This window comes from Streptomyces sp. NPDC053755, from assembly GCF_040677675.1.
GTDB lineage: Bacteria > Actinomycetota > Actinomycetes > Streptomycetales > Streptomycetaceae > Streptomyces.
Genome location: NZ_JBFASK010000021.1, coordinates 54106 through 110959, shown reverse-complemented (window position 1 = coordinate 110959; position 56854 = coordinate 54106). Strand labels below are relative to the sequence as shown.

The 56854-nt window shown below is 72.7% G+C and carries 47 protein-coding genes (2 of these 47 running past the window's edge); 16 read left to right on the top strand and 31 right to left on the bottom strand.

Features of this window, described 5'->3' with window-relative positions:
• Nucleotides 1-207, top strand: partial view of a M23 family metallopeptidase gene (locus tag AB0K65_RS21010; RefSeq protein WP_365718619.1) — the 3' portion only. It extends 1239 nt beyond the left edge of the window; 207 of the gene's 1446 nt are visible here — the last part of the coding sequence; its start codon lies off the left edge, out of view; its stop codon occupies nt 205-207.
• 146 nt (nt 208-353) lie between these two features.
• Here the strand turns inward: AB0K65_RS21010 and pcrA are convergent, their stop codons facing one another.
• Nucleotides 354-2801, bottom strand: coding sequence for a DNA helicase PcrA (gene pcrA / locus AB0K65_RS21005; protein WP_365718616.1), 2448 nt, complete (start codon nt 2799-2801; stop codon nt 354-356).
• A 274-nt stretch (nt 2802-3075) separates the two neighbouring features.
• On the opposite strand from pcrA, the gene AB0K65_RS21000 reads away from it, so the two are divergent.
• Entirely contained in the window at nt 3076-4233 is a 1158-nt protein-coding gene (locus AB0K65_RS21000; RefSeq protein WP_365718614.1) for a C40 family peptidase, read from the top strand.
• A 214-nt stretch (nt 4234-4447) separates the two neighbouring features.
• On the opposite strand, the gene AB0K65_RS20995 is transcribed toward AB0K65_RS21000, so the two are convergent.
• A complete protein-coding gene (locus AB0K65_RS20995; RefSeq protein WP_365718612.1) occupies nt 4448-4801 on the bottom strand; it encodes a hypothetical protein in 354 nt (117 codons plus the stop codon).
• Between the two features lie 348 nt (nt 4802-5149).
• Here AB0K65_RS20995 and AB0K65_RS20990 point away from each other — a divergent pair, with 348 nt between their 5' ends.
• Entirely contained in the window at nt 5150-6220 is a 1071-nt protein-coding gene (locus tag AB0K65_RS20990; RefSeq protein WP_365718610.1) for an NlpC/P60 family protein, read from the top strand.
• 26 nt (nt 6221-6246) lie between these two features.
• Here AB0K65_RS20990 and AB0K65_RS20985 read toward each other — a convergent pair whose 3' ends face one another.
• Both AB0K65_RS20985 and AB0K65_RS20980 read right to left on the bottom strand, forming a co-directional pair.
• Nucleotides 6247-6948, bottom strand: coding sequence for a response regulator transcription factor (locus AB0K65_RS20985; RefSeq protein ID WP_365718608.1), 702 nt, complete (start codon nt 6946-6948; stop codon nt 6247-6249).
• The gene (locus AB0K65_RS20980) at nt 6945-8213 is read right to left on the bottom strand and encodes a PspC domain-containing protein (protein ID WP_365718606.1); all 1269 of its coding nucleotides are present in this window, start codon (nt 8211-8213) and stop codon (nt 6945-6947) included. Before AB0K65_RS20980 ends, AB0K65_RS20985 begins: the two co-directional genes overlap by 4 nt.
• Nucleotides 8214-8578: 365 nt before the next feature.
• On the opposite strand from AB0K65_RS20980, the gene AB0K65_RS20975 reads away from it, so the two are divergent.
• Nucleotides 8579-9934, top strand: a complete 1356-nt coding sequence (locus AB0K65_RS20975) for a PspC domain-containing protein (RefSeq protein WP_365718604.1) — start codon at nt 8579-8581, stop codon at nt 9932-9934.
• Nucleotides 9935-10090: 156 nt separating this feature from the next.
• Here AB0K65_RS20975 and AB0K65_RS20970 read toward each other — a convergent pair whose 3' ends face one another.
• From AB0K65_RS20970 to guaA, 4 genes are all read right to left on the bottom strand, one after another.
• Nucleotides 10091-10657 carry a DoxX family membrane protein gene (locus tag AB0K65_RS20970; RefSeq protein WP_365718602.1) on the bottom strand — a complete coding sequence of 189 codons (567 nt, stop codon included), beginning with the start codon at nt 10655-10657 and terminating at the stop codon, nt 10091-10093.
• Nucleotides 10658-10764: 107 nt separating this feature from the next.
• Nucleotides 10765-11973 carry a hypothetical protein gene (locus AB0K65_RS20965; RefSeq protein WP_365718653.1) on the bottom strand — a complete coding sequence of 403 codons (1209 nt, stop codon included), beginning with the start codon at nt 11971-11973 and terminating at the stop codon, nt 10765-10767.
• A gap of 204 nt (nt 11974-12177) precedes the next feature.
• Nucleotides 12178-12966 (bottom strand): class II aldolase/adducin family protein, encoded by a 789-nt coding sequence (locus tag AB0K65_RS20960; protein ID WP_365718600.1) that lies wholly within the window; start codon nt 12964-12966, stop codon nt 12178-12180.
• Between the two features lie 117 nt (nt 12967-13083).
• Nucleotides 13084-14685 (bottom strand): glutamine-hydrolyzing GMP synthase, encoded by a 1602-nt coding sequence (guaA, locus tag AB0K65_RS20955; protein WP_365718598.1) that lies wholly within the window; start codon nt 14683-14685, stop codon nt 13084-13086.
• A gap of 335 nt (nt 14686-15020) precedes the next feature.
• On the opposite strand from guaA, the gene AB0K65_RS20950 reads away from it, so the two are divergent.
• On the top strand, nt 15021-15326 hold the full coding sequence (locus AB0K65_RS20950) for a chorismate mutase (protein WP_365718596.1): 306 nt from the start codon (nt 15021-15023) through the stop codon (nt 15324-15326).
• Between the two features lie 715 nt (nt 15327-16041).
• Here AB0K65_RS20950 and AB0K65_RS20945 read toward each other — a convergent pair.
• From AB0K65_RS20945 to AB0K65_RS20920, 6 genes are all read right to left on the bottom strand, one after another.
• Entirely contained in the window at nt 16042-17856 is a 1815-nt protein-coding gene (locus tag AB0K65_RS20945) for a GMC family oxidoreductase (protein ID WP_365718594.1), read from the bottom strand.
• Nucleotides 17857-17898: 42 nt separating this feature from the next.
• Nucleotides 17899-19560: a succinic semialdehyde dehydrogenase gene (locus AB0K65_RS20940; RefSeq protein ID WP_365718592.1), complete on the bottom strand. Its 1662-nt coding sequence runs from the start codon at nt 19558-19560 to the stop codon at nt 17899-17901.
• Between the two features lie 153 nt (nt 19561-19713).
• Nucleotides 19714-21360, bottom strand: coding sequence for a protein kinase (locus tag AB0K65_RS20935; protein ID WP_365718651.1), 1647 nt, complete (start codon nt 21358-21360; stop codon nt 19714-19716).
• 258 nt (nt 21361-21618) lie between these two features.
• A complete protein-coding gene (locus AB0K65_RS20930; protein ID WP_365718590.1) occupies nt 21619-24636 on the bottom strand; it encodes a serine/threonine protein kinase in 3018 nt (1005 codons plus the stop codon).
• A gap of 164 nt (nt 24637-24800) precedes the next feature.
• On the bottom strand, nt 24801-27284 hold the full coding sequence (locus AB0K65_RS20925; protein WP_365718588.1) for a protein kinase: 2484 nt from the start codon (nt 27282-27284) through the stop codon (nt 24801-24803).
• Nucleotides 27285-27704: 420 nt separating this feature from the next.
• The gene (locus tag AB0K65_RS20920) at nt 27705-29411 is read right to left on the bottom strand and encodes a glycerol-3-phosphate dehydrogenase/oxidase (protein ID WP_365718586.1); all 1707 of its coding nucleotides are present in this window, start codon (nt 29409-29411) and stop codon (nt 27705-27707) included.
• 225 nt (nt 29412-29636) lie between these two features.
• Between AB0K65_RS20920 and AB0K65_RS20915 the strand changes: the two genes are divergently transcribed.
• Nucleotides 29637-30878: a nucleotide sugar dehydrogenase gene (locus AB0K65_RS20915; RefSeq protein ID WP_365718584.1), complete on the top strand. Its 1242-nt coding sequence runs from the start codon at nt 29637-29639 to the stop codon at nt 30876-30878.
• A gap of 161 nt (nt 30879-31039) precedes the next feature.
• Here the strand turns inward: AB0K65_RS20915 and AB0K65_RS20910 are convergent, their stop codons facing one another.
• The 4 genes from AB0K65_RS20910 to AB0K65_RS20895 all read right to left on the bottom strand — a co-directional run bounded on the left by AB0K65_RS20910 (nt 31040) and on the right by AB0K65_RS20895 (nt 35418).
• Complete coding sequence (locus tag AB0K65_RS20910; protein WP_190101676.1) at nt 31040-32164, bottom strand: GuaB3 family IMP dehydrogenase-related protein; 1125 nt, start codon at nt 32162-32164, stop codon at nt 31040-31042.
• Between the two features lie 105 nt (nt 32165-32269).
• Nucleotides 32270-33772, bottom strand: coding sequence for an IMP dehydrogenase (guaB, locus tag AB0K65_RS20905; protein ID WP_365718581.1), 1503 nt, complete (start codon nt 33770-33772; stop codon nt 32270-32272).
• A gap of 140 nt (nt 33773-33912) precedes the next feature.
• Nucleotides 33913-34515, bottom strand: coding sequence for a sigma-70 family RNA polymerase sigma factor (locus AB0K65_RS20900; protein WP_365718579.1), 603 nt, complete (start codon nt 34513-34515; stop codon nt 33913-33915).
• 291 nt (nt 34516-34806) lie between these two features.
• Nucleotides 34807-35418: a response regulator transcription factor gene (locus tag AB0K65_RS20895; RefSeq protein ID WP_003948568.1), complete on the bottom strand. Its 612-nt coding sequence runs from the start codon at nt 35416-35418 to the stop codon at nt 34807-34809.
• Nucleotides 35419-35869: 451 nt separating this feature from the next.
• On the opposite strand from AB0K65_RS20895, the gene AB0K65_RS20890 reads away from it, so the two are divergent.
• Nucleotides 35870-36208, top strand: a complete 339-nt coding sequence (locus tag AB0K65_RS20890; protein ID WP_365718577.1) for a WhiB family transcriptional regulator — start codon at nt 35870-35872, stop codon at nt 36206-36208.
• 60 nt (nt 36209-36268) lie between these two features.
• On the opposite strand, the gene AB0K65_RS20885 is transcribed toward AB0K65_RS20890, so the two are convergent.
• Nucleotides 36269-37162, bottom strand: coding sequence for a LysR family transcriptional regulator (locus tag AB0K65_RS20885; RefSeq protein WP_365718575.1), 894 nt, complete (start codon nt 37160-37162; stop codon nt 36269-36271).
• A 79-nt stretch (nt 37163-37241) separates the two neighbouring features.
• Here AB0K65_RS20885 and AB0K65_RS20880 point away from each other — a divergent pair, with 79 nt between their 5' ends.
• Both AB0K65_RS20880 and AB0K65_RS20875 read left to right on the top strand, forming a co-directional pair.
• Complete coding sequence (locus tag AB0K65_RS20880; RefSeq protein ID WP_365718573.1) at nt 37242-37961, top strand: MOSC domain-containing protein; 720 nt, start codon at nt 37242-37244, stop codon at nt 37959-37961.
• A 23-nt stretch (nt 37962-37984) separates the two neighbouring features.
• Complete coding sequence (locus AB0K65_RS20875; RefSeq protein ID WP_365718571.1) at nt 37985-38758, top strand: SDR family oxidoreductase; 774 nt, start codon at nt 37985-37987, stop codon at nt 38756-38758.
• A gap of 14 nt (nt 38759-38772) precedes the next feature.
• Here AB0K65_RS20875 and AB0K65_RS20870 read toward each other — a convergent pair whose 3' ends face one another.
• The gene (locus tag AB0K65_RS20870) at nt 38773-40740 is read right to left on the bottom strand and encodes a DUF2264 domain-containing protein (RefSeq protein WP_365718569.1); all 1968 of its coding nucleotides are present in this window, start codon (nt 40738-40740) and stop codon (nt 38773-38775) included.
• 299 nt (nt 40741-41039) lie between these two features.
• Between AB0K65_RS20870 and AB0K65_RS20865 the strand changes: the two genes are divergently transcribed.
• The 6 genes from AB0K65_RS20865 to AB0K65_RS20840 all read left to right on the top strand — a co-directional run bounded on the left by AB0K65_RS20865 (nt 41040) and on the right by AB0K65_RS20840 (nt 47173).
• The gene (locus tag AB0K65_RS20865) at nt 41040-42146 is read left to right on the top strand and encodes a substrate-binding domain-containing protein (protein WP_365718567.1); all 1107 of its coding nucleotides are present in this window, start codon (nt 41040-41042) and stop codon (nt 42144-42146) included.
• 123 nt (nt 42147-42269) lie between these two features.
• Nucleotides 42270-43601, top strand: coding sequence for a sugar ABC transporter substrate-binding protein (locus AB0K65_RS20860; RefSeq protein ID WP_365718565.1), 1332 nt, complete (start codon nt 42270-42272; stop codon nt 43599-43601).
• A 4-nt stretch (nt 43602-43605) separates the two neighbouring features.
• Nucleotides 43606-44496 carry a sugar ABC transporter permease gene (locus AB0K65_RS20855; RefSeq protein WP_365718563.1) on the top strand — a complete coding sequence of 297 codons (891 nt, stop codon included), beginning with the start codon at nt 43606-43608 and terminating at the stop codon, nt 44494-44496.
• A complete protein-coding gene (locus AB0K65_RS20850; RefSeq protein ID WP_365718561.1) occupies nt 44493-45347 on the top strand; it encodes a carbohydrate ABC transporter permease in 855 nt (284 codons plus the stop codon). The genes AB0K65_RS20855 and AB0K65_RS20850 overlap by 4 nt, the downstream gene beginning before the upstream one ends.
• A 32-nt stretch (nt 45348-45379) precedes the next feature.
• Entirely contained in the window at nt 45380-46414 is a 1035-nt protein-coding gene (locus AB0K65_RS20845) for a hydroxyacid dehydrogenase (RefSeq protein WP_365718559.1), read from the top strand.
• A gap of 60 nt (nt 46415-46474) precedes the next feature.
• Complete coding sequence (locus tag AB0K65_RS20840) at nt 46475-47173, top strand: ester cyclase (RefSeq protein WP_365718557.1); 699 nt, start codon at nt 46475-46477, stop codon at nt 47171-47173.
• Between the two features lie 128 nt (nt 47174-47301).
• Here AB0K65_RS20840 and groL read toward each other — a convergent pair whose 3' ends face one another.
• The 4 genes from groL to AB0K65_RS20820 all read right to left on the bottom strand — a co-directional run bounded on the left by groL (nt 47302) and on the right by AB0K65_RS20820 (nt 50746).
• Nucleotides 47302-48930, bottom strand: a complete 1629-nt coding sequence (gene groL / locus AB0K65_RS20835) for a chaperonin GroEL (protein WP_365718555.1) — start codon at nt 48928-48930, stop codon at nt 47302-47304.
• A gap of 146 nt (nt 48931-49076) precedes the next feature.
• Nucleotides 49077-49385, bottom strand: coding sequence for a co-chaperone GroES (gene groES / locus AB0K65_RS20830; RefSeq protein WP_010471835.1), 309 nt, complete (start codon nt 49383-49385; stop codon nt 49077-49079).
• Between the two features lie 174 nt (nt 49386-49559).
• Complete coding sequence (locus AB0K65_RS20825) at nt 49560-49790, bottom strand: hypothetical protein (protein WP_365718552.1); 231 nt, start codon at nt 49788-49790, stop codon at nt 49560-49562.
• Nucleotides 49787-50746, bottom strand: coding sequence for a polysaccharide deacetylase family protein (locus AB0K65_RS20820; protein WP_365718550.1), 960 nt, complete (start codon nt 50744-50746; stop codon nt 49787-49789). Before AB0K65_RS20820 ends, AB0K65_RS20825 begins: the two co-directional genes overlap by 4 nt.
• A 126-nt stretch (nt 50747-50872) precedes the next feature.
• Here AB0K65_RS20820 and AB0K65_RS20815 point away from each other — a divergent pair, with 126 nt between their 5' ends.
• On the top strand, nt 50873-52054 hold the full coding sequence (locus AB0K65_RS20815) for an SAM-dependent methyltransferase (RefSeq protein ID WP_365718548.1): 1182 nt from the start codon (nt 50873-50875) through the stop codon (nt 52052-52054).
• 205 nt (nt 52055-52259) lie between these two features.
• On the opposite strand, the gene AB0K65_RS20810 is transcribed toward AB0K65_RS20815, so the two are convergent.
• The 7 genes from AB0K65_RS20810 to tsaB all read right to left on the bottom strand — a co-directional run.
• A complete protein-coding gene (locus AB0K65_RS20810; RefSeq protein ID WP_365718649.1) occupies nt 52260-53501 on the bottom strand; it encodes a DUF6596 domain-containing protein in 1242 nt (413 codons plus the stop codon).
• 79 nt (nt 53502-53580) lie between these two features.
• On the bottom strand, nt 53581-53937 hold the full coding sequence (locus AB0K65_RS20805) for a YciI family protein (protein WP_365718546.1): 357 nt from the start codon (nt 53935-53937) through the stop codon (nt 53581-53583).
• Between the two features lie 120 nt (nt 53938-54057).
• Nucleotides 54058-54921 (bottom strand): polysaccharide deacetylase family protein, encoded by an 864-nt coding sequence (locus AB0K65_RS20800; protein WP_365718544.1) that lies wholly within the window; start codon nt 54919-54921, stop codon nt 54058-54060.
• Nucleotides 54922-54944: 23 nt separating this feature from the next.
• Nucleotides 54945-55223: a hypothetical protein gene (locus AB0K65_RS20795; protein ID WP_365718542.1), complete on the bottom strand. Its 279-nt coding sequence runs from the start codon at nt 55221-55223 to the stop codon at nt 54945-54947.
• Nucleotides 55220-56323: a tRNA (adenosine(37)-N6)-threonylcarbamoyltransferase complex transferase subunit TsaD gene (gene tsaD / locus AB0K65_RS20790; protein ID WP_365718539.1), complete on the bottom strand. Its 1104-nt coding sequence runs from the start codon at nt 56321-56323 to the stop codon at nt 55220-55222. The genes AB0K65_RS20795 and tsaD overlap by 4 nt, the downstream gene beginning before the upstream one ends.
• The gene (gene rimI, locus AB0K65_RS20785; RefSeq protein ID WP_365718647.1) at nt 56323-56787 is read right to left on the bottom strand and encodes a ribosomal protein S18-alanine N-acetyltransferase; all 465 of its coding nucleotides are present in this window, start codon (nt 56785-56787) and stop codon (nt 56323-56325) included. The genes tsaD and rimI overlap by 1 nt, the downstream gene beginning before the upstream one ends.
• Nucleotides 56788-56816: 29 nt before the next feature.
• Nucleotides 56817-56854: the final stretch of a tRNA (adenosine(37)-N6)-threonylcarbamoyltransferase complex dimerization subunit type 1 TsaB gene (gene tsaB, locus AB0K65_RS20780; protein ID WP_365718537.1), read on the bottom strand. The gene runs 616 nt beyond the window's last position; 38 of the gene's 654 nt are visible here — the last part of the coding sequence; the start codon falls outside the window, past its right edge; the stop codon is at nt 56817-56819.

Genomic DNA, 56854 nt, shown 5'->3' with positions numbered 1-56854 from the left:
GAGGACGGCACCGAGACCTGGTACTGCCACCTGAGCAGCACCAAGATCCGCTCCGGCAAGGTCAAGGCCGGCGACGTGATCGCCTACTCCGGCAATTCGGGCAACTCCACCGGCCCCCACCTCCACTTCGAGGTGCGGCCGAACGGCGGGGCCGCGATCGACCCGGAGTCGTGGCTGCGCAGCCACGGTCTCAGCCCGACCGGCTGACAGCCGGGCACCACGCGTCACGCCCTCCGCACCAGCGCCACGCACGCACCCCGTCACGCCCCGCACACCGCGCACCGTGCGACGACGTCCCACGCGAAAGGGCCCCGGCCGAAGCCGGGGCCCTCTTCCGTGCGTCCGTCCGCGGCTCAGAGCTTCTCGACCGGCGCGTACCGCAGCAGCAGCCGCTTCGGCTTCTCGTCGCCGAAGTCGATCGTCGCCTGGGCGTCCCCGCCGACACCCGTCACCTGCATGACCGTGCCCAGGCCGAACTGGTCGTGGGTGACCCGGTCGCCGACCTGGAGCGTGATCACCGGCTTCTCGCCGGCGCGGCGCGTGGCGAAGCCCGAGGGGCCCGAGCGCGAGCGCGAGGAGGAGAGCTGGGAGGTGATCCCGGAGGTGGGACCGGCGGGCTTGACCATGGGGCCGGTGCGCTTCCACTCCAGGTACGTCGCCGGGATCTCCTCCAGGAAGCGCGAGGCCGGGTTGTACGAGGGCTGACCCCAGGCGCTGCGCATCGAGGAGCGGGTCAGATAGAGCCGTTCGCGGGCGCGTGTGATGCCCACGTACGCCAGGCGCCGCTCCTCCTCCAGCTCCTTGGCCTGGCCGAGTGCGCGCATGTGCGGGAAGACGCCGTCCTCCATGCCGGTCAGGAAGACCACCGGGAACTCCAGGCCCTTGGCGGTGTGCAGCGTCATCAGCGTGATGACGCCGGAGCCCTCCTCGTCCTCGTCGGGGATCTGGTCGGAGTCGGCGACGAGCGCGACCTTCTCCAGGAACTCGGCGAGGGTCGCGGGCTCCTCGCCGCGCTCCTGCTCGAACTCCAGGGCGACGGCGGCGAGTTCCTGGAGGTTCTCGATCCGGGTCTCGTCCTGCGGGTCGGTGGAGGCCTGGAGCTCGGCGAGATAGCCGGTCCGCTCCAGCACGGCCTCGAGGACGACGGCGGGGCCGGCCCCCGAGTCGACGATGGTGCGAAGCTCCTCCATCAGGGCGTTGAAGCGCTTCACGGCGTTGGCCGAGCGGGCCGCCATGCCGTACGCCTCGTCGACCCGCTTCAGCGCCTGCGGGAAGGTGATCTTCTCGCGGAGGGAGAGGGCGTCGATCATGGCCTCGGCGCGCTCTCCGATGCCCCGCTTGGGGACGTTGAGGATGCGGCGCAGCGGGACGTTGTCCTCGGGGTTGGCGAGGACGCGCAGGTAGGCGAGGACGTCGCGGACCTCCTTGCGCTCGTAGAAGCGCACGCCGCCGACGACCTTGTAGGGCAGGCCGACGCGGATGAAGATCTCCTCGAAGACACGGGACTGGGCATTCGTGCGGTAGAAGACGGCGACATCGCCGGCCTTCGCCTCACCCGCGTCCGTCAGCCGGTCGATCTCGTCCGCGACGAACTGCGCCTCGTCGTGCTCGGTGTCGGCGACATAGCCGGTGATCTGCGCGCCCGCGCCCGCGTTGGTCCAGAGGTTCTTGGGGCGGCGGGACTCGTTGCGCTCGATGACGGCGTTGGCGGCGGAGAGGATGGTCTGCGTGGAGCGGTAGTTCTGCTCGAGCAGGATCGTCGTCGCGTCGGGGTAGTCCTCCTCGAACTGGAGGATGTTGCGGATGGTCGCGCCGCGGAAGGCGTAGATCGACTGGTCCGCGTCGCCGACGACGCACAGCTCGGCCGGCCCCAGGTCTTCGTAGCCCGTGCCGACCAGCTCCCGTACGAGGGTGTACTGGGCGTGGTTGGTGTCCTGGTACTCGTCGACGAGGACGTGGCGGAAGCGGCGGCGGTAGTGCTCGGCGACGTCCGGGAACGCCTGGAGCAGATGGACCGTCGTCATGATGATGTCGTCGAAGTCCAGGGCGTTGGCCTCGCGCAGCCGCGCCTGGTACATCCGGTACGCCTCGGCGAGCGTCTTCTCGAAGCCGTCGGCGGCCTGGTCGGCGAAGGCCTCCTCGTCGATCAGCTCGTTCTTGAGGTTCGAGACCTTGGCGCTGAAGGACTTCGGCGGGAACTTCTTGGGGTCGAGGTCCAGGTCGCGGCAGACCAGCGCCATCAGGCGCTTGGAGTCGGCGGCGTCGTAGATCGAGAACGAGGACGTGAAGCCGAGCTTCTTCGACTCGCGGCGCAGGATGCGGACGCACGCGCTGTGGAACGTCATCACCCACATGGCGTTGGCGCGGGGGCCGACGAGCTGCTCGACGCGCTCCTTCATCTCGCCGGCGGCCTTGTTGGTGAAGGTGATCGCCAGTATCTGGCCGGGGTGGACATGGCGGGTGCCCAGGAGGTGGGCGATGCGATGGGTGAGCACCCGGGTCTTGCCGGAGCCGGCTCCGGCGACGATGAGCAGCGGGGTGTCGGTGTGCACGACGGCGGCGCGCTGCTGTTCGTTCAGCCCTTCCAGGAGCGCGGCGGCGTCCACGACGGGGCGCGGGGCTCCGTCGCGGTAGTACGCGTCCCGGGGCGCGGGCGCGTCGAACCTGCCCCCGAAGAGGTCGTGCGGGACCTCCTCCGGGGCCGGAGCACCGTGCTCGTGGTCCTCGGGAGGGGGCGGGGGCTCCTCCGGGGAGTGGTTCCGGAGGCCCGCCAGGAAACTGTCGTCAAAGAGGCTGCTCATCGCCTAACGAGTCTAGGCCGCCGCACCGACAACCCACCCCCACCTCCCGAAGTGACCATATTTTTACGGAGGGTGACAGTCCACTTCAGGTCACGAAAATGTATCGGGCATATCGAACATCGGACTTCCCAGCCGCCCCACGGGTTGGCTAGCGTGCTCGCCCAAGCAGCCCGTCCCCTCCGAACGGCGAATCACGCCGAGCGGGCGGCCCACGCCGCATCCGGCCCTGCCGCGAGGCAGTCGTGCCCTCACGCCTCGGCGTCCACGGAAGGAGATGCCGGTCTTGGCGTCCCATCGCAAGCCGCGCAGCACACGTACGCATTCCCCCGCCGTCGGGGTCACGACGGCCGCGATCGCCTCGGTCACCCTGCTGTCCACGCAGAGTGCCGGCGCCGCGCCCGCTCCGCCGAAGCCGACGGTGGAGGAGATCCAGAAGAAGGTCGACGACCTCTACCGGCAGGCCGGCACGGCGACCCAGGAGTACAACCGGGCCAAGGAGTCCACCGACCGGCAGCGGCGCAAGGTCGACGGGATCCTCGACGACATAGCCCGCAGGACGGAGGCGATCAACGAGTCGCGGCGGGCCCTCGGCTCGTACGCGGCGGCGCAGTACCGGGCCGGGGCGGTCGGGCCCACGGCGGCGCTGATCTTCGCCGACAGCCCGCAGTCGTACTTCGACCAGACCCACCTCATGGACCGGCTCTCCGAGCGGCAGCGCGGCGCGGTGGCGGACTACGAGGGCAAGCGGGCCGCGGCGGCGAAGCAGCGCGCGGAGGCGACGAAGAGCCTGCAGAGCCTCACCGAGTCGCAGGCGGCGCTGCGCACCAGCAAGCAGACGGTCCAGGGGAAGCTGGCGCAGGCGCGCACGCTCCTGGCCCGGCTGACCGCCGAGGAGAAGGCCCGGCTCGCGGAGCTGGAGCGCAAGCGGGAGGCGGAGGCACGGCGCAAGGCGCAGGAGCGGGCCGAGGCGGAGGCGGCGAGGGCGAAGGCCGAGGCCGAACGGCGCCGGCAGGAGGAGGCGAGCCGGGAGCAGCGGCCCGAGTCGCCGGTCACCCCGCCGCCCACCGGCGGCTCCACGTACGCCGCCAAGGCGGCGAAGGCGCTGGAGTTCGCCCGGGACCAGATCGGCAAACCGTACGTGTGGGGGGCGACGGGCCCGAGTTCGTACGACTGCTCCGGACTCACGCAGGCCGCGTGGAAGTCGGCGGGCGTCGACCTGCCGCGCACCACCTGGGACCAGGTGAAGGTGGGCACCCGGGTCGCCACGGACGACCTGCTGCCGGGGGACCTCGTCTTCTTCTACGACGACATCAGCCACGTGGGCCTCTACATCGGCGACGGCAAGATGATCCACGCGCCGAAGCCGGGCGCCAACGTCCGCGAGGAGTCGATCTACTACATGCCGATCTACGGGAGCGTGCGGCCGGCGTGACGCCCCGGCTCCGGGGGCGGGCCGGACGGCGCGCCCCCGCCGGCCGGACCTTGGCACGTCCGTGGCGGAGAGGCCCGAAGGCCCCGACGACCAGGGCGGGCCCGGCGGAGAGACCGGGGCCCGACGCTCAGCACCGGAAGGACCCGGCGGAGAGATCCGAAGACCCGGCCGATCAGGGCCGGAGGGCCCGACTGAGGGATCCGGAGCCTGACGATCAGGTCCAGAGCGTCGCGATGAAGATGTTCGCGATGGTCAGGCCGCCGACGGCGCCGAAGAGGCCCTTGTCGACCTTCTCCTCGTCCCGCTTCACGTACACGAGGGCGAGGATGACCACGAGGACGGCCAGCTTGATGCCGATCTTCACGTTGTCGACCGTCTGGTCGTCCGCCTGGTTGAGGCCGACCAGCGCCATGCCCGTGACCAGCATGGTCAGCGCGCCGTGCAGCATCGCGGGGCTGAAGCGGGCCGTACCCGCGCCCATCGCCTTCATCTGCGTCAGGAACCCGCCGAGCAGGGAACCGATGCCGATGATGTGCAGGGCGACGAAGACATTGATGAGTACGTCCATGGGGCGGAGCCTAACCGGGCCCCTAGCATGCTTCTCCGTCCGGGTCCGCCCTCTCCCGCACATCGGTCAGACCGACTCGGCAAAGCGGGCTCCACGCGACACCTCTCCCGGACGCGAACGATCCCTGAAGGACAACTGACGCCAATAGCGGTCAACTCCCCGCCGCCCCGTGACGCCCAGGTTTAGCGTCCTCCCCCAGGTGGCCGGCTTCCCACCACCGCCGGGTCTCCCGGCGGCAGCCGGCCGCCCCCGCCGAGAAAGACCGGCGGCGGCCCGTCTCCCCTGTGCGGACCGTCGCCGGCCCCGGCGGCCATCGACCCCCGCAGGGAGAGGATGTGACCCGCCCTCGTGGCAGCGCACCGGAAGCCCAGGCAGTTCCCCTTCGGCGGTCAGGCGGTACGGACCGCCGCCACGCTGGCCCTCGCCTCTGCGGCGACGGCGACCGTGTTCGAAGGCGCCGGGCACGCCGAGCCCCGGCCGACCCCCGCCCAGGTGAAGGCGAAGGTGGACCGGCTGTACCAGGAGGCCGAGGTGGCCACCGAGAACTACAACGGCGCGAAGGAGAAGGCGACCGAGGCGCGGCGCGCGCTGAACCGGCTGCGCGACGAGGCGGCCCGCAGGACCGACCGGCTCAACACCCTGCGGGGCGGTCTCGGTTCGTTCGCCACCGCCCAGTACCGCTCCGGCGGACTCGACCCCGCCGTGCGCCTGGCCCTCACCTCGGACCCCGACGAGTACCTGGCGCGTGCCGCCCTCGCCGAGAAGGAGGGGGACCGGCGGGCCGCCGCCGTCACCTCCGTACGCCGTGAACAGGCCGGCATCGGACAGCTGCGCGCCGAGTCGACGCGGCGGCTGGCGGAACTACAGGGGTACGAGGCCGATCTGCGGCGGCAGAAGACGGCGGTGCGGGGCAGACTCGACGAGGCCCGCGCGCTGCTGGCCCGGCTGACGGCCGAGGAGCGGGCACGGTACGAAGCGGCCTCGGCGGGCCGTGGCGCTGCGGATCCCGCCGCGGCCGCCCCCCGCGCCGACCGGGGCTCCCTGCCGCGCGGACCGGTGGCCGCTCCGAACGCCCGCGCCGCCGAGGCCATCGCCTTCGCCCGGGACCAGATCGGCAAGCCGTACGTGTGGGGCGCGACGGGGCCTTCGGCGTACGACTGCTCCGGCCTCACGCAGGCGTCCTGGCGGGCGGCGGGGGTCTCCCTGCCGCGCACGACCTACACGCAGATCAACGCCGGGCGCCGGGTCTCCCGCTCGGAGCTGGCCCCGGGCGACCTGGTGTTCTTCTACTCCGGCATCAGCCACGTCGGTCTCTACATCGGCGGCGGGCAGATGATCCACGCCCCCCGCCCGGGCGCACCGGTGCGGGTCGCGCCGATCGACGAGATGCCCTTCGCCGGTGCCACCCGCGTGGACTGACCCGGCGTGCGGGTCCGGCCCGGCGGTCAGACCAGCCGGCGGGCGGTCGCCCAGCGGGTCAGCTCGTGCCGGTTGGAGAGCTGGAGCTTGCGCAGCACCGCGGAGACATGGGACTCGACCGTCTTCACCGAGATGTAGAGCTGCTTGGCGATCTCCTTGTACGCGTATCCACGCGCGATCAGCCGCAGCACCTCCCGCTCCCGCTGGGTGAGGCGGTCCAGGTCCTCGTCGACCGGCGGGGCGTCCGTGGAGGCGAAGGCGTCCAGGACGAAGCCCGCCAGTCGGGGGGAGAACACCGCGTCGCCGTCCTGGACCCGGAAGATCGAGTCGACCAGGTCGGTGCCGGTGATCGTCTTGGTGACGTAGCCGCGGGCACCGCCACGGATCACGCCGATGACGTCCTCCGCCGCGTCGGAGACCGAGAGGGCCAGGAAGCGGACCGGGTTCTGCGGCGCGGCCAGCAGACTGGCGCAACGGCGCAGCACCTCGACCCCGCCGCCCCCGGGCAGGTGCACGTCGAGCAGCACCACCTCGGGGCGGGTCGCGGTGATCACCGTGACGGCCTGGTCGACGTCGGCGGCCTCGCCGACCACCTCGACGCCGGTGACGTCCGTCCGGCCGATCTCGGCCTGCACGCCCGTGCGGAACATCCGGTGGTCGTCGACGAGGACGACCCGCACCCGGCGCTCCGTGGCCTCCGAAGCCGTCGTCCCAGTCTCGTCGCTCATGCGTCCGCCCTCTCCATCTCAAGCTCCACTTCGGTGCCCCCGCCCGGAACGGACCGCAGCCGGGCCGAACCGCCGTTGCGCTGCATCCGGCCGATGATCGATTCTCGTACGCCCATCCGGTCACCGGGGACGGAGTCCAGGTCGAAGCCCGGCCCCCGGTCGCGGACGGAGACGAACACCGTGCGTCCCTCCACCTCGGCGTACACCTGCACCGCCCCGCCTCCGCCACCGTACTTGGCGGCGTTGACCATCGCCTCGCGTGCGGCCTGCATCTGTGCGGACAGTTTCTCGTCGAGCGGGCAGTCGCCGACGACCACGACCTCCAGCGGGACGCCGTGCATGTCCTCCACCTCGGCGGCGGCCTTCTTCACCGCCTCGGCCAGGGTGTCCGGCTCCTCGTCCTCGTCCTTGCCCGTGCCCTCCGGCCTGTACAGCCAGTTCCGCAGCTCCCGCTCCTGTGCGCGGGCCAGGCGCCGCACCTCCCCCGGCTCCTCCGCGTTGCGCTGGATCAGGGTGAGGGTGTGCAGGACGGAGTCGTGGACGTGGGCGGCGACCTCGGCGCGCTCCTGGGCGCGGATGCGCATGGTCCGCTCCTCGTTGAGGTCCTGGGACATGCGGACCAGCCACGGACCGGCGAGGAGGGCGATGCCGGTGAGCACCGCTATGGCGGCCGTGAACGCCGTGCCGAGCTGGGCGGCGGAGCCGCGGACGACCATGAAGGCGGTCAGGCCGAGCCCGACCAGGGCCACACCGGCGAAACCGCGGGCGAGCTGGAGGGTGCGCCGGCGGCGGCCCGGTTCGGTCCAGCTGGCGCGGCGGGCGTTGTCCGCCTGCCGCCAGACGAGGACGACTCCGACGCCGATCAGCAGCGTCGGCCAGACGTACCGGTCGGCCCTGTTGCCGAAGTCGATGTTCCCGACGAAGACGGCGGCGCCGACCGCCAGCGCGATCAAGGCGAAGACCTGTCCGCGGTCCGGCTTGCGCAGCCGCCGCCGGCCGTCCTCGGTCGTCTCGAACACGGGCCGGGGCGCGGCCCGTCCGCCGACGCCCAGCGGGACGACGATCCAGAAGACCGCGTACAGCAGGGCCCCGAGCCCGTCGGCGAGGAGCAGCGCCACGAACACGGCGCGGACCCAGACGACGGGCAGCCCGAGGTGTCCCGCGAGACCCCGGGCGACACCGCCGAGCCACCGCCCGTCGGCGCTCCGGTAGAGCTTGCGCACGGGCGGTTCGTCGGGGTCTGCGACGCGGGCGGATGCTGGCATGCGTCGATCGTCACACGCGGGCACGGGCCGGTACATCAGGGGCGGCCCTGAGAATCCCCCTAGGGCGCGTTCCGAAAGGAGCGCCGTCCGCCCGAAGGGCGGGCCCCGCGGCGTCCGGTGCGTGCGATCGCAAGGCGGAGTCGCCCTCGTACTGGACTGGACGTACTTGGACGATCCCGACGACGCGGCGAGCGTGCGTGCCAGGCGTCGCCGGGCAGGCGGGACTTTCGAAACACGCCCTAGGTGGGCGAACTCCCAGGGCACGTTCCCGGGTGGCTCTCGGGGTCGTGAGGCGGGCGAATATCAGGGTCGGGCCAGGGTCGCGCCCGGTGCCGCCGGGGGTCACCGGCCGTCACCATGGAGGCATGACGAGTTCGACGCCTTCCTCGCACGAGGCCCCGCCGCCGATGGTGGCTCCCGCCGTCGCGCCGCTGCGCCGCTCTGCGCGGCACAAGGTCGTGGGCGGAGTGTGCGGTGGCCTGGGGCGGCACTTCGATCTCGACCCGGTGATCTTCCGGATCGCGCTCGGGGTGCTGTCGGTGACCGGCGGTGTCGGGCTGATCTTCTACGGCTTCGCGTGGCTGCTGATCCCGCAGGCGGGCGAGGAGGAGAACGAAGGCCGCAAGCTGTTGTCCGGCCGGGTCGAGGGGGCCTCCCTCTCGGCCGTCCTGATGGCGATGGTCGGCTGCGGGATCTTCCTGTCGATGCTGCACAACGGCGGGACGATCGCGTTCGCGATGCTGCTGTCCACGGCGGTGAGCGGCGCGGCGGTCTGGTCGCAGCGGCGCCGCCAGGCGCTCGCGGGCGGGGACGCGGAGAGCCGGCTGGTCGCCGCGACGGCGGCGGCGGTCGCCGAGGCGCCGCCGGAGACGAAGGCGCCGCCGCTCGTCGAGTTCTCGTCGTGGTGGAAGGACCCGATCGTCAAGGACGGCTCGACCGGCCCCATCGCGATCGGATACCTCTGGGGTCCGCACGGGGCGGACGCGGACGGCCTGGTGAACGGCGAGCGGGTGACCCCGGGCAGTCAGTGGGGCGGCTGGGTGCCGGAGCCCGGCGGGCCGGTCGCCGCCGCGCCCGCGGCCCGGCGCGGCCCCCGTTCCATCGGCGGGCTTGTCTTCCTCCTCACCCTGCTCGCGGGCGGTCTGGGCACCGGCCTGTCCTGGGACACCCATCCGGTGGGCACGAGCCTCCAGATCGGCCTGGTGGCCGCCCTGGCGGTGCTCGGTCTCGGCCTGGTCCTCAGCAGCTTCCTCGGCCGGACCGGCTTCGGCACGGTCTTCGTGACCGTGGTGACGGCGGGCCTGCTCGCGGTGGCGGCGGCGCTGCCGAAGGAGATCTCCACGGACTGGGTCCGGACGACGTGGACACCGGCGTCGGTCGCCGCCGTGGAGCCGCGCTACGAACTGGGCTCGGGCGTCGGCACGCTCGACCTGTCGCGGCTGGCGGTCCCCGCCTCCACGACGGTCGGGACCGCCGTGGAGGTCGGGGCGGGCAAGGTGGAGGTGGTCGTCCCCGCGAACGTGACGGTGAGGCTGCGGGCCCAGGTCGGACTCGGGGACGTGCGGCTGCCCCAGCAGCACCCCGGGGACATCGACATCGCGCCGGACCGTGACGAGACCCGTACGCTCACCCCGCCGGCGGGCACCGTCCCGGGCGGAACGCTCGACCTCTCGCTGGAGGTCGGTCTCGGACAGGTGGAGGTCACCCGTGCTGCTTCATGAGTTCCGACCGGGCCGGCTCGTCGTCGGGGCGACCGCGCTCGCCCTCGCGGTCCTCTACGCGGGCGACGCCGCCGACGCCTGGGTCACACCCTGGTACGGCGTGGTCCCGGTGCTCTGCGGCGGTCTCGGCGTCGCCTCGCTGGTGACCTGGGTCGCCTACCGCCTCCGCCGTCGTTCGGCGAGGAGCGCGTCGAGCGAGAACAGGGAGGCCCCGGCGAGCACGAGCGGCAGCCAGGACATGAGATAGGCGAGGTCGTTGCCGTAGTAGTACGGCTGGGTCTGCCAGCTGACCGTCAGCCACAGGCTGAGCGAGATCAGCGCTCCGCCGAGCGCGGCGAGCCGGGCGAAGAGCCCCACCAGGGTCCCGATGCCGACGGCCAGCTCGCCGAGGGCGATGGCGTAGCCGAAGCCGACGGGGTTCTTCAGCGCCAGGTCGACGAGGGCGGGGATGGCGGAGCCGTCCCGTACGGCCCGCATCATCTCGCCGATCGAGCCGGTGCCCGTGCCGGCCATGAAGGCGGAGTCGGTGAGCTTGTCGAGCCCGGCGTAGACGAAGGTGACGCCGAGGAAGAGCCGCAGCGGCAGCAGCGCGTACCGCGAGGCGGCCTCCTTCCACCCGGGCGCCCCGCCGGCTCCCCGGCTCTCCCCACCCCCGCCGTGTCCGCGGCCACCCGTGCCCGCACCGGGGCCGTATGACCCGTTCGTCCGCCGCGTTCCTGTCATCGCCGGCCTGCCTCTCCGCGCCCGTGTCCGGGGATTCGATTGTCCTCGGACGTCCCGCTTCTGGATACGCGGGGGACACGGCGGCGGTTCAGAGGTGCCCGGTCGGCTCAGTCGACGACGTCGATGGTGACCCGGTTGGATTCCGCGCCGGAGGCCGTCACGACCCACACCTCCACCCGTCCCGGTTCGACGTCCGCCGGGAGGGGGACGGTGAGGGACGAGTCCGTCGGGTTGGCGAAGCCGCCGGGGACCGGGACGAGCGGGACACGGACGTGGACCGCGCCGATCCGTACGACGAGGCGGGTGAGCGGGTCGGGGCGGTCCGCGCCCGGCGGGACGAAGCCGGCGCCGCGGATCTCGATGTCGTCGCCGGTGCGGATCGGCGCGTCCAGATCGCCCGGCTCGCGGGACCGGACGACGGAGAGGACCGCGGGCCGCCCGCCCTCCAGGCACTTCCCCGCGAGATAGCAGGCGGCGGAGACGGCGACGAGGAGCGCCGGAGACCAGGACGGTCCGGGCAGCCGGTCGGGCTCGTCCGCAAGCCGCACCGCGCACAGGACGAGGACGACGCCGGAGACCAGGACGTACTGCAGGTCGGTGAGGCAGGCGCGGCCGTCGTCGTCGGCGACGATGTCGACGGCGCGGGGCCGGTCGGCGCGGACCTTCTGCAGGCGCAGGCCCAGGACCCGCCCCCACACGATCCGGCGGACGGCCACGGCGACCGCCGACGTCAGGGCGAAGGCGGTCAGCAGGCCGGCGGCCCGCGCGGCCCCGAGACCGATCCGGTCCGCGCCGGTGACCAGGCGGAACGCCAGGAAGAGCAGGGCGTAGAGGGTGAGGAGGAGCCAGCCGGCCGCGACGGTGCGGGAGGTGGAGAGCCGGTTGTCCTCGCCGATCAGCGGCGCGAGGACCCCGCCGCGCGTCCGGTGGGCGTGCGCGGCGCCGGTGAGGAGCGCGGCGAGGACGAGCGCCGCGCCCAGAGCCGCCGTGCGCGCACCGGTCCATCCGGTGCCGAGCGCGGTGAGCGCCTGACCGAGGAGCAGGGCGAGGACCGCGCCCCAGACCGCGCCGAGCGTGGCCCGGCGCACGCGTCGGAGCCATGCCTCGCTCGCCGCCCGGCCGCGCGCGGCGACGGTACGGGCGGACTGGCCGAGTTCGTCGGAGACCCACTGCCGGGAGGCCACCGGCGAATGGGCGACGGCGGCCGGCACACCGTGTCCCGCCGCGAGTTCTTCGCGCAGCGCGAGGAAGGCGGCGACGGCGCGCCGGTGCCCCGCCCGCCCGCCGCCCGCGCATGGCGCGGGGTCACCGCACAGGGTCGGCTCCTGGCACCGTCTCGCCTCGTGCACCGCCACGGCGCTCACTTCCCGATCCGTCAACTCACCGCTGATTCCACGGAATTGTGTCGCACTCGCGGGCGCCCCACGTGCTTCGAGCGCCCCGCGCGGGAGTGATGGACCCGTCATCACATTGACGTACGGGCACCTTCTACGACGTTCTGCGTAATGACCCGGGATGTTCTACGACAGGAGTTCGGGCTCCGATCGGCTGATCGTGCGCCACAGCGGCTGGTAGTTGATCCACGCGGCGAGGTCGGTCCCGAGCTGATCGCGGGTGGCCAGCGCCTCCCGGTGGCCGATCGGCACGGGTTTGCCGGCGGCCCGCGCGGTCAGCTGCACCCGGGCGCAGCGCTCCATAGCGATGAACCACCAGGCGGCAGCGTCGACCGTGGTGCCGACGGTCAGCAGGCCGTGGTTGCGCAGCACGATCGCCTTGTGCGGGCCGAGGGCGGTCGCGATCCGGCGCCCCTCCTCGGGGTCCACGGCGACCCCCGTGTAGGCGTCGTAGAGAGCGTGCTCCTGGTAGAAGGCACAGGCCTCCTGGGTGATCGGTTCGATCAGCTCGCCCAGGGCGGCGAGGGCGCGCCCGTGGAGGGAGTGGGTGTGCGCGACGGCGACGGTCTCGGGCCGGGCCCGGTGGATCGCGGCGTGGACGGCGAAGGCGGCCTGGTTGACGTGGTGGCCGCCGCGGACGACCCGCCCGTCGCCGTCGACCAGGATCAGCGCGCTCGCGGTCGTCTCGCCGAGGGGCATCCCGAAGGGGTTGACCCAGTAGCAGTCGGGGAACTCCGGGTCCCGTGCGGTGATGTGCCCGGAGACGCCCTCCTCGTACCCCAGCCGGCCGAAGAGCCGCAGCGCGCCCGCGAGTCTCCGCCTGCGGTGGGCGCGCTCCTCGGCCGGCGTGGCGTGCACGGGCGGCATGGCGAAGCGGAGCCGCTCGACGGGGACGGGGGCGGGTGTCTCGCTCATGCGCGGGAAGGTAACGCCGGGCCCCGCAACTCACCAGAGTCCGCACACGACGAAGCCGCCGCCCCTCGCGGTGGGGGCGGCGGCTTCACCGTCGTACGGGAGGGCCCTCGCCGAGGACTACTCCCACTCGATGGTGCCCGGCGGCTTGCTGGTGACGTCGAGCACCACGCGGTTCACGTCGGCCACCTCGTTGGTGATCCGGGTGGAGATGCGCGCGAGCACGTCGTAGGGCATGCGGGTCCAGTCGGCCGTCATGGCGTCCTCGGACGACACGGGGCGCAGGACGATCGGGTGGCCGTAGGTGCGGCCGTCGCCCTGCACGCCCACGGAGCGCACGTCGGCGAGCAGGACCACCGGGCACTGCCAGATGTCGCGGTCGAGACCGGCGGCCGTGAGCTCCTCGCGGGCGATGGCGTCGGCCTCGCGCAGCAGGTCGAGACGCTCCTTGGTGACCTCGCCGACGATCCGGATGCCGAGGCCGGGGCCCGGGAAGGGCTGGCGCTGGACGATCTCCTCCGGCAGGCCGAGCTCCTGGCCGACCATGCGGACCTCGTCCTTGAAGAGCTGGCGCAGCGGCTCGACGAGCTCGAACTCCAGGTCCTCGGGGAGGCCGCCGACGTTGTGGTGCGACTTGATGTTCGCGGTGCCGGTACCGCCACCGGACTCGACGATGTCGGGGTAGAGCGTGCCCTGGACGAGGAAGGCGACGTCCTCGCCGGCGCCCGCCGACTCGGCGACGATCTCGGCCTGCGCCTGCTCGAAGACCCGGATGAACTCCCGCCCGATGATCTTCCGCTTCTCCTCGGGGTCGGAGACCCCGGCGAGCGCGGCGAGGAAACGCTCCTGCGCGTCGACGACCTTGAGGTTGACCCCGGTCGAGGCGACGAAGTCCTTCTCGACCTGCTCGGTCTCGTTCTTCCGCATCAGGCCGTGGTCCACGTACACGCAGGTGAGCTGCGAGCCGATGGCCTTCTGCACGAGCGCCGCGGCCACGGCCGAGTCGACACCGCCGGACAGACCGCAGATGGCGCGCTTGTCGCCGACCTGCTCGCGGATGGCCGCGACCTGCTCCTCGATGACGTTGCCGGTGGTCCAGTTCGGCTCGATGCCGGCGCCCCGGTAGAGGAAGTGCTCCAGGATCTGCTGGCCGTGCGTGGAGTGCAGCACCTCGGGGTGGTACTGGACGCCGTACAGCTTCTTCTCGTCGTTCTCGAAGGCGGCGACCGGCACGACGTCCGTGGACGCGGTGACCGAGAAGCCCTCGGGAGCGGCGGAGCAGGCGTCGCCGTGGGACATCCACACCGACTGCTCGACGGGGGTGCCCTCGAAGAGCGTCGAGCCGGCCTTGGAGACGTGCAGCGGCGTCCGGCCGTACTCACGGGCGCCCGTGTTGTCGACGGTGCCGCCGAGGGTCGTCGCCATCAGCTGGAAGCCGTAGCACATGCCGAAGACGGGGACGCCGGCCTCGAAGAGCGCGCGGTCGAGACGCGGGGCGCCCTCCGCGTACACGGAGGACGGGCCGCCGGAGAGGATGATCGCCTTGGGGTTCTTGGCCAGCATCTCGGCCACCGGCATGGTGGACGGGACGATCTCGCTGTAGACCCGGGCCTCACGGACGCGGCGGGCGATGAGCTGGGCGTACTGGGCGCCGAAGTCGACAACGAGGACTACGTCCGGGTTGGAGACGTCGGGCGCGGCAGCGGGAGTCGCTGATGACACTACGGCGGCCTTCCGGCGGTAGGAGAAGGTCCCCCGAGGCGGGGGTCTATGTGTCGATTCTACCGGCGCGCCGATGTCGCTTTTCGTCTCACCATCCGAACGCGGGTTGGCCCGGGTCCGGAGGCGGGGTCCATACTGTCGCCATGCGCAAGCTCCCGACCTTCGTCTTTACCTATGGCACCGGCCCGTCCGGCTGCCATGGTCGTGCTGCTTGAGCAACTGACAAGCGACTTCCCAGGCGCCCCGGGCCGACAAGGCCCGGGGCGCTCTGTCGTTTCCGGGCCGTGCCGCTCCGGGCCCCGACATCGAACCCCCGACCCCGAGGAGCCCAGGCCATGACCACGACGACCCACACCGAGCAGACCCGCACCGAGAAGACCGGCGCCCGCACCGACGAGGCGGCGGCGCTCATCGGCGGCGCCCGCGAGCGGATCGACGCGCTCGACGACCGGATCATCGGTCTGATCCAGGAACGGATGGCGGTCTCGGCCGTGATCCAGGAGGCCCGGATCGGCTCGGGCGGCCGCCGGGTGAACCTCGCCCGCGAGATGGAGGTGCTGGGCCACTACAGGGACGCGCTGGGCAAGCCGGGCACCGCCCTCGCGATGACCATGCTGGAGCTGTGCCGGGGCCGCGTCTGAGGCGATCCCGGGCCCCGGATATCGAGCGGCCGACCCGCGGGAGCGGGGTGACGGACCTGAGTTCGGACCGCCTCTCACCCGTACGGCGCGTGACCGGCTCCCGCACCCCTTCGTTGGTCCCGGTGTCCGTGTCATCCAGGGGCGGGCCCGAAGAAACCACGCGTGGCTCCGCTGGGGCGTGTGGCGTACCACTGGTACGTCGTGGGACCTCGCCCCAGCGCGCGTGACCGGACGGCAGGGGACAGCAGCCCGGTCACCCGAAAGGCGGTCGGCCCCGGGGACGCCCGGGGCCGACCGCAACCGGTCCGACGGACGCGGCCGCGTCCGCCCGCACGATGCGAGACGCCCCGTCCTCCCTCCGAGTCCCTCTCCCACCGCGGCGCACCCCCCGGCGCCGCCGCCCCTCGGCACCGCCGCTGCCCTGACACCGGTGCCGACCCCAAGGGCCCCGCCGCGCGATCGAACATCGCGCGGCGGGGCCCTTGCCCTGTGTACGGCCGTACCGTCACCGGCCCCCGGGCGGGCCGCGGGAGAGACGAGACGGGGGAAGTGACGCGCGTCACACAGAAGATCTCGTGGCCGGCTACAACCAAACCCGTCGGTCGCGGGTCATGCATGCAGCACCACCCAGAAGCTGGAGAGGCGCTGCACTCGGAGGGGGGTGCAGCGCCTCTTCCATGTCCGGGCCGGTGTCCGGTACCCGCGTCCGCTCCGGCTACGCCTTCTTCGGTGGGACGGCGGGAATGCCCAGGAACGGCAGGTTCAGCGCGCCGAAGGCGTCCGCGGGGACCGCAGGGGACTTCGGGGCGATCGGCGCGAGACGGACGTACGCCTCGCCCTGAGGCGGCCGCTGGTCCTCCTCGCCCTTGTTCGGCCAGAAGGACATCGCGCGCTCCGCCTGGGCGGTGATCGTCAGCGAGGGATTGACGCCGAGATTGGCGGAGACCGCCGCTCCGTCCACGACCGAGATGCCCGGGTGGCCGTAGAGACGGTGGTACGGGTCGATGACACCGGACTCGGCGTCCGCGCCGATCGGGCAGCCGCCGAGGAAGTGGGCCGTCAGGGGGGTGCCCATCAGCTCGCCGATGTTGGAGCCGGCGAAGCCGTTGATCTCCTCCGCGAGCAGGGTCGCGGCCCGGGTCGCCTCGGGGATCTGGGTCGGGTTCGGCGCGCCGTGGCCCTGGCGTGCGGTGAGCAGGCCCTTTCCGATGCCGCCGGGCTTGCGGTACGTCGTCAGCGAGTTGTCCAGGGACTGCATGACGAGGCCGATGATCGTCCGCTCGGACCAGCGGCGGTTGGACAGCGCGCGGACGGCCAGGGCCGGGTGCTTGACCATCTGCAGGAGCCAGTTGCGTACCCGGTGGGCGCCGTAGGGCACCTGGAGGACGGTCATGCCGCCCATGGCGTTGGAGCCCTTGCCGTAGCGGACCGGCTCGATGTGGGTGTTCTCGTCCGGGTGGATCGAGGAGGTGATCGCGACCCCGCGCGTGAAGTCGACCTTCTCGACGCCATGCTTCCTGCGGTAGCGCCGGTCGGTGGTCTGCGAACCGACCAGTGCTTCGGAGTTGGTGCGGGTCAGCTCGCCGAGCCGGGTGGAGAGGCGGGGCAGCAGCCCGGTGTCCTTCATCCGGTGCAACAGGGTCTGGGTGCCGTACGTCCCCGCCGCGACGACCACCCGCCGGGCCGTGAACGTCCGGCCCTTGCCCTTCTTCCTGTCGTCCGTCGGCAGCGTCTTGACGGCGAACCCGCCCCGCGAGTCCTCGGTGACCGCGACGACCGAGGTCATCGGGTGCACGACGGCGCCGGCCTTCTCGGCGAGATGGAGGTAGTTCTCGTTGAGGGTGTTCTTGGCGCCGTGACGACAGCCCGTCATGCACTCGCCGCACTCGGCGCACGCCCTGCGGGACGGGCCGGCGCCGCCGAAGTACGGGTCGGGCACCTCCTCGCCCGGCTTCGCCCGACGGGTGCCGTCGGCGTCGTCCCCGTCCCCGAAGAAGACGCCGACCGGCGCCATGTGGAAGGTGTCGCCGATGCCCATGGCCTCCGCGGTCGCCTTCAGGTGCACGTCCGACGGGGTCGTCGTCGGATTCAGGCGCACTCCGAGCATCCGCTTGGCCTGGTCGTAGTACGGCGCCAGCTCGTCGCGCCAGTCGGTGATGGCCCTCCATTGCGGGTCGTCGAAGAACGGCGCCGGCGGGACGTAGAGGGTGTTGGCGTAGTTGAGCGAACCACCGCCGACCCCGGCGCCCGCGAGCACCATGACGTTGCCCAGCAGGTGGATGCGCTGGATGCCGTACAGGCCGAGGGCCGGGGCCCAGAGGAAGTTCTTCAGGTCCCAGGAGTTCTTCGGCAGGGTCTCGCGGGTGAAGCGGCGGCCGGCCTCCAGGACCCCCACGCGGTAGCCCTTCTCGGTCAGCCGCAGGGCCGTGACCGAGCCGCCGAAGCCGGAGCCGACGACCACGACGTCGTAGTCGTACGCCGAGTCCAGGTCGTCGTCGTCCTGATTCCGGGCAGGGGGTACCGCGGTCATGGCTCTCCTCGTACGGATAAGGGGGCGGGAACGGGCAGGGCGTCAGCGCAGGCGCAGGGCCTTCATCGCCTTCAGGGACGCGCTCATGAACGCGGCGTACCTCTCGTCGTCCATCCCGAAGGACGGCGCGAGCGGGATCAGCCGCTGCTGGGCGACGGTCTGGGCCTCGGTGAACTTCAGGATGCCCTCCGAGCCGTGGCGCCGGCCGAGACCGGAGTCCTTCATGCCGCCCATCGGGGCCTGGACGCTGCCGTAGGCGGGGGCGTACCCCTCGTTGATGTTGACCGTGCCGGTGCGCAGCCGGGCCGCGATGGCGTGGCCGCGCCGGGCGTCCTTCGTCCACACCGAGGAGTTGAGGCCGTACGGCGTGCCGTTGGCCAGCTCCACGACCTCGTCCTCGTCCGAGAAGCGGTAGATCGAGACGACCGGGCCGAAGGTCTCCTCGGTGCAGACGGCCATCGGCGCCTCGACGCCGTCGAGGATGGTCGGCTCGTAGAACAGGGGACCGATGTCGGGCCGGGCGACGCCGCCCGTGACGAGCTTCGCGCCCTTGGCGACGGCCTCCTCGACGTGCCGGGTGACGGTGTCCAGCTGCCGGTCGCTGACGAGGCAGCCCATGTCGGCGCCGTACGCCAGGGAGTTGCCGAGCCGCATCGCCTTCGTGCGGGCGGCGAACCGGGCGACGAAGTCGTCGGCGACCGACTCGTGGACGTACAGCCGCTCGATGGAGATGCAGAGCTGTCCGGCCGAGGAGAAGCAGGCGCGGACGGCGCCGGCGGCCGCCTTCTCGATGTCGGCGTCCTTCAGGACGAGCATGGCGTTCTTGCCGCCCAGTTCGAGCGTGACGCCGACGAGGCGGGCGGCGGCACCCTGCGCGACCTCGCGGCCGGTGCGGGTGGAGCCGGTGAAGGAGACGTAGTCCGCGTGCCTGACGATCTCGGGGCCGACCACCGGGCCCTCGCCGAGCACGACCTGGAAGACCTCGGCCGGGAGCCCGGCCTCGATGAGCAGGTCGCGGGCCCACAGGGCGGTGAGGGCGGTCTCGGTGTCCGGCTTCATCACCACGGCGTTGCCGGCGACGAAGGCGGGCAGGGCGTCGCCGACGGAGAGTTCCAGCGGGTAGTTCCACGGGGCGATCTGGCCGATCACCCCGCGGGGCTGGCGCAGTTCGGTGACCTTGGTGAGGGTGGGGACGACGCCGGTGTGGTGCCTGGGGCGCAGGTACGAGGGGGCCTTGCGGCCGTAGTGGCGGGCGGCGACGGCGACCGCCTGGACCTCCTCGTGCGCGTGCAGGCGTGCCTTGCCCGTCTCCAGCTGGATGAGGTCGAGCACCTCGGCCTGCCGCTGGAGGACCAGGTCGTGGAACCGGAGCAGGACGGCGGCGCGGGCCCTGACGGGGGTCTCGGCCCAGGCGCCCTGCGCGGCACGGGCGCGCGCGAAGGCCTCCAGGACGTCCTCGGGGGTGGACTCGGGCAGGTCGGCCAGCTTCTCCCCGGTGAAGGGGGTGTGGTTCGCGGTGCGGCCGGAGCCGACGACTCCGCGGGTGAGCTGGGCGACCACCTCGGGCGTGACGACGTCGGCTGCGGTCCGGGCACCCGCGGGCGCGGGCGCGACGGGGTTGGTCCCGGTCGCGGAGGCGGTCGGCGCGGGGGCGGGGGTCCGGGGGGAGGAAGCCGTGGCGGTGGAAGCCTTCGAGTCCGTCATGAGGGCGAGAGTAGGCCGCAATCCGGCCTTTGGGTACCCGTCGGTAATACGTTTTCACCGACCGCACACAACAGCGCCAGTGATCACTGGCACATAAGCGCTGATCAGCGGCTTACCGCCGCTGACGGGCGCCGCCGACTTTTTCCGGGCGGCTCAGGCGCCGGGCGCGCGCCAGTGCTTGAGAACGATGTCGAACTGCTGGCGCGTGGTCTCCCAGCTGTCCACCGGCGAGGACATGTAGATCGCGTACTCCGTGCCGTCGTCCGCGTAGTAGAACTGGTCGATGGCGCGGCGCGGGCCGGGGAAGTTCTTCCGCTCGGTCCAGGTGAACTCCCACAGGCAGGAACGCACCTGATCGCGGTAGGTGTTCTGCTTGAGCAGGATCTTCCGGTAGTCCGGCAGCCGGTCCCGTACGTCGTTCTCCAGGCTCTGCACGTGCGCGTACGGGTTCTCGAAGTCGGGGCTGTCGTCCACGCTGATCCGGATGCGGTGGCGGCCGTTGTCGGGCGTGTAGTCGATCTGGTCGCCGTCCGTCTGCCGCTTCCAGCCCTTGGGGACGAGCAGGCTGAAGCCCTCGGGGTCCTCCACCCGGTGCCAGCCCGCCGGGATCCCGTTCTTCGCCGGTGCCACGGAGGTGGCGCTCTGCTCCGCGGCGCGGCGGCCGCGGTCGGCCTCGCCCCCGGCGGAGTAGTTCATGGCGGCGAACACGGCCCCGCCCGCGACGAGACCCGCGAGCACGGCGGCCAGGACCGCCGTGCGCCACCGTCCGCGGCTCCGCGCGGGCGCGGTCAGCGGAACGTCGGGAAGGGTGGAGGTGGAACCGGCACCCGGGCCCGGGCGCGACGGATGAGCCGGACGGGGCCGCAGACCCGGAGGGGACTGATGGGCCGACTCGGGTTCCGCCGGGGGCGGGGACACCGGCAGCGCGGTGGTGGCGGCGGTCAGTTCCTCCCGCCCCACCCGCTGCGTGGGGACGTACGCCTGCGCCGCCTGCGACGGGCGGCCCTCCATGGCGTCGAGCAGCATCCGCTCGGCCTCGTCCGCGCGCGGCCGGTGCGCCGGGTCCTTGCGGAGCAGGGCGACGATGACCGGGGCCAGCGCCCCCGCCTTCGCCGGAGGCGCGGGCTCCTCCGTCACCACCGCCTGCATGGTGCTGATCGGGGACGTCCGCCGGAAGGGCGAGGTGCCCTCCACCGCCGTGTACAGCGTCGCGCCCAGCGACCACAGGTCGGAGGCGGGTCCGGGATCGCCGCCCCGCACCCGCTCCGGCGCCAGGTAGTCGATGGAGCCGACCAGTTCACCGGTGCGCGTGATCGTCGAGTCGCCCTCGATCGCCGCGATCCCGAAGTCGGTGAGCAGGACCCGGCCGTCGCGGGCCAGCAGGACGTTCCCGGGCTTCACGTCCCGGTGCAGCACCCCCGCCGCGTGAGCGGCGCGCAGGGCTCCGAGGACGTGCAGCCCGATCCTGGCCGCCTCGCGGGCCTCGATCGTGCCCGTCTCCTTCGCGGCATCGGCGAGGGACGGCCCGTCGACGTACTGCATGACGATCCAGGGCCGGGCGTCGTGCTCCAGCACGTCGTGGACGGTGACGACGCCCGGATGCGTGATCCGGGCCGCGGCGCGGGCCTCCTTCTGCGTACGGGCGTGCAGCACGAGGCGGTCGGCTTCGGCGACGAACCGACCCGCCGTCAACTCCTTCACGGCCACGATCCGGTGCAGCACCTCGTCATGGGCGCGCCAGACCTTGCCCATGCCGCCGCGGCCGATGGTCTCGCCCAGCCGGTAGCGTCCGGCCAGCAGGAGGCCCTCCCCCGTGTCCGCTCCGGTCCCCGGCCCCGCGTCTGCGTTCTGAGAATGTTCCACTTGCCCCCGCCCGTTCCTTCGTAGGCCAGATTACGGAGACCGCGCGGGCTGCGGAACCTCGGGGCGGGCAACGGAACATCCTTGTGACCGGGCCCCACGGGCGGTGTCCCCGCCCTCACCGCCCGTGGAACCACCCGTCGCTGCGCGGACACCTCGCCGGACGCCTCGGGCGAGTGTCCCTGCCCGGCGCGGGGTTCAGCGCGTCGCGCGATAGACCTTCACGGCCTGGTCGTAGATCTCGGACACCTTGTCCCGTTCGTTCTCCGGGCCGATGACCTGCACCACGTGGTACCGGCCGCGCTCGATCAGGGCGAGGTTGCGGACGAAGACCATCCGGCCGGTGCTGTCCTGCCAGGTGAACTCGCCGACCGCCATGGCCTGTCGGCCGACGTCGATGCGGCGCAGCCCCGAGGCGCTGGACCAGGAGGAGTCCCGCCAGGGCTGGAGCTCCCGCTCCTTGGTGCGCTGGTACGCCATCGGATCCGAGCCGTCGGCCTGCACCGTGTCCCGGCCGGGCACCACGATGAGGGTGAAGTCCCCTCCGGTGTAGCGGACTTGTCCCGCGTCGTTGATCGGGCTGCGCCGCCAGCCGTCGGCGACGCCGACCTGGAAGCCCTCGGGGTCGGTGCGCAGCCTGTACCCCGCCGCGAGGCCGGCGGCGGGCGGGGTGGTGGCGGCCGGCGGGGCCGTACGGCCGGGCGTGGCACCGGGCTTCGGGGTGGGCTTCGCGCCGGGCGCGCCGGACGTCGGAGCGGGGTCCTTCGACGGGGTGGAGGGCTCGGCGGACCGTCCGCCGGTCTGCCCGGCGGACCGTTGGCCTCCGGCGCCCTCCTTGGGCATGAACATCACCGCGTACGCGACGGCTCCACCGAGCAGCAGCAGGATGAGCAGCAGGAGCGTCCGGCCGAGGGAACGCGGGGACCGCGGGGCACCCGACGCCTTCGGAGCGCGGGCCGCCTTGGGGGCGCGCGGCGCCCGCTGCGGCAGCTCCTCGTGGAACTCCTCGTGCGGGAACTCGCGGCCCGGGGCCGGGCGGGCGGTGCGGCCGGACCTCCGCGGCTCGTGGGCCGGGCCGGGCCGGGCGGGCTGCCTGCCCTTCCTGTGACGGTGACGGCCGCCCGCCGCGGCGGCTCGGCGCCTGCGCACCAGTTCGCCGCGGCGGCGCACGACGGGCAGCCGTGTGGCGTCGAAGGACGGCAGCGGCACGACGCCCACGCCGGCCTCCGGCTCCGGGGCCGACCGGACGAGGGAGCGCAGCCAGCCGCGCAGTTCCTCGAAGTCGGGCCGCTCGGTGGGGTCCTGCCGTAGCAGGGACTCCACGACGGGGCGCAGGGGCCCGCACTCCTCGGCGAAGGCCGGGGGCTCGGCGCAGACGAGCTGGACGAGTTCGGCGGCGCTGTCCTCCGGGTACGGGGCATGGCCCTGGACGGCCCGGTACAGCAGCGCGCCGAGCGCCCAGAGGTCGGTGACGGGGCCGATGGGCGGTGCCAGGCGCCAGTTCTCGTGGACCGGCGCCGCCTGCTCGGGGGCCCAGCGCTCGGTGACGGCGCCGATGACGGCGATCCGCGTCTGGCGGGCCCGCTCGGCGTCGAGACGGGTGGCGGGGCCGCCGTACCGCCGCGCGGCACCGCTCTCGTCCGCCTCGGTCTCGTCGTCCCAGCCACCGGAGCCGGAGCCGGGTGCGGGGGCGGGGGCCTGCGCCGGGGCGTAGCCGGCCGGAAGGGCCGGGCGGCCGGAGCCCGGAAGCACCTGCCGCGCGCCGGAGCCCGAGCCGCCGGCGGGAATCGGCCCCCCACCGTCGCGCGAGGCGTGCGGACCGTCGCTCCAGGAGCCGGTGAGCAGTGCCCGCGGCGGCCGGCCGCCGTCGCCGTACCCGCCACGGCGGTCCTCGTCGTCGTCCTCGTCGTCCTCGTCGTCCACGGCCTGGGACCACCAGCGCGGCTCGGGACCGAGGCCCTGCGCGGGGACGGGCGTGGGGTAGGCGGGCAGGGCCGGTGCGTCGTCCCGGCCCGGTCCGAGGTCGCGACCGGGGTCGCGGGAGGGGTCGTGTGACGCCTCGCCGAGAGAGCCCGGGGAGGGGCCGGGGCCATGGGCCTGGTTCCGGTCCCTGCCGCCGGCGGAGTCGGTGCCGGGAGCGGGATCGGGATCGGGGGTGGGGTCCGTGGCGGGGCCGGCGGAGTCGGGCGCGGGGCCCCGGCGCCCGGCCGGAAGGGCCCCGGCCTCGCCGATCCGGGCGGCGGCACGGGCTCCCGCCCGGTAGGCGGCGATCGCGCCCGCACGGGCCGCCCGGACGTCGGCGGCCGGGCTCGCGGCCGGAGGGCCGGGCCCGTCGGACGCATCGGTCCCCCGGGGCGGGTACGGCTCGATCTCCGGACGCGCGCGGGCCCCGGGAACGACCGCGCCCGGGCCCGGGCGCCCGGCGACCGCGGGCAGGTGCGGGTCCGGTGAAGGCCCCTGCTCCGGGTGAGGGTCCTGCTCCGGCCACTCGGTCTCGCCGGAAGGCTCGGGGGGGACGTGGAACCCGGCATCGGCCGGGAAGCCGGACTCGGCGGGGAGTGCGGGCTCGGCGTCGTACCGGCGGCCGTCCTCCTCGGGCGCCGGCACCGGGGCGTAGCCGCACAGGGCTTCCTCCGCCGCGCCCGCCGCGAGCCCGGTCAGCACCACACGCCCGTCGTCGCAGACGAGAACCGTCCGCGGGGTGATGTTCCGGTGGGTCCAGCCGTGGGCGTGCAGTGCCCGCAGGGCGGTGAGGACGTCGGCCCCGATCTCCGCCGCACGGTAGGGGTTGAGGGGGCCCTCCGCGAGGAGCGCCGCCAGCGGCCGGGCCGCCACCAGTTCACTCACTATCCACAACGACCCGGCCTCGGCGAACACGTCGAAGACCTGGTCGAGCCGGGGGTGGTCGGGGATCTGGGCGGCGGCCTGCGCCGCCTCGACGGCCCGCCGCACGGCGGGGTCGGCCGGGCGCCGGGTGGCCCGCCCCTCGCCCCGGTGCGGCGCGAACCCGCCACCGCGGCCTCCGTACCCGTCACCCGCCGCGTCGCCGTCGAGGAACTCGGCGTCGACGACCTCCGGCAGCGGCACCTGACGGACCACCACTTCCTGGCCGCTGTAGGTGTCGAAGGCGCGCGTCTCCACCAGGTCGAGGGCGTCCGAGGGCGCGAGCGGCAGACGATAGCGGTCGGCGAGCACCCTGCCCGCGTAGTCCTCCACGACGCCTCCCCACCGAGCGCGCTGTCCCCCGGGTCCCGTCCGCCCTCGGAGATCTCATGGACTCCGAGGACGTACGTAACCGTCAATTCCGGTCAAGGCCCGCACTGTTATCGGCTCTGTCCGAATGCGTACGGTCCATGGCCACTCACGATACGTGCCCCGGGTCAGTCCTTGGGGCTGAACGTGGCGAACGCCGTATCCCGCAGCGTCTTGCACTCCGCGGCGTTCCACGCGTCCGCCCTGCAGCTGATCATGATCGAGTATCCGCGCTTGGCGTCCACCTTGAAGCCCCGGTTCAGTATCCGTACCCGGATCCCGCTCTGGTTGCGCTCGAACTCCCAGTCGGCGACCGTCGGATAGCCCTTGTACGAGACGGCCCTGATGCCGATGTGGCGGTAGCCGTTGCTCGTCGCGGACACTCCGGCCACCGCGCCGGCCCAGGCGCTGGCCGCGTCGTCCTTCGGGCTGGCGTTGAAGTCGACCTGGACGCGCGGGAAGCCGCCGTTCGCGTTGAATATCCCGCCGGAGTTCACACCGGCGATCGCGTTCAGCTTGAAGGTCGACGGCATCGCCATACTGAAGTGGAAGCGGTCGTTGGTCACCATGGTGTAGCCGGCGGGCAGTCGCGCGCCGCCCGTACCCGGGGTGCCCGTGCCGGGCTTCCCGGACGGCTTTCCGCTCTGCTCGCCCGTGGCCCCCGGCTGGTCGCCGCCCTCCTGGCCGGGGTCGCTCGGCGCCTGGCCCTGGCCCTGGCCCTGGGTCTGGGCCTGCTCGTCGCCGTTGCCGGCCGTGGCACCGGCGGAGGTCACCTTGTCGCCGGTGCCCTTGCCGCCGCCCTGGCCGCCCTTCGTGTCGTCGCCGCTCAGTGCGACGGTCAGGATGGTGGCGAGCAACGCCACGACCACGACCGCGGCGATGATCACGAGGGTGCGGCGGGGAACGACGTCCGTCAGCGACGCCCGGGCCGGGGCGGGCCTGGCGGCGCCCTGGACCGCGGCGGACCGCACGGTCGTGGCCGCCTTCTGGTCGGGCTTGGCCACGGCGGCGTTGCGCACGGACTGCAGCGCCCCGCGCAGACGCTCGGCGGCCGCGTCGCCCGTCGACCTGCCGCCGGCCGCCTTGCCGGTGGTGGCGGGGCCGAACGGCGGCTCCGGGGGTACCGGCGGCAGCGGGACGACCCGGGTCGCCTCCGGCGAGTGCTCGGGCTCCACCACGGGTGCGGGCGCGTCGAGCACGGCCCGCAGCAGCACCCGGGCTCCCGCGTCGTCGAGCCGCTGCGCGGGGTCCTTGGCGAGGAGGCCGTAGATGACCTTCTCCAGGAGCGGGCCCGCGTTCTTCGGCGGGTCGACGGGTTCGGTCATCACGGCGGTGAGCGTCGCGATCGCGGAACCCTTGTCGTACGGCGGGCTGCCCTCGACGCTGGCGTACAGCAGTCCGCCCAGCGACCACATGTCGGCGGCCGGTCCGGGCTTGTGACCGCGGGCCCGCTCGGGCGAGATGTACGAGGGGGCGCCCACGAGCATGCCGGTGGAGGTGATCGACGGATCGCCCTCGACCTGGGCGATGCCGAAGTCGGTGAGGACGACCCGGCCGTCGTCGGCGATCAGCACGTTCGACGGCTTCACGTCGCGGTGCAGGATGCCCTCGCGGTGCGCGGAGCGCAGCACGTCGAGGATCGCGAGACCGACCTCGGCGGCGCGGTGGGGAGTGAGCGTGCCGTCCTCGCGGACGGCGTCGGCGAGGGACTTGCCCTCGATCAGCTCCATGACGATCCACGGCCGGTCGTCCTCGTCGACGACGTCGTAGACGGTCACGGCGCCGTTGTTGCGGATCCGGGCGATGGCCTTGGCCTCGCGCAGGGTCCGGGTGATGAGACGCCGCTTCTCTTCCTCGTCGATGCTGTTCGGGAAGCGCAGCTCCTTGACGGCGACCGTCCGTCCGAGCGTCTCGTCGACCGCCCGCCACACCGTGCCCATGCCGCCGCGTCCGAGCACTCCGCCGAGGCGGTAGCGCCCGGCCAGCAGGCTTCCCTCGACCGTCGCGCCGACGCTCTGCGGCTTCGCGGACCGCCCGGCTCCACCGGTCTTCCTGAACCCCTGTCCCGCGCCGGAGGTCTTCGGCGTCGCCGAAGAGGCGGGCGCGGCGGCGGCCGGCGCGCTCCGGACCGGCGTGGCGACGCCCGGCTCGGCATCGACCGGCTCGGCACCGACCGGCTCGGCACCGACCGGCTCGGCATCGCTCGGCTTGCCGTCCGCCGGCGCGGCGCCAGCCGGCTCGGCACGACCCGGCGCGGGGTCCGCGGCCTCACCGCGCCCGGAGCCGGTCGCCGCGGAGGCCGCGTCCGCCGGCTGGGCGTCGCCGGCCGAGGTCGCCCGCGGGGCGCCCCCCGCCTCGCCCTTCGGCTCCGGCTTCGGGTCCACCCCGTCCTCACGCGCCGCCGGTGCCGGCACCTTGCCCGCCGTACCCGCGCCCGGACCTGTGGTCCCGTTCCCGCCCGCGCCCGTGTCCGTGCGCGTGCCGGGTTCCGTGTCCGGCTTCGCCTCACGCGCCGCTGGAACCACACCCCGGTCGCCGTCGGTTCCGGCACCCGCGCCGGCGTCCCGCCGAGGGTCCCGCGCCGTGCCCCGCGACTGCTCCGCCTCCGACATGCGTCCCCTCTGCGATCCCTGATCTTCGCCCGCGCCTGCCGCTTCCCGCGCGATGCGGTAACCCGCCCTGGAAGAGAGCCCATTGTCTCTCACGCCGGGACCCATGCTGCTCCGGGGTCCGCAGTCCGAGAGGGCCGCCCCGGGGGACGGCACTCCCACCATGCCACCCGACGCGCCGCCACCCCTCCGAGGTTCCCCGGCCCTGTGGACAGGATCGCGCGGGGACGCCCCAACAGACCAGAGCGCGCGCCGTGTTCACTCCCCCTTCGGACGTTCCGTCAGATCGCACCCCGGTCCGGATCCCGGGACGCGCTCGCGACCGGGACGCGACCGGACGCCGGACCGGAACGCACACCGGGACTCGGACCGGGCCGCCGACCGGGACTCGGACCGGGACTCGGTCGGGATGCGGACGGCGACTCAGATCGGAACGATGTCCGGCGCACCGAGCCGCGCCGCGTCCGCCGTCAGGTCGTCCGGCTGCCGCTGCGACTCGCGCTCCGCCTCCACCCGCTTCTCGTAGTGCTCCACCTCCTTCTCGATCTGGCGGGCGTCCCAGCCGAGGACCGGCGCCATCAGCTCCGCGCACTCGCGGGCGCTGAGGGTGCCCCGGTCGAAGGTCTCGATCGAGATGCGGGTGCGCCGGGTGAGAACGTCGTCCAGATGCCGGGCCCCCTCGTGCGAGGCGGCGTACACGATCTCGGCCCTCAGATAGTCGTCGGCGGCCGCCAGCGGCTCTCCGAGGCTCGGGTCGGCGGCGATCAGCTCCAGGACCTCTTCCGTCAGGGAGCCGTAGCGGTTGAGCAGATGCTCGACCCGCACCACGTGGAGGCCGGTCCGCGCCGCGATCCTGGCCCGTCCGTTCCACAGCGCCTTGTAGCCCTCGGCGCCGAGGAGCGGGACGTCCTCGGTGACACACGCGGCGACCCGCTGGTCGAGCGCGTGCACGGCCTCGTCCACGGCGTCCTTGGCCATCACCCGGTAGGTGGTGTACTTGCCGCCGGCCACGACGACGAGACCCGGGACCGGATGGGCGACGGTGTGCTCCCGGGAGAGCTTGCTCGTGGCGTCCGACTCCCCCGCCAGCAGCGGGCGCAGCCCGGCGTACACGCCCTGGACGTCGTCCCTGCCGAGCGGGACCGCGAGGACGCTGTTGACGTGTTCGAGGAGATAGTCGATGTCCGCGCTGGAGGCCGCGGGATGGGCCTTGTCGAGGTCCCAGTCGGTGTCCGTGGTGCCCACGATCCAGTGCCGCCCCCACGGGATGACGAACAGGACCGACTTCTCGGTCCGCAGGATCAGTCCGCTGGTCGAGTGGATCCGGTCCTTGGGCACCACCAGATGGATGCCCTTCGACGCCCGCACATGGAACTGCCCCCGCTCCCCGATGAGCGCCTGGGTGTCGTCCGTCCACACCCCGGTGGCGTTCACGATCTGCTTGGCGCGGATCTCGTACTCACCACCGCCTTCGACGTCCTCGACCCTGGCGCCGACCACGCGCTCGCCCTCGCGCAGGAACCCGATCACCCGCGCCCGGCTCGCGGCCCGCGCGCCGTAGCTCGCGGCGGTCCGCACCAGGGCGGCCACGAAGCGGGCGTCGTCCATCTGGGCGTCGTAGTACTGCAACGCGCCGACCAGGGCGTCCTTCTTGAGACAGGGCGCCACGCGCAGGGCGTGGCGGCGCGAGAGGTGCCGGTGGACGGGGAGGCCGCGGCCGTGGCCCGAGGAGACGGACATGGCGTCGTACAGCGCGACGCCCGAGCCGGCGTAGAACCGCTCCCACCCCTTGTGCCGCAGGGGATAGAGGAAGGGAACGGGCTTGACCAGATGCGGCGCGATCCGCTCCAGGAGCAGCCCGCGCTCCTTGAGCGCCTCCCGGACCAGCGCGAAGTCGAGCATCTCCAGATACCGCAGGCCGCCGTGGATCAGCTTGCTCGACCGGCTGGAGGTGCCGGACGCCCAGTCGCGCGCCTCCACGATGCCGGTGGAGAGTCCTCTCGTGACCGCGTCGAGGGCGGTGCCGGCGCCGACGACCCCGGCGCCCACGACCAGTACGTCCAGTTCACGCTCGGCCATCGCCGCGAGCGCTTCCGCGCGCTCGGCGGGCCCCAGTGCCGCTGTCCTCACCGCTGCCTCCCGTCGTCCCCCCGAGTGGTCGGGCTCACAGACTCGATTCTGTCCCCGCCCTCCGACTTCAGCCACCGCCTGTGGATAACACTCGGCGACCTTCGGCCACCCAATGCCGCATATCGGTCATATTTACGCCTAGTCTGACATTGCGCTCACCCCGTTCTGTCCACCGGGCTTGCGCATCTCGTCCCCTCCGGCTACTGGGAAGGACGGCCCACCTTCATGCCCGCTGATCTCGCCGTCATCGGCCTCGGCCACCACGGACTCCCCCTCGCCCAGGCCGCCGTCGCCGCAGGCGTCGACACCATCGGCTACGACACCGATCCCCGCCCGGTCGCCGAACTCGCCGCGGGCCGTCCGCCCGTCGACGGCTCGCTCTCCGCGTCGGAGATCCGCCGGATGCTCTCGGGGGGCTTCCGGCCCACCACCAACCCCGCCGAACTCGGCCGGGTGCGTACGGCCGTCATCTGCGCCCCGACCCCCCTCGGCCCCGACCGGGCCCTCGACCTGGCCACGGTCGCCGACGCGGCCCGGGCCCTGGCCGGGAGGCTGCGCCCGCACACCACCGTCCTGCTCGAGTCGCCGGTCCCCCCGGGCACCACCGAGGGTCTGCTGCGCGAGCTCCTCGAAGAGGGCTCGGGTCTGCGCGCGGGCCGTGACTTCCACCTCGCCTACTCCCCCGGCCGCCTCGACCCCGGCAGCCGCACCCACGGCTTCACCGCGACCCCCAAGGTCATCGGCGGCCTCACGCCCGCCTGCACGGAGTCCGCCGCCGCCTTCTACGGCCGGCTCACGGACAAGGTCGTACGCGCGCGCGGGCCGCGCGAGGCCGAGACGGTCAAGCTCCTGGAGACCAACTTCCGGCACGTCAACATCGCCCTGGTCAACGAGATGGCGGTCCTCTGCCACGAGCTCGGGGTCGACCTCTGGGACGTCATCCGCTGCGCCGAGACCAAGCCCTTCGGTTTCCAGGCCTTCCGCCCGGGCCCCGGCGTGGGCGGCCACGGCGTCCCCGTCGACACCGTGGGGACCCACCGCCCGCTCCGTCTGGTGGAACTGGCGGGCCAGGTCAACGAACGCATGCCGCAGTACGTCATCCAGCGCTGCGCCACCCTGCTGAACGAGCACGGCAAGTCGGCGCGCGGAGCCCGGGTGCTTCTGCTGGGCATCACGTACAAACCCGATCTCGCCGACCGTGAGGGCTCCCCCGCCGACGAGATCGCGCGCCGGCTGATGGATCTGGGAGCCGTGGTGAGCTACCACGACCCCCATGTGCCGGACTGGCGTGTCCGCGAAGTGCCCGTCCCGCGCGCGGACTCCCTCTACGAGGCCGCCGCCCACGCCGATCTGACGGTCCTTCTCCAGCACCACCGCACCTACGACCTCCAGGGCCTGGCGGTGAAGGCGCAGCTCCTCCTGGACACCCGCGGCGCCACGCCGGCCGGCGCCGCACACCGCCTCTGACGGCCCTGCGGCCTCACGCCGGCCACCCCGCGGACGGGCGGGGGCCCCGCACCCTTCGGTGCGGGGCCCCCGCCCGTCGACTGCCGAACGCCGGCGCCGGTCCGCGTGCCGGTCGGCATCGGCGCCGCGCGAAGACCGGCGCTGGTACGGCTACCGGTGGGTCAGCGCTTGTGCTGCGCGTCCGCGACCGTGACCTCGACGCGCTGGAACTCCTTGAGCTCGCTGTAGCCCGTGGTGGCCATGGCACGGCGCAGGGCGCCGAAGAAGTTCATCGAGCCGTCCGGGATGTGCGACGGGCCCGCGAGGATCTCCTCGGTGGTGCCGACGATGCCCAGGTCGACCAGCTTGCCGCGCGGCACGTCCTCGTGGACGGCCTCCATGCCCCAGTGGTGGCCCTTGCCGGGCGCGTCCGTGGCGCGGGCCAGCGGGGACCCGATCATCACCGCGTCGGCGCCGCAGGCGATGGCCTTCGGCAGGTCGCCCGACCAGCCCACGCCGCCGTCGGCGATGACGTGGACATAACGGCCGCCGGACTCGTCCATGTAGTCACGGCGGGCCGCGGCCACGTCGGCGACGGCGGTCGCCATCGGGACCTGGATGCCGAGGACGTTGCGCGTGGTGTGCGCCGCGCCGCCGCCGAAGCCGACGAGGACACCCGCCGCGCCGGTGCGCATCAGGTGAAGGGCCGCGGTGTACGTGGCGCAGCCGCCGACGATCACCGGGACGTCGAGCTCGTAGATGAACTGCTTGAGGTTCAGCGGCTCGGCCGCGCCCGAGACGTGCTCGGCGGAGACCGTCGTGCCGCGGATGACGAAGATGTCCACGCCGGCGTCGACGACGGCCTTGGAGAACTGCGCGGTGCGCTGCGGGGAGAGCGCGGCGGCGGTGACCACACCCGAGTCGCGCACCTCCTTGATCCGCTGCCCGATCAGCTCCTCCTTGATCGGGGCGGCGTAGATCTCCTGCAGACGGCGGGTCGCGGTCGCCTCGTCCAGCTCGGCGATCTCGTCGAGCAGCGGCTGCGGGTCCTCGTACCGGGTCCACAGTCCCTCGAGGTTCAGCACGCCCAGGCCGCCCAGCTCGCCGATGCGGATGGCGGTCTGCGGCGAGACGACCGAGTCCATGGGGGCGGCCAGGAAGGGAAGCTCGAAGCGGTAGGCGTCGATCTGCCAGGCGATCGAGACCTCCTTCGGGTCCCGGGTGCGCCGGCTCGGGACGACGGCGATGTCGTCGAACGCGTACGCCCTGCGGCCGCGCTTGCCGCGCCCGATCTCGATCTCAGTCACGATGTGTGGCCTTTCCCTCTACGTCTGCGCCTACCAGTATCCCCGACACAGCCAGGAGGGGCGGTTCCGGCCACATACCGGAACCGCCCCTCACCCGCCGTGCGGTTACTTCCTGCTGTAGTTCGGCGCCTCGACCGTCATCTGGATGTCGTGCGGGTGGCTCTCCTTGAGACCCGCCGAGGTGATCCGCACGAACCGGCCGTTCGCCTGGAGCTCCGGCACCGTGCGGCCGCCGACGTAGAACATCGACTGGCGCAGGCCGCCGACCAGCTGGTGGACGACGGCGGAGAGCGGGCCGCGGTAGGGCACCTGGCCCTCGATGCCCTCGGGCACGAGCTTCTCGTCGGAGGCCACACCCTCCTGGAAGTAGCGGTCCTTGGAGAAGGAACGCTGCTCGCCGCGGGTCTGCATCGCGCCGAGCGACCCCATGCCGCGGTACGACTTGAACTGCTTGCCGTTGATGAAGAGCAGCTCGCCGGGGGACTCCTCGCAGCCCGCCAGCAGCGAGCCGAGCATCACGGTGTCGGCGCCGGCGACCAGGGCCTTGGCGATGTCGCCGGAGTACTGCAGGCCGCCGTCGCCGATGACCGGGACGCCGGCCGCCTTGGCGGCGAGCGAGGCTTCGTAGATGGCGGTGACCTGCGGGACGCCGATACCGGCCACGACGCGCGTGGTGCAGATGGAGCCCGGGCCGACACCGACCTTGATGCCGTCGACACCGGCGTCGATCAGCGCCTGGGCGCCGTCGCGGGTGGCGACGTTGCCGCCGATGACGTCGACGGAGGCGTTCGACTTGATCTTGGCGACCATCTCGCCGACGAGGCGGGAGTGACCGTGCGCGGTGTCGACGACGATGAAGTCGACGCCGGCCTCGATCAGGGCCTGGGCGCGCTCGAACGCGTCCCCGGCGACGCCGACGGCCGCGCCGACGAGCAGCCGGCCTTCCTTGTCCTTGGCCGCGTGCGGGTACTTCTCGGCCTTCACGAAGTCCTTGACCGTGATGAGGCCCTTGAGGATGCCCGCGTCGTCGACCAGCGGCAGCTTCTCGATCTTGTGGCGGCGCAGCAGCTCCATGGCGTCCACGCCGGAGATGCCGACCTTGCCGGTGACCAGCGGCATCGGGGTCATGACCTCGCGCACCTGGCGGCTGCGGTCCGACTCGAAGGCCATGTCGCGGTTGGTGACGATGCCGAGGAGCTTGCCCGCCTGGTCCGTCACCGGGACGCCGCTGATGCGGAACTTGGCGCAGATCGCGTCGGCCTCGCCGAGCGTCGCGTCCGGGTGAACCGTGATCGGGTCGGTGACCATGCCGGACTCGGAGCGCTTCACGAGGTCGACCTGGTTGGCCTGGTCGGCGATGGAGAGGTTGCGGTGCAGGACGCCCACGCCGCCCTGCCGCGCCATGGCGATGGCCATGCGGGACTCGGTGACCTTGTCCATCGCGGCGGAGAGCAGCGGGATGTTCACCCGCACGTTCTTCGAGATGTACGAGGAGGTGTCGATCTGGTCGGGCGCCATGTCGGACGCGCCCGGCAGCAGCAGCACGTCGTCGTAGGTCAGCCCGAGCGTCGCGAATTTCTCGGGCACTCCGTCGACGTAGACAGTCATGACACCTTCCCCAAATGGTCTTGATCGGTGCGGATGTCCATGCTAACGGCCCACGACGGTGTCTCATTCCACGATCAAGATCACCGGGAAGCTTTGTACGTTCATACGTGTACGTGAGGGCCACCGCCCCCCGGCAACCCTTACTGCTCGGCCAGGGCCCGCAGCCGGCTGAGGGCGCGGTGCTGGGCGACCCGCACGGCGCCCGGCGACATGCCCAGCATCTGGCCGGTCTCCTCGGCCGTCAGGCCGACCGCCACCCGGAGGACGAGCAGCTCGCGCTGGTTCTCCGGCAGATTGGCGAGGAGCTTCTTGGCCCATTCGGCGTCGTCACTGAGCAGCGCCCGCTCCTCCGGACCGAGCGAGTCGTCGGGACGCTCCGGCATCTCGTCGGACGGCACGGCCGTCGAACCCGGGTGCCGCATCGCGGCCCGCTGCAGGTCGGCGACCTTGTGGCCGGCGATGGCGAAGACGAAGGCCTCGAACGGCCTGCCCGTGTCCTTGTAGCGCGGCAGCGCCATCAGGACGGCGACGCAGACCTCCTGCGCGAGGTCCTCGACGAAGTGGCGGGCGTCACCCGGCAGCCGGTTCAGCCGGGTGCGGCAATAGCGCAGGGCCAGAGGGTGCACACGTGCCAGCAGGTCGTGCGTCGCGCGCTGGTCACCCTCGACGGCGCGGTGGACGAGAGCACCGATCTCCCCCTGCCCCACGGGCATGGGTGACCCCACGGTCTCGTCGTCGCGCATCGCTCCATGGTGCCTTGACGCCTGAGGATCCGTGGCACCGCGTCCGTAGTTGTGCACCGAAGCGTTATGAGCAGGTGCGCCGGAACTCATCTCCTGCGCCCTCCCCTCCCGCTCGATCGACTCGTCCCCGAGGAACTCCACATCTCAAGGATGCGGCATCCCGCGCGTTACTGACACAAGCCGCCCCGTCCGCCGGTGGCGGACGGGGGTGCGACCGGCCGCTCAGGGCCCTGGAGCGCGATCCGAAAGCAGCGCCGGCCGGGCGGCCGGGCAGGGCTTTCGCGACCGGTCCTAACGGACCAGGCCCCACCGGAAGCCGAGGGCCACCGCGTGCGCCCGGTCAGAGGCGCCCAGCTTCTTGAACAGACGCCGGGCGTGCGTCTTGACGGTGTCCTCCGAGAGGAAGAGCTCGCGCCCGATCTCCGCGTTGGACCGGCCGTGGCTCATGCCTTCGAGCACCTGGATCTCACGCGCGGTGAGGGTGGGCGCCGCGCCCATCTCGGCCGAGCGCAGCCGTCGCGGGGCGAGCCGCCAGGTCGGGTCGGCGAGGGCCTGGGTGACCGTGGCCCGCAGCTCGGCGCGCGAGGCGTCCTTGTGCAGATAGCCACGGGCACCGGCGGCGACGGCGAGCGCCACGCCGTCCAGGTCCTCGGCGACGGTGAGCATGATGATGCGGGCGCCGGGGTCCGCGGACAGCAGCCGGCGGACGGTCTCCACGCCGCCCAGACCGGGCATGCGTACGTCCATCAGAATCAGGTCCGAGCGGTCCGCGCCCCAGCGGCGGAGGACTTCCTCGCCGTTGGCCGCGGTGGTCACGCGCTCCACGCCGGGCACGGTCGCGACCGCGCGGCGAAGAGCCTCTCGGGCAAGCGGGGAGTCGTCGCAGACGAGGACGGATGTCATGGCCGCCCTCCGCAGCTGATGCGCGTCACCTTGAGCCTCCAGGGCTGGTACGTATCGTCACCTGTGCGGTTGACGCCCTCGGACGTCTGCCCGAGCGCTTGTTCCTTCAACCGCCTCCGCACTCTCAACGATGGTCACTCGAAAGAGTTACGGGTCGGACGGCCGCCTTCGGCACTCTATGTAAGGGCGCGTGCGCGGAGCAGAGTCCCGCAGGTCATCCGTCCTCCGCTGGAAGCTATGCCCCATTTAGCGGGTTTTCTTCCCTTTTTGTGGTGTCTGTGGCTAGATTCGCAATGAGTCATATTTACATCTACTTAGACAGTAGTTGTACGGTCGGATCGAACCCGCGAGAGCGGGTACCCGAGACCCCTGGGGGGCGAAGGGCCCCCGCGCATCAGCCATCAACCCGCCCACCAATCCGTTTCGACACGGTTTCAAGGGGACAAGCGCAATGGCAGATTTCTCCCGCCTTCCCGGACCCAACGCCGATCTGTGGGACTGGCAACTGCTCGCGGCCTGCCGCGGAGTGGACAGCTCCCTGTTCTTCCACCCCGAGGGAGAGCGCGGCGCGGCACGGAGTGCGCGTGAGAACTCGGCGAAAGAGGTCTGCATGCGGTGCCCGGTACGCGCCGAGTGCGCGGCACACGCACTCGCCGTGCGGGAGCCCTACGGCGTCTGGGGCGGCCTCACCGAGGACGAACGCGAAGAGCTCATGGGACGAGCGCGCAACCGCCTGATCGCGACATCGGCGGCATCGGCATCCAGTTCGGCAGGCGTGGGGCGCGCCTGAAGGAACGTTTCTGCACGTACGGGAGCGAGGGACCGGTCCGCACCCCGCCGGCCCCGGGCGTCACGCCCGCGTGGCGGCGCGACCCAGCTCGTCCAGCGTCGCCGCGACGGCCGGCACCTGCGCCAGGTCCGGCAGCGTGAGGGCCACGATCTCCCGCTCCACGGCCGGCTCCACGACCACGGCGCGCGCCCCCTTGGGCCGCACGGACTCCAGGGCGAGCCGCGGCAGGACCGCCACGCCCAGACCCGCGCCGACCAGGCCCACCACGGCGGGGTAGTCGTCGGTGGCGAAGTCGATGCGCGGGGTGAAGCCCGCCTCCTCGCAGACCTCCACGAGCTGACGGCGACAGCGCGGGCAGCCCGCGATCCAGGGTTCGTCGGCCAGTTCGGCGATGCCCACGGACTCGGCCGCCGCGAGTCGGTGCGAGTCCGGCACGAGGCCGACCAGGCGGTCGGCGAGCAGCGGCCGGACGACCAGGTCGTCCCATTCGGCGGGGCCCGCGCCGTAGCGGAAGGCCAGGGCGACGTCGCAGTCGCCCTCGCGCAGCATCTCCACGGAGCGCGGCGGCTCGGCCTCGACCAGGGAGACGCGCGTGCCGGGGTGCGCGGCGCGCAGGGCCGCCAGGGCGGTGGGGACGAGGGTGGAGCTGCCGCTGGGGAAGGAGACCAGGCGCACCCGCCCGGCGCGGAGCCCGGCGATCGCGGCGACCTCCTCCTCGGCGGCGGTGAGTCCGGCGAGGATGCCCGAGGCGTGGCGCACCAGCGCCTCGCCCGCCTGGGTGAGGCGCATCTCCCGGCCGGTCCGGATGAGCAGCGGGGTGCCGGCCGAGGACTCCAGGGCCTTCATCTGCTGGCTCACCGCGGGCTGGGTGCAGCCGAGTTCGCGCGCGGCGGCGGAGAAGGAGCCGGTCGCGGCGACGGCGCGCAGGACGCGGAGATGACGGGCCTCGATCATTCTTCGAGCATAAGCCGCTCTTGGGGCGCGAGGCCAATATCCGGAAGTTGCTTTGGGGAGATGTGCATAGGGTTCGCCCATGAAGTTGCTGAGCGTGAATGTCGGGCAGGCCAGAGCGGTGGAGTACACCGACTCGCCGACGGGGATGACGGGCATCGACAAGCGGCCGGTGGAGGGGCCCGTACGGGTCGAGGCGCCGGGACCGCTGGGGGTGGGGGCCAGTGGGGTCGCCGGGGACGCGGTGTGCGATCTGCGGTTCCACGGCGGTGACGACCGGGCCGTGTACGCCTTCGCCCGCGAGGACCTGGACCGGTGGGAGCGCGAGCTGGGCCGGACGCTGGCGAACGGCTCCTTCGGCGAGAACCTCACCACCCTCGGGCTCGATGTGAACGGCGCGCTGATCGGCGAGCGCTGGCGGGTCGGCCCTGAGGTGGTCCTGGAGGTGACCGGCAGCCGCATCCCCTGCCGTACGTTCGCCGGATTCCTCGGCGAGCAGGGCTGGGTGCGGCGGTTCACCCTGTCGGCGGCCGGTCCCGGGGCGATGCTGCGGGTCATCGTGCCGGGCGCGTTCACGGTCGGCGACCCGGTGACCGTCGTGCACCGGCCGGACCACGACGTCACCGTCTCCCTGCTGCACCGGGCCTCGACCACGGAGCGCGCCCTGCTGCCGAGCACCCTGGCCGCCGCCGAGTGGATGGAGTTGGGACTGCTGGGGCTCGCCCGGACGTACGCGGAGAAGTACGGCACGGCGGGCCCGGGGGCGACCGGTGGCCCGGGACCGGAGAGCGCCTCGCCCTGAGCGGGGGCACTAACGTGCCGCGTATGACGACTGCACTGATTACGGGCGCTACGGCGGGGATCGGGGCCGCTTTCGCGCGGCGACTGGCGGCGGACGGGCACGACGTCGTGCTCGTGGCCCGCGATGTGAAGAGGCTGCGGGAGCAGGCGACCGAACTGCACGACCGGCACGGGATCGAGGCGGAGGTCCTCTCCGCCGACCTGGCCGAGGAGAAGGGGATCGCGGCCGTCGAGGCCCGGCTCTCGGATCCGAGACAGCCGGTCGACCTGCTGGTGAACAACGCCGGGTTCGGCAACAAGGGCCGGTTCCTGGAAGTCTCCATGGCGGACGAGCTGAAGATGCTGACGGTGCACTGCGAGGCGGTGCTCCGGCTGACGTCGGCGGCGGCGGCGTCCATGCGCGACCGGGGCCGCGGCGGCGTCGTCAACGTGGCGTCGGTGGCGGCCTTCGTCCCGCGCGGCACCTACGGGGCGTCGAAGGCGTGGGTCGTGCAGTTCACCCAGGGCGCGGCGCGGGATCTGGCGGGGACGGGCGTGCGGATGATGGCGCTGTGCCCGGGGTTCGTCCGCACGGAGTTCCACGAGCGGGCCGGGATGGGCACGGACAACATCCCCGGCTGGATGTGGCTCGACGCGGACAAGCTGGTCGCGACGGCTCTGGCCGACCTGGCTCGGGGACGGACCCTCTCCATCCCCGACCCCCGCTACAAGGCGCTGATGGGTGTGGTGAAGCTGGCCCCGCGCGGCCTGCTCGGCGGGGTGTCCTCCAAGGCGGGACGGAAGTACGGCCCGAAGTAGCGCGTGGCGCGGGGTCAGGTGGCGTCCGGGTCGAGGGTGAGCCGGGCCGTGGTCCCGTCGTGCCACGTCACCTCGATCGTGCGCCGGCCGGTGACCCGGACGGTCGCCAGGGTGGTGACGGGCGCCGGGCCGGGTTCGGCGGTGAGGGAGGCCAGGGCGACGAAGAGGCTCTCGGCGCCGCTGGTGGCGCCGTGCAGGGCGGCGGTCCGGGTGCGGGGGCCCTGGAGCGTCGGCCCGGTGGTGAGGACGACGGATTCGGCGGCCGGCGGGTAACCGTGCGCCGGGTGGAGCTGTGCGACGGGGCCGTCGGGGGTGGTGGCCCAGCCCGTCTGGCGTACGGCGGTGCCCTCGGGCGCCCCGACGACGAGATGGGCGCGGACCTCGGCGCGGCCGTGGGCGAGGGTCGCGGAGAGGATCCGGATCCCGGGCCGGGGCGTGTGCAGGGAGGCGGCCCAGCCGGGTCCGGTACCGCGCGGGGCGGCGGGGCCGCGGTGGGTGAGGCGGCCCTCGACGAGCAGGGCGAAGTGGTTGTCGGCGTGGTCGGGCGCGGTGGTGGCGCCGGTGCGGGTGGAGTAGGCGTAGCGGGCGTAGCCGGCGTCGTCCTCCCCGGCCTGCGGGCTGCTCACGTGGTTGCTGCCGTGGTTGTGGAGGCGTACGAGTCCGTCGCGGGCGGTGGACTGGACGAGCAGGCCGGCCGGGGCGACGGCGCGGACGGTGTCGGCGCGTTCTGCGGGCAGGGGCTCCTCGGGGTCGGTCCAGGCGGGATGGCCGGCGGGCAGGAGCAGGCCCAGGAAGCCCTTGGACGCCCAGTAGGGGGAGCCGGGGCCGGAGTAGCCCTGGAGGACCGGCGGGTACGGACCGTGCCAGCCGAGCGTGAGCAGTCCGTCGTCGTCGCACGCGCCCCGGTCGAGGAAGTAGCGCAGGCTGCCGGAGGCGAGGCGGCGGGTGGCACCGGGGGTGAGCGGGGAGTGACCCGTCAGCGCGCCGAGCCAGGGGGCGGCCGCCGCGGCGAAGCGGTAGGTCAGGGAGCGGCCGAAGGGCATCGGCGCGCCGTTGGCGTCGAAGAGGTGGACGTAGTCGTCGAGGTGGGCGCGCAGCCGGGGGCCGTAGCGGTCGAGCAGTGCCCGGTCCCCCGAGAGGTGGGCGTGCAGCACGGGGTAGAAGTGCAGGGCCCAGGCGTTGTAGTGGTCGAAGGCGCGGTTGTCGCCGTCGCTGTACCAGCCGTCGCCGCGGTACCACTCCTCGACGCGGGCGAGGGAGCGGTCGACGGTGGCGGCGGCCCGGTCGGTCTCGATGCCGGCGTCCTGGAGGAAGCCGGCGACGGTGAGGCCGAAGAGCCACCAGTTGTTGTCGACGGGGGACGGGGCGAGGGCGGGCAGCAGCCACGCGACGACGTGCCGGCGGGTGCGGTCGTCGAGGGTGTCCCACAGCCACGGGCGGGTCAGGCGCAGCCCGAGGGCGATCGAGGCGGATTCGACGATCGCCTGCCGGACGTCGGTCAGGAGCGGCCAGGACTCGGGGCCGTCGGTCCCGGCGCCGGCGGTGCCGGCGACGAGGCCTTCGGCGTACCGGGATAGGTGGCCGTGGGGGTCCTCGCCGCCGGCTCCGGCGACGCGGAGGGCCGCGAGCAGGAAGGTCCTGGCGTGGCCTTCGAGGCCGTCCGAGCGCGCTCCCGACCAGCCGGGCCGGGGGCCGGGAAGGTGGACGAGCGCGCCGCGCGGGGTGGCACGGGGGCGTACGGCGAGGAGGAGCCGGTCGGCACAGCGCTCCCAGTGGGCGCGGGTCAGACCGGTGAACGGGCTGAGCCGACGATCCCCGGGCGGCCGGATCCCGGACGGCCGGTTCTCGAGCGAACGGTCCTGCCGCAGCCGGTCCTCGGGCGGCCGGATCCCGGACGGCCGGTTCTCGGGCGGCCGGATCCCGGGCGGCCGGTTCTCGGGCGGCCGGATCCCGGGCGGCCGGTTCTCGGGCGGCGTGGGCATGATGCTCCCTGGGCGACGGCGGAGTGGCGGCCGGGCGGCGGCGTGCCCCTGCCGAGGGACGGGGGTGCGGACCGGCCGCCGGGCGGTCGGCTCTCCCCACGTACGTCGCACGCCACCGCGTCGTCCGCCCCCGCGTGCACGCCACCGCTTCGCACGGAATCATGGACAGGCTCCGATCGAACGTCAATGACATCGGAGCGAATGATCGAAACTTCCACCGTTCGATCATTCTGCGTGAGAAGGTCTCATCACGGGGACGGCGAGCCGCCGGACCACCACACCGCGAGGGGAAGCGCACCGTGCGCGAGAGTGCCGCCGAACGACACGACCGACTGCTGGCCCTGGTGCGCGAGCGCGGCACCGCCCGCGTCTCCGAGCTGGCCGACCGGCTGGCGGTCTCCCCCGTCACCGCGCGCCGGGACGTGGAGGCGCTGGCCGCGCGGGGCCTGCTCGACCGCGTGCACGGCCAGGTGTCCTGGCCCGGGCGCCAAGGCGACCCGGGGGCCGGGCGCTCCGGCGAGGGGCTGGTCATCGGCCTTCTCGCGCCCTCCGCCACGTACTACTTCGCCGAGGTCATCCGGGGCGCGCACGAGGCGGCGGCGCGGGCCGGCGCCCGGCTGATCCTGCGGATCTCCGACTACCGGCCGGAGGAGGACCGGGCGCGGGCCGAGGGTCTGCTGGCGGCGGGCGCCGAGGGCGTCCTCGTCGCGCCCGGCTGGCGGGGACCCGAGGACCGCCTCGCGTACGGGGACTGGCCGGCCGAGCTGCCCGTGCCCGCCGTGCTCCTGGAGCGCCGCGCCGACCCCGGCACCCCGCTCGACGGCCTCGACCGGGTGGTCTCCGACCACGGCCACGGCGTCCTGCTCGCCCTGCGCCACCTGCTCGGGCTCGGCCGGGGCACCCCGCTGCTCGTGGCCCGCGGGGACAGCCCGACGGCGCTCGCGGTGCGCGCCGGGTACGCCGACGCGCTGGTCACACTGGGCGTGGAGTCCCCCGGCCCGGTGATCGACTCCGTACCGGCCGACCAGGATCCGGAGGGGTTCGAGCGCGCGGTGCGGGCGCTGCACGAGGCGGTCGTCGCGGGCCGGGCGGGCTCGGCCCTGGTCCACAACGACGTGGACGCGATCCAGATCGTGCAGCGGCTGGCGGAGCTGGGCCTCGCGGTGCCCCGGGACCTGGCCCTGATCGCGTACGACGACGAGGTCGCCGCCCTCGCCGACACGCCGCTGACGGCGGTGGCGCCGCCCAAGCGCCAGGTCGGCCGCCACGGCACGGAGCTGCTGGTGGAGCGCCTCACGGAGGGGAGGGAGGCCCTGGACGAGGAGCCCGCGCGCCGCCACCTGAGCCTGTTGCCGCGACTGCGGGTGCGGTCCTCCTGCGGGGCTCCGCAGGAGGACCACTCCTGAACGGGTCCGCCTGATCGATTCGATCATTTTTCGATCAATCAATCTTTCGCTCTTGACTTCGGTCATGGACGGTCACAGGATCGCGGCCACAACGTCCCAGCCCCCGTCCTCAGGAGCCACGCCGTGAGCCGCAGTCGGAGCAGAACGTCCCGTGCCATAGCCGGCACCGTCACCGCCCTCGCCGTCCTCACGGCCTGCGGCGGTGGTGGTGACGACCCGTCCGCCGCCGGATCCGCGGGGAGCGACGGCAAGCCCGTGACCGTCACCTTCTGGGGCTGGGCCAAGGGGTCCAAGGACGTGGTCGACGCGTTCAACGCGTCGCACAGGAACATCAAGGTGACGTTCGAGGAGATCCCCTCCGGCACCGCCGGCGGCTACGCCAAGATCTCCAACGCCGTGAAGGCCGGCAACGCTCCCGACCTCGTCTCCATCGAGTACTCCTCGCTCCCCGAGTTCGTCAGCTCCGGAGCCCTGCAGGACATCGGGGGCGAGTTCACCGAGGCCGACCGCGCGAAGCTGCTCCCGCAGGCGGTGGAGCTCACCACGCTCGGCGGCAGGACCTGGGCCGTCCCCTTCGACGCCGCCCCGCAGGCCTTCTTCTACCGCAAGGACCTGTTCGAGAAGCACGGGATCGAGGTCCCGCGGACCTGGGACGCCTTCAGGTCCGCCGCCGAGAAGGTGAGGAAGGCCGACGCCAGGTCCCGTATCGCCACCTTCTTCCCGGACGACCCGACCACCTTCGAGGCGATGGCCTGGCAGGCCGGCGCCCAGTGGTTCAAGGCCGAGAACGACACCTGGAAGATCGACACCACCGACGCGGCCACCACCAAGGTCGCCGCCTACTGGCAGGGCCTGGTCGACGCCGACCTCGTCCACAAGAACGCCTCCTTCAGCCCCGAATGGACCGGCTCCCTCAAGAACGGGACCACCATCGGCTACCTCGGCGCCTCCTGGGGCGCCGGCGTCCTCAAGGGCACCCTGCCCGAGCAGAGCGGCAAGTGGGCGGTGGCGCCCATGCCGAGCTGGGACGGCAAGCCCGCCAGCGGCATGCTCGGCGGCTCCACCTTCGCGGTGACCAAGGACAGCGACAAGAAGGCGGCGGCCGTCGAGTTCGCCGAGTGGATGTCCACCACCGAGGCGGGCGTCAAGGCCCGCATCGCCTCGGGGACCTCCAGTGCCTTCCCCGCCGCCACCGCACTGCGCCCGGTCGCCAAGCAGGTCTTCGACGCCGGCTTCTACGGCGGCCAGGACATCTACGCCCTCTTCGAGGAGTCCGGCGCCGCGATCGGCCGGAACTGGGCCTGGGGCCCGACCACCGGCACCACCAACACCGCGATCAAGGACCGGTTCGGCAAGATCACCAAGGGCGGCCCCACCATCGCCGACGCCATCAAGGGCGGCCACGAGGCGACCGTCGCCGAGCTGACCAAGCGCGGACTGAAGGTCGAGGGCTGACCCGGTGAACGCCCGCACCCGTGCCGCAGCGCTCCTGCTGACCCCCTTCTTCGCCCTCTTCACCGCGGTGATGGTCGTGCCGATCGGATACGCGCTCTGGCTCAGCCTGTTCACCGAGAAGCAGTCGGGGCTGGGCTTCGGGGGCAGCGAGACCGTCTTCACGGGACTCGACAACTACACCGCGGCACTGGGTGACCGGGCCTTCCGCGAGGGCTTCGGCGTTCTGCTCGGATACTGCCTCTTCTACATCCCGCTGCTGCTCGGCGGGGCCCTCGGCCTCGCCCTGCTGCTCGACTCGGCGCTCGCCCGCGCCCGCCGCTTCTTCCAGCTCGCGCTCTTCCTGCCGCACGCCGTCCCCGGCATCATCGCCGCGCTGATCTGGGTCTACCTCTACACGCCCCAACTCAGCCCCGTCGTCGCGGCGATGGAGGCGGGCGGCGTCGACTTCGACTTCTTCTCCCCCGAGGGCGCCCTGCCCTCCGTCGTCAACATCGCGCTGTGGGAGTGGCTCGGCTACAACATGGTGATCTTCTACGCGGCCCTCCAGGCCATCGACCGGTCCGTCCTCGAAGCGGCCACCGTCGACGGAGCCGGCGCCTGGCGGACCGCGTTCGCCGTCAAGGTCCCGCTGATCCGCGCCTCGCTCGTGATGGTCGGCCTCTTCACCGTCATCGGCTCCCTGCAGCTGTTCACCGAACCGCTCATCCTCAACAAGGGCACCGGATCCGCCGTCACCTCGACCTGGACGCCGAACATGTACGCGTACACCGCGGCCTTCGACCGCAACGACTACGGTCTCGCGGCCGCGGCCTCCGTGCTCCTCGCCCTGACCGCCGCCCTGCTCTCGTTCGGCGTCACGCGGCTCACCGGCCGCCGGAAGGAGAAGGCGGCATGAGCAGGCCCCGTCAGCACAGCGTCTGGCTCTCCCGGACCGCCGTCAACGGCGCGCTCGTCCTCGCCGTCGTCTACATGCTCTTCCCGCTCGTCTGGCTGGTCACCGCGGCCACCAAGGACGCGGGCGGCCTGCTCGCCGGTGACGCCTTCTCCTTCGAGGGCTTCGACCTCGGCGGCAACCTCTCCCGGCTCGCCGCGTACAACGACGGCATCTACTTCCACTGGTACCTCAACAGCCTCCTGTACGCGGGAATCGGCGCCCTCGCCTGCTCGCTGATCAGCGTCGCCGCCGGGTACGCCTTCGACAAGTACGACTTCCGGGGCAAGGAGAAGCTCTTCGGCGTCGTCCTCCTCGGCGTCCTGGTCCCCACCACCGCGCTCGCCCTGCCGATGTACCTCCTGGCCAGCGAGGTCGGGGTCGTCAACACCTACGCGGCCGTGCTGGTCCCGGTCCTGGTGAACCCCTTCGCGGTCTACCTCTCGCGGGTCTTCAGCTCCGGGTACATACCGGACGAGGCCCTGGAGGCCGCCCGCATCGACGGCGCGGGCGAACTGCGCACCTTCTGGTCGATCGGGCTGCCCATGATCATGCCCGGCTTCGTCACGGTCTTCCTCTTCCAGTTCACCGCGATCTGGAACAACTTCTTCCTGCCCCTGGTGATGCTGTCCGACCAGAGACTGTTCCCGCTGAGCCTCGGCCTGTACGCCTGGAACAGCAACGCCCACGCGGAACCCGACTTCTACCCCCTCGTCGTCACCGGATCCCTGCTCGCCGTCGTCCCGCTCGTCGTCGCCTTCGTCTCCCTCCAGCGCCACTGGAAGGCGGGTCTGACCGCCGGCAGCGTCAAGTGAGGAGCACACGCCCCGCGATGCCCCACCCCCCGATGCCCCGACCCCCCGGACCCGCCGGCCGGCCCGCGCTCCTGCTCTGCATGGGCCCCGGCGTCGCCGAGCGACTGCTGACCGCAGCCCACCGGGACCGCCTCGCCGCCCTGGCCCGTACCGACCCGCTCCTCGTCGCCCACGACCTGGCCGCGCCGACGCCCCGGGTCGCCGCGGCCCTCGCCGAGGCCGAGATCCTGCTCACCTGCTGGGGCGCGCCGCCCCTCACCGCCGCCGTCCTGGACCGCGCCCCGCGGCTGCGGGCCGTCGTCCACGCTGCCGGATCGGTCAAGCACCACATCACCGGCGCCTGTTGGGAACGCGGCCTCGCCGTCAGCTCCGCCGCGGCCGCCAACGCCCTGCCCGTCGCGGAGTACACCCTCGCCGCCATCCTCTTCACCGGGAAGCGGGTCCTCGACTCGGCGCGGCGGTACGGCGAGGTCCGCGCCGACCACGCCTGGACGGCCGAGTCGGCGGCCACGGGCAACTACCGCCGGACGGTCGGCCTGATCGGCGCCTCCCGGATCGGCCGCCGGGTGATCGAGCTGCTGCGCCCCTTCGACTTCGAGGTGCTGCTCTACGACCCCTACGTCGACGCGGCGCAGGCGGCGGAGCTCGGCGCGGAGAAGACGGACCTCGACGACCTGTGCGCGCGCAGCACGATCGTGTCCGTCCACGCACCCCAACTCCCCTCCACCGAAGGGATGATCGGGGCGGCGCAGCTGGCCGCGATGCCGGACGGGGCCACCCTCGTCAACACCTCGCGCGGCTCCCTGGTCGACGAGGAGGCGCTGCTGGCCCAGCTGCGCGCCGGCCGTCTGCGGGCGGTCCTGGACGTGACGGATCCGGAGCTGCCACCACCTGGTTCGCCGCTGTACGAACTGCCGAACGTGCTGCTCACCCCGCACGTCGCCGGCTCGCTCGGCAACGAGCTGCACCGGATGGCGGACCACGCCCTGGAGGAGGTGGCGCGGTACGGGCGGGGCGAGCCGTTCGCGGAGCGGGTGCGGCCCTCGGACCTGTCGCGTTCGGCGTGATCCGCCTCCGGGAGGCGCCCCGCCTAGACTGGAAGGGTCCCACCCGGTCCGGGAGGCGCCATGACTTTCGTACAGATCATCGATTGCAAGACCAGCCGGTTCGAGGACCTGAACCGGCTCATGGACAAGTGGGTCGAGCAGACCCAGGGCAAGCGGACGGCCACCCACAGCGTCATCGGCAAGGACCGCTCCGACGCGGACCATCTCGTGGAGATCGTCGAGTTCCCCTCCTACGAGGTGGCGATGACCAACTCGCAGCTCCCGGAGACGGACCGCATCTTCCGGGAGATGGTCGCGCTCTGTGACGAGATGCCGACGTTCACGGATCTGGACGTCATGCGGGACGTGCAGATGTACAAGGCCACCTCCCGCCGGCTCTTCGAGCTCATCGCCACCGAGGGCGAGCTGCCACCGCTCGACGAGGTCCTCGCGGAGGGCTACCACGACCACGATCCGGCGAACGAGCAGGACGCCATCGGCATGGACGCGGCCCGCCGCGAGATGGAGATGTGGCGGGGCGGCTTCGACTTCTCGTTCACGGTCCAGGACCAGATCGCCGAGGGCGACCGGGTGTGCACCCGGTGGACCTGGGTGGGGACGCACAGCGGCGACTTCATGGGGATCCAGCCGACCGGCATGCGGGTCGCGATGACCGGTACGACCATCCACCAGTTCCGTCAGGACGGCAAGATCGTGGAGGGCTGGTGGCAGTACGACCGGCTCGGGCTCATGGGGCAGCTCGGCGCCGTCGAGGCGTGAGGCTCCCGCCCGCCCGCCTGCCGCCGCACCGCGGCGGGACGGCGGCGGGACGGCGGCGGAACGGCACCGAGGCCCGGTGCCCCCGCGACGGGGGCACCGGGCCTCGGTGTTCGTTCGGTGGTTCAGCCTCAGTGCGAGTGGCCGTGGCTGTGGCCGTGGCCCGCGTCCGCCGGCTCCTCTTCCTTCTTCTCCACCACGAGGGTCTCGGTGGTGAGGAGGAGGGAGGCGATCGAGGCGGCGTTCTCCAGGGCGGAGCGCGTCACCTTCACGGGGTCGATGACGCCGGCCTTGACCAGGTCGCCGTACTCGCCGGTGGCGGCGTTGAAGCCCTGGCCCTTGTCGAGCTCGGAGACCTTGGAGGTGATGACGTAACCCTCCAGGCCGGCGTTCTCGGCGATCCAGCGCAGCGGCTCGACGGCGGCGCGGCGGACGACGGCGACACCGGTCGCCTCGTCGCCGGTCTTGCCGAGGTTGCCCTCCAGGACCTTCACGGCGTGGACGAGCGCGGAGCCACCACCGGAGACGATGCCCTCCTCGACCGCGGCGCGGGTCGCGGAGATGGCGTCCTCCAGACGGTGCTTCTTCTCCTTCAGCTCCACCTCGGTCGCGGCACCGACCTTGATGACGCAGACGCCGCCGGCGAGCTTCGCCAGGCGCTCCTGCAGCTTCTCGCGGTCCCAGTCGGAGTCCGTGGACTCGATCTCGGCCTTGATCTGGTTGACGCGGCCCTTGACGTCCTCGGAGTCGCCCCCGCCGTCGACGATGACCGTGTCGTCCTTGGAGACCGTGACGCGACGGGCGGTGCCCAGCACGTCCAGACCGGCCTGGTCGAGCTTGAGGCCGACCTCCTCGGCGATGACGGTGGCACCGGTGAGGGTGGCCATGTCGCCGAGCATCGCCTTGCGGCGGTCGCCGAAGCCGGGGGCCTTGACGGCCACGGCGTTGAAGGTGCCACGGATCTTGTTCACGACCAGGGTCGACAGGGCCTCGCCCTCGACGTCCTCGGCGATGATCAGCAGCGGCTTGGAGGAGCCGGCCTGGATGACCTTCTCCAGGAGCGGCAGCAGGTCCTGGATCGAGGAGATCTTGCCCTGGTGGATCAGGATGTACGGGTCGTCGAGGACGGCCTCCATACGCTCCTGGTCGGTGACCATGTACGGCGAGAGGTAGCCCTTGTCGAAGGCCATGCCCTCGGTGAAGTCGAGCTCCAGACCGAAGGTGTTGGACTCCTCGACGGTGATGACACCGTCCTTGCCGACCTTGTCCATCGCCTCGGCGATGAGCTCGCCGACCTGCTGGTCCTGCGCGGAGAGCGCGGCGACGGCGGCGATGTCCGACTTGTCGTCGATCGGGCGCGCGGTGGCGAGGAGCTCGTCGGAGACGGCCTTGACGGCGGCGTCGATGCCCTTCTTCAGGGCGGCCGGGGAGGCGCCGGCGGCGACGTTGCGCAGACCCTCGCGGACCAGGGCCTGGGCGAGCACGGTCGCGGTGGTGGTGCCGTCACCCGCGATGTCGTTGGTCTTGGTCGCCACCTCCTTCACGAGCTGGGCGCCGAGGTTCTCGTACGGGTCGTCGAGCTCGACCTCGCGGGCGATCGTGACGCCGTCGTTGGTGATGGTGGGGGCGCCGAACTTCTTGTCGATGACGACGTTGCGGCCCTTGGGGCCGATCGTCACCTTCACCGTGTCGGCGAGCTTGTTGACGCCGCGCTCAAGGGCGCGACGGGCGTCCTCGTCGAACTTCAGGATCTTCGCCATGGGAGCGATTCAGCCCTCTCGGAATTCGTGGTGAAACTGGTGAAACGAACCGCGCCCCCGGACGCCCAGTGCGGGGTCTAGGGGCGCAGCTCAATGCATCTGGCTTCGGTGAAGGGCCGTCCGGGGGTGACCCCCCGGACCCCCGACTACTTCTCGACGATCGCGAGCACGTCGCGAGCCGAGAGGACGAGGTACTCCTCGCCGCTGTACTTCACCTCGGTGCCGCCGTACTTGCTGTACAGCACGATGTCGCCGGTCTTCACGTCGAGCGGCAGGCGCTCGCCGTTCTCGAAGCGGCCCGGGCCCACGGCCAGGACGACGCCCTCCTGGGGCTTCTCCTTGGCGGTGTCCGGAATGACCAGGCCAGAGGCGGTGGTCTGCTCGGCGTCGAGCGGCTGGACCACAATGCGGTCCTCGAGCGGCTTGATGGCAACCTTGGAGCTGGTGGTCGTCACGATCCGACCTCCCCCTTCGGAGATCTCACGGGGTTAACTGTCTGAGGTGGCGACCAGGTGGATCCGTCGTCGCGGGTGCCGGACCTGCCTGTCGCTGTGTTGGCACTCTCCGGTGGGGAGTGCCAGAGCCGAGACTATGACCGCGATTAGCACTCGGTCAAGCGGAGTGCCAATTCAGTCCCGCGTGGCGCCTCGTTCCCGGTACGGGGAACGGCGTGAGGGCCCCGAGGGTTCCGCACGCGGGTTCGACCAGGAGGGCCCGCCGCTCCCGTCCGGCGAGCCCACCCGCTCCGCCGCCTTGCGGCCCAGACGCTCGAACGGATCGACCGACGGGGCGCAGGCCGTCGCGCCCAGGAGCGCGCCGGCCAGGGCGAGGGCGGCTGCCGGCCGGCGCGCCCCGGTCATACGTAGTCCTCCAGCCTCGCGACGGCGTAGCCCTTGGCCGTGACGGTCCGCATCACGCGGCGGACCATGTCCGCCATGGACCCCTTCCAGTCCCCCTTGCCCCGGAAGTGGGTGAGGATGATGTCGCCGGGGTGCAGGTCGCGGTCCCACTCGCGCCACTCCATCCGGTCCGGGAACGCCTCGGACGCCCACAGCGGGACCGCCTTGACGCCGCACGCCTTGGCCGCGCGCAGCGTGTCCTCGTCGTAGTTGCCGTACGGCGGACGGAAGAGCGGCGGCCGCTTCCCGTACCGCTTCTCGATCGTGTCCTGCATCCCGCAGATCTCGCGCTTCTGTTCGGAGTAGGACAGCTTGGGCATGTACCGGTGGTTGAGGGTGTGGTTGTGCAGGGAGACGCCGGCGTCCCGCATCCTCTCGAAGTAGCCGTAGTCCTCCTTGACCAGGTAGTCGCTGAGGAAGGCGCTGTACGGGATCCGCAGCTCGCTCATCATCCGGAGCAGTTCGGGGTCCTTCTCGGCGCCGTCGTCGATCGTCAGGAAGACGACCTTCTCCTTGGTCGGCACGGTGGTGAAGACGGGCGGCAGCCCTTCGCCGTCGGTCTCGAACCCCTTGCGGGTGGTGATCGTCGGCTTGACGGCGGGCGGCGCCGGGGCCTCCAGGGGCGGCCGGTCGAGCCCCCACCTCTTCGCGGCGAGCGCGCGGGCGGCCCGCTGCGCGCGGACCTTCCCGATGTAGGCGTTGAGGGCGCCGGAGGCACCCTGCGCCTCGGCGCCCGGCCGGCCGGGGGCGGCCTTCGCGGGGGAGCCCGGGCCGCCGCCGGCGCCGTCGACGGGCCCGGCGCAGGCCGCGCCGAGGGCGGCCACGAGCAGCGCCGCTCCGACCGAGCGGCGCACCGCGCGGGCACGCCGGGGACGGACGGACCGAAGGCGCCCGTGAAGCGCGGAACCCGGGGGCATTTGTTCCTTTTGTCGTACTAGTTGCATGGCGCCGCATCCTGTCAGCGACGCCCCCTCCCGCCACCGCGACACCGCCGTGCCGCGCGCACCATCCCCCGGCCGGCCCACACCGGGCCAGGCCGCACAATGGGGCGGGTGACCGACCTCGCCTCCTTCGCCGCCCTGCTCACCCCCGAGGGCCAGACCCTGCTCGCCTCCCTGCGCGACCACGACCCCGCCCAGGAGCTGGCGGTCGTCTCCCGGCTGCGCCGCGACCACCCCGCCGAGCTGGTCACGGCGGCCGTCGGGCAGGCCAGGCTCCGGCAGCGCGCGGTGGCGAAGTTCGGCGCCGAGGACGCGTACCGGATGTACTTCACGCCCCACGGCGTCGAGCAGTCCACCCGGGCCTCGGTGGGCACCTACCGGGCCCGCCGCCTCGCGGACCTCGGGGTGCGGTCCGTCGCCGACCTGTGCGGCGGGATCGGCGGGGACGCGATCGCCTTCGCCCGCGCCGGCATCTCCGTCCTCGCCGTGGACCGCGACCCGCTGACGGCGGAGGCCGCCCGCGCCAACGCCGACGCGCTGGGTCTGGTCGGCCTGATCGAGGTGCGGTGCGCGGACGTGACGGAGATCGACACGGCGCCCTACGACGCCGTCTTCGTCGACCCGGCCCGGCGGGGCGGCCGCGGCAGGATCTTCGACCCGGAGGCGTACTCGCCCCCGCTCTCCTGGGCGATCGAGGCCGCCCGGCGGGCCCCCCACGCGGCCCTGAAGATCGCCCCGGGTGTGCCGCACGAGGCCGTTCCCGAGGACGCCGAGGCGGAGTGGATCTCGGACGGCGGTGACGTGAAGGAGGCGGTGCTGTGGTTCGGCACCCGCCCCGGAGCGGTCCGCGCCACCCTGCTGCCCTCCGGCGCGAGCCTGACCGGCCGCGGCCTGCCCGACCCGGCCGTCCGCCCGGTGGGCCGCTACCTCTACGAACCGGACGGCGCCGTCATCCGCGCCCACCTGGTGGCCGAGGTCGCCGAGGGCCTGGACGGCGGCCTGATCGACGAGACGATCGCCTACGTCACGGCGGACGCGCTGATCCCGACCCCCTACGCCACCGCGTACGAGATCACCGACAGACTTCCCTTCAACCTCAAGAGGCTGAAGGCCCTGCTGCGGGAGCGCGAGGTCGGCACCCTGACGGTGAAGAAGCGCGGCTCGGCGGTCGAACCGGAGGAACTGCGCCGCAGGATCAAGCCGAAGGGCCCGCACTCCGCCACGGTCTTCCTCACCCGGGTCGCGGGCGCCCCGACGATGCTGGTCGGCCACCCGGCCCGCTAGGAATGTCCTGAACGTATCGGCGTCAAGCCGCAGCTCCGCCGAGGCCCTCCGGACACGACCCGGGCCGTGTCGATCCGCCGATCCCGCCGCGGCCCCGGCGAATCGGCGTGACACCCCCGGGGAGTGTCACGGGCCGCGGAGGGCTCCTCGGGCGGGTGAGGGCGGGCACACCGCCCGCGGGGCCCGGTCGGGCCCGCAGGCCCCCTCAGCGGCGGGGCTCCGGGTGCTCAGGGGCCGGTCTGCCGTCCGTGGTCGTCCCGCGGGCGCGGTCCAGGAGGAGGCCCCGCTCCCGGGCGTTGCGGGTGAGAGCCGCCGCCCGCTCGAACTCGGCCCGCGCCTCGGCGCCGCGGCCGAGCCGGTCCAGCAGGTCGCCCCGGACGCTCGGCAGCAGGTGGTAGTCCTTCAGGGCCGGTGCGGCGGCCAGCGCGTCGACGAGCGCGAGACCGGCCTCCGGCCCGTCCGCCATCGACACGGCGACCGCGCGGTTCAGCTCCACCACCGGAGAGGGCGCGACCGCCGCCAGCCGGGCGTAGAGCGCCGCGATGGTGCGCCAGTCCGTCTCCTCGTAGGTCACCGCCCGCGCGTGGCAGGCGGCGATCGCGGCCTGGAGCGCGTACGGGCCGAAGTCCCCGCCCCGGCCGGCCCGTTCCAGTGCGGCGAAGCCGCGCCGGATCAGCAGCCGGTTCCAGCGGCCGCGGTTCTGCTCGGAGAGCAGGACGGGCTGCCCGTCCGGGCCGGTCCTGGCCGCCGTACGGGACGCCTGGATCTCCAGCAGGGCCGCGAGGCCGTGGACCTCGCCCTCCTCGGGCATCAGGCCGGTGAGGACCCTGGCCAGCCGCAGGGCGTCCTCGCAGAGCGCCGGCCGCAGCAGGTCGTCGCCCGCCGTCGCCGCGTACCCCTCGTTGAAGACGAGGTAGATGACCTCCAGGACGGAACCGAGCCGGGCCGCCCGCTCCTCGCCGTAGGGCACCTCGAACTCCACCCCCGCCTTCGCCAGGCTCCGCTTCGCCCGCACGATCCGCTGGGCGACCGTCGCCTCCAGCACGAGGAAGGCCCGGGCGATCTCGTCCGTGCGCAGCCCCCCGACCAGCCGCAGGGTGAGCGCCACGCGCGCCTCGGCGGAGAGCACGGGATGGCAGGCGGTGAAGATCAGCCGCAGCAGGTCGTCGTCGATGTCCCCCGGACCCGACGGCTCGGGGTCGTACGTCTCCTCGGTGAGGTCACGGCCCACCTCGGCGAGCTTGCGGGCGTACGTCTCGCGTCGCCGTACGAGATCGACGGCGCGGTTCTTGGCGGCGGCCGTCAGCCACGCGCCCGGCCGGTCCGGGACCCCCGTCCGCGGCCACTGCTCCAGGGCGGCGACGAGCGCGTCCTGGGCGATCTCCTCGGCGATGCCGACATCGCGGACGATCCTCGCCGCGGCGGCGATGATCCGTGCCGACTCCATCCGGAAGACCGTCTCGACGCTGCCGGCGGCGGTGTGTGCTGTCACGGCTCACATGACAGCACACCCCGCCGGCCGGATCTCAGGACTCGTCGAGCTGGCGCACCTCCGCGGTGACCTTCCAGCTCGCCGGGTGCAGCTCCAGGAACCGCCGGGTCCACTCCAGCGCCTCGGCCTTGTCCTTGCACTGGCTGAGGGAGTAGCCGCCGACGACCTCCTTGGTCTCGGTGAAGGGGCCGTCGGTGTAGCTGATCCTCCCGTCGGACCAGGTCACCCTGGTGCCCTCGGAGGTCGGCAGGAGGCCGGCCGTGTCCAGCATGACGCCGGCCTTGGTGATCTCCTCGAAGAGCGCGCCCATGCGCTCGCCGAACTCGGGTCCTGCCTCCTCCATGTCGATGGTGTTCTCCTCGATGCGGATCATCGTCAGGAAGCGCGGCATGGTGACTCCTCGGTGGTGCGGCGGCGGGGGCGTTCCCCGCCTCTCACTCATACGTCGACCGGACGGACCCCGCATCGACACGTCCACCGGGATTTCTTTCCGGACGTGGTCCGAGAGGGCTCAGACGTAGTCCTCCAGGCGGGCCACGGTGAAGCCCTGCTCCTGTATGCGGCGTAGCATGTCGGCCGTCATCTCGGTCATCGTCGCGCCCTTGAGTTCGGCCGGGCCCCGGAAGTGGGCCAGGATGATGTCGCCGGGACGCAGCTTCCGGTCCGCGCGCTGGTACTGCATGTTCGTGATCTGCATCGACTCGCGCCACAGCACGATGGCGTCCACCCCGCAGCTCCCGGCGGCGGCGCGGGTGTCCTCGTTCCAGTTGCCGTACGGCGGGCGGAAGAGCCGCGGGGCCGTGCCGTACTTCTCGGCCAGCCTCGTCTGCTGGCCGCAGATCTCCCGCTGCTGGGCGGCCCGGCCGAGGGTGCGCAGGTTGGGATGGGTGAGGGTGTGGTTGGCGACGCCGTTGCCGAGCGCGGCGAGCGGCTCGAAGTAGCCGTAGTCGGTGCGTATCGCGGAGTCGGTGAGGAACATGGTCACCGGGACCTGCAGTTCCTTCATCATCGTCACGAACTCCGGGTCCTTCTCGGCTCCGTCGTCGATGGTGACGAAGACGACCTTGTCGGTCGTCGGTATCTCGCTGATCACCGGCACGGGCGCGCCGGCCGCCCGGCGGACCGGTTTGACCTTCGGCGGGGCGGGCGGCGGGGCGAAGGGTTCGAGCCCCCACTTGCGGTGGGCGGCCGCCCTCGCCTCCCGCGCCGGCTTGTCGTCCCCGGCCGGGGGCGCCTGGTCCGTCCCGGCCGAGGGGGCCTCCGAGGGCGCGGCCGACGGAGCCGTCCGGGGGGCGGCGTCGGCACCCGAGGTGCAGCCCGTCACGAGCAGGGCCGCGACGGTCAGTACCGCCCACGCCACGATCTTCTTGTCCACGCCGTGTTTGATGCGCGAACGCGTCAGGAGGTTGCGCCCTCGGCGAGGGAGACCGACTCGAAACGCCAGCGGTGCACCGGCCGCGTGATCATCTCCGCGGCCGGTTCGGGCAGCTCGGGCAGGTCGGCGTCGACGGCGTCCGCCTCCCACCAGGTCAGCACGAGGACCCGGTCCTGCGCCGCGCGGAAGGTCTCCCGGCGCAGCGGCGCGTACGGCAGCGTCCGCGCCCTGGCCCACTCCAGGAGCTCGCCGGCCCGGCCCTCGACCGCCCGCGCCTCCCACATGAGGGTCACGGTGGTCACGAGTACAGGTTCTCCTTGCTGACCTCGTGCACGTGGTCGTGCCCGTGGGTGTGCGCGCCCGGCACGTGCGGGTCGGTGACCGGCAGGGACGAGTCCGCGGACAGCTCCAGGTCGGAGGCCGGCCGGTTGCGGGCCACCATCTCGGCGCCGAGCGCCGCCACCATCGCGCCGTTGTCCGTGCAGAGCCCCGGGCGCGGCACGCGCAGCCGGATCCCCGCCCGCTCGCACCGCTCCTCGGCCAGTGCCCGCAGCCGCGAGTTGGCCGCGACACCGCCGCCGATCATCAGGTGGTCGACGCCCTCGTCCTTGCAGGCCCGGACGGCCTTGCGGGTCAGCACGTCGACGACCGCCTCCTGGAAGGACGCCGCCACGTCCCGTACCGGCACCTCCTCGCCCGCCGCCCGCCTGGCCTCGATCCAGCGGGCCACGGCGGTCTTCAGACCGGAGAAGGAGAAGTCGTACGCGGGGTCCTTGGCCCCGCTCAGGCCGCGGGGGAAGGCGATCGCGTTCGGGTCGCCCTCCCTGGCGAGCCGGTCGATCACGGGGCCGCCGGGGAAGCCGAGGTCGAGCACGCGAGCGATCTTGTCGAAGGCCTCGCCGGCCGCGTCGTCGATCGTGGCGCCCATCGGGCGGACGTCGGCGGTGATGTCGGGCGCGAGCAGCAGCGACGAGTGGCCGCCGGAGACCAGGAGCGCCATGGTCGGCTCGGGCAGCGGGCCGTGCTCCAGCTGGTCGACGCAGATGTGCGAGGCCAGGTGGTTGACGCCGTACAGCGGCTTGCCCAGGGCGTACGCGTACGCCTTGGCGGCCGAGACGCCGACGAGCAGCGCACCGGCGAGACCCGGTCCGGCGGTGACGGCGATGCCGTCGAGGTCCCTGGCGGAGACCCCGGCGTCCTTCAGGGCGCGCTCGATGGTGGGGACCATCGCCTCCAGGTGGGCGCGGGAGGCGATCTCCGGGACCACTCCGCCGAAGCGCGCGTGGGTGTCCACGCTCGACGCGATGGCGTCGGCCAGCAGGGTCGTACCCCGCACGATGCCGACGCCGGTCTCGTCGCAGGAGGTCTCGATGCCGAGTACGAGCGGTTCGTCAGCAGCCATCAGTCAGTCGTCTCTGTTCCTTGAACGGTCAATCGCATGACAAGCGCGTCCACGTTGCCGGGCTGGTAGTAGCCGCGCCGGAAGCCGATGGGCTCGAAGCCGAAGCGCGCGTACAGCTTCTGGGCCCGGGTGTTGTCCACGCGTACCTCCAGCAGCACCTCTTCGCACTCGAAGGCGGTGGCGTGCTGGAGCAGGTCGGTGAGCAGCCGGGCGCCGAGCCCGCTGCCCCACTGGTCCCGGGCGACGGCGATCGTCTGCACGTCGCCGAGCCCTCCGGCGGCGGCGAGCCCGGCGTAGCCCACCAGCCGGCCGCCCGCGGGCTCCTCGGCGACGACGTAGCGGCGGGTGGCGCCGGGGCCCCGCGCGTGCGCCAGCTCGGACCAGAACATCCCCTCGGACCAGGCGTCCTCGGGGAAGAGCTCGTGTTCGAGTGCGAGCACGGGCTCGATGTCCCACCAGCGCATCTCCCGCAGCACGGCGGCGGTCAGGGCGGTCACTGCGGAGTGACCACCTTGTAGTTCTTCGGCACCT

What these genes read in the sequence shown, in the direction of transcription:
- pcrA (WP_365718616.1), bottom strand. Translation starts at nt 2,801, where the DNA reads ATGAGCAGCCTCTTTGACGACAGTTTCCTGGCGGGCCTCCGGAACCAC.
- AB0K65_RS20995 (WP_365718612.1), bottom strand. Translation starts at nt 4,801, where the DNA reads ATGGACGTACTCATCAATGTCTTCGTCGCCCTGCACATCATCGGCATC.
- AB0K65_RS20815 (WP_365718548.1), top strand. Translation starts at nt 50,873, where the DNA reads ATGGGGCGGGTGACCGACCTCGCCTCCTTCGCCGCCCTGCTCACCCCC.
- AB0K65_RS20970 (WP_365718602.1), bottom strand. Translation starts at nt 10,657, where the DNA reads ATGACAGGAACGCGGCGGACGAACGGGTCATACGGCCCCGGTGCGGGC.
- AB0K65_RS20805 (WP_365718546.1), bottom strand. Translation starts at nt 53,937, where the DNA reads ATGCCGCGCTTCCTGACGATGATCCGCATCGAGGAGAACACCATCGAC.
- guaB (WP_365718581.1), bottom strand. Translation starts at nt 33,772, where the DNA reads ATGACTGTCTACGTCGACGGAGTGCCCGAGAAATTCGCGACGCTCGGG.
- AB0K65_RS20980 (WP_365718606.1), bottom strand. Translation starts at nt 8,213, where the DNA reads ATGCCAGCATCCGCCCGCGTCGCAGACCCCGACGAACCGCCCGTGCGC.
- AB0K65_RS20945 (WP_365718594.1), bottom strand. Translation starts at nt 17,856, where the DNA reads ATGACCGCGGTACCCCCTGCCCGGAATCAGGACGACGACGACCTGGAC.
- AB0K65_RS20890 (WP_365718577.1), top strand. Translation starts at nt 35,870, where the DNA reads ATGGCAGATTTCTCCCGCCTTCCCGGACCCAACGCCGATCTGTGGGAC.
- AB0K65_RS20825 (WP_365718552.1), bottom strand. Translation starts at nt 49,790, where the DNA reads ATGACCGGGGCGCGCCGGCCGGCAGCCGCCCTCGCCCTGGCCGGCGCG.
- tsaD (WP_365718539.1), bottom strand. Translation starts at nt 56,323, where the DNA reads ATGGCTGCTGACGAACCGCTCGTACTCGGCATCGAGACCTCCTGCGAC.
- AB0K65_RS20810 (WP_365718649.1), bottom strand. Translation starts at nt 53,501, where the DNA reads ATGGAGTCGGCACGGATCATCGCCGCCGCGGCGAGGATCGTCCGCGAT.
- AB0K65_RS20870 (WP_365718569.1), bottom strand. Translation starts at nt 40,740, where the DNA reads ATGCCCACGCCGCCCGAGAACCGGCCGCCCGGGATCCGGCCGCCCGAG.
- AB0K65_RS20900 (WP_365718579.1), bottom strand. Translation starts at nt 34,515, where the DNA reads ATGCGCGACGACGAGACCGTGGGGTCACCCATGCCCGTGGGGCAGGGG.
- AB0K65_RS20925 (WP_365718588.1), bottom strand. Translation starts at nt 27,284, where the DNA reads ATGTCGGAGGCGGAGCAGTCGCGGGGCACGGCGCGGGACCCTCGGCGG.
- AB0K65_RS20950 (WP_365718596.1), top strand. Translation starts at nt 15,021, where the DNA reads ATGACCACGACGACCCACACCGAGCAGACCCGCACCGAGAAGACCGGC.
- AB0K65_RS20820 (WP_365718550.1), bottom strand. Translation starts at nt 50,746, where the DNA reads ATGCCCCCGGGTTCCGCGCTTCACGGGCGCCTTCGGTCCGTCCGTCCC.
- AB0K65_RS21000 (WP_365718614.1), top strand. Translation starts at nt 3,076, where the DNA reads ATGCCGGTCTTGGCGTCCCATCGCAAGCCGCGCAGCACACGTACGCAT.
- AB0K65_RS20845 (WP_365718559.1), top strand. Translation starts at nt 45,380, where the DNA reads ATGCCCCGACCCCCCGGACCCGCCGGCCGGCCCGCGCTCCTGCTCTGC.
- AB0K65_RS20975 (WP_365718604.1), top strand. Translation starts at nt 8,579, where the DNA reads ATGACGAGTTCGACGCCTTCCTCGCACGAGGCCCCGCCGCCGATGGTG.
- AB0K65_RS20880 (WP_365718573.1), top strand. Translation starts at nt 37,242, where the DNA reads ATGAAGTTGCTGAGCGTGAATGTCGGGCAGGCCAGAGCGGTGGAGTAC.
- AB0K65_RS20985 (WP_365718608.1), bottom strand. Translation starts at nt 6,948, where the DNA reads ATGAGCGACGAGACTGGGACGACGGCTTCGGAGGCCACGGAGCGCCGG.
- AB0K65_RS20940 (WP_365718592.1), bottom strand. Translation starts at nt 19,560, where the DNA reads ATGACGGACTCGAAGGCTTCCACCGCCACGGCTTCCTCCCCCCGGACC.
- groL (WP_365718555.1), bottom strand. Translation starts at nt 48,930, where the DNA reads ATGGCGAAGATCCTGAAGTTCGACGAGGACGCCCGTCGCGCCCTTGAG.
- AB0K65_RS20895 (WP_003948568.1), bottom strand. Translation starts at nt 35,418, where the DNA reads ATGACATCCGTCCTCGTCTGCGACGACTCCCCGCTTGCCCGAGAGGCT.
- AB0K65_RS20875 (WP_365718571.1), top strand. Translation starts at nt 37,985, where the DNA reads ATGACGACTGCACTGATTACGGGCGCTACGGCGGGGATCGGGGCCGCT.
- AB0K65_RS20915 (WP_365718584.1), top strand. Translation starts at nt 29,637, where the DNA reads ATGCCCGCTGATCTCGCCGTCATCGGCCTCGGCCACCACGGACTCCCC.
- AB0K65_RS20850 (WP_365718561.1), top strand. Translation starts at nt 44,493, where the DNA reads ATGAGCAGGCCCCGTCAGCACAGCGTCTGGCTCTCCCGGACCGCCGTC.
- rimI (WP_365718647.1), bottom strand. Translation starts at nt 56,787, where the DNA reads ATGCGCTGGTGGGACATCGAGCCCGTGCTCGCACTCGAACACGAGCTC.
- AB0K65_RS20840 (WP_365718557.1), top strand. Translation starts at nt 46,475, where the DNA reads ATGACTTTCGTACAGATCATCGATTGCAAGACCAGCCGGTTCGAGGAC.
- AB0K65_RS20885 (WP_365718575.1), bottom strand. Translation starts at nt 37,162, where the DNA reads ATGATCGAGGCCCGTCATCTCCGCGTCCTGCGCGCCGTCGCCGCGACC.
- AB0K65_RS20960 (WP_365718600.1), bottom strand. Translation starts at nt 12,966, where the DNA reads ATGAGCGAGACACCCGCCCCCGTCCCCGTCGAGCGGCTCCGCTTCGCC.